This is a genomic window from Methanocorpusculum bavaricum DSM 4179 (genome assembly GCF_000430905.1).
GTDB lineage: Archaea > Halobacteriota > Methanomicrobia > Methanomicrobiales > Methanocorpusculaceae > Methanocorpusculum > Methanocorpusculum parvum.
The window spans coordinates 55949-111350 of record NZ_AUMX01000006.1 but is presented as its reverse complement, the minus strand read 5'-3'; the positions used below and the strand labels follow the sequence as shown (position 1 = coordinate 111350).

Sequence of the window (55402 nt, the reverse complement as noted above, 5' to 3'; positions counted from 1 at the left end):
CCTGCGGGATCCTGTCCGGGTTCCACGCGACCCAGTCGCCGATCACATCAAGGACGATCACCTCGGAACGCGAAGGAAGAAGAGTATTCTACGGGATGATGGTCGCCGAAGGCATCATCGCGATGATCTGGGCGGCGGGCGCTTCGATCATTTTTACGCTCAGACCCGAGATGCTTGCGTCAGCGAACGGCAACGCGATCATCTTCGAGATTTTGGATCTGGTGTTCCCGACGTTTCTTATCGTGCTCGCGATACTCGTTTTGATCATCCTCGCGATCACGAGCGGGGACACGGCCCTTCGTGTCATGCGGACCTCGGTCGCGGGCCATTTCGGATTCGATCAGTCGACGATGAGAAAGCGCATTCTTCTGGCTCTTCCGCTGGTTGCCGCGATAACCTTGCTTCTGTTCTGGTCGAATCTGATCCCTACCGGGTATGCGGTCCTCTGGAACTACTTTTCCTGGTTCAATCAGGTGATAGCTTCGTTTGCGCTGATGACGGCGACGGTGTATCTGATCAGTAAAGGAAAACCGTTCTGGATCACGATGATCCCGGGCGCCGGGATCCTGTTTGTCGTGATCTCGTTCATACTCTGGTCGAGTCCGGAGCATCTTGCCGGGGTGCCGTTTGGGATCGGGATGCCTCTTGAGATGTCGTATCCCGTGTCAGGCGCCCTGACCGCGGCGGTCTATTTCTTTTTGGTCAGGCAGGGACGGAAACTGCGGGCCGACACGGCCTTCTCGGCTGATGAAGCGTAGATCCGGTTTAATCAATGATTGCGGCGTGATCTCACGGCAGGGTAAAATAATTACCCATAAATAATTCTTTTTCCAATAGAGATGACATTTCATCAAAAATGACTATGTTGAAGGCCTCTCTATGGCAGAAACTAAAGAAAAACCCACACAAAACACAAAAATCTTCGTGTCGATTATTATAGGACTGGTGCTTGCCGCCTTCCTTCTGGCATATGATGCGGGATTCTCTACCCTCGGAGAAGGTACATCCCAGTATGCCGTTCTCATCCTGCTCCTTGCCCGGATGATGATTGCCTCAGTTATTCTCTATCTGTTTACGATCACCGGAGTCTTCGAACGTCTGGTTTCCGGAGAAGCAAAACTCACGGATCTTGTCTGGACAGCACTCCTGACTCTGGGGATCTCCCTTTACGGTAATTACGGCGGGGTTGAAGTGAACGGGGTCCTGGTAAACTTCCGTGACGTCGGCGCTATTCTCGCCGGTCTTCTTGGAGGTCCGATTGTCGGTACGATCGTAGGTCTGGTCAGCGGATATCTGCGGTTCCTGCAGGGGGGCATCGTCGCCGTACCCTGTATGATAGGGACGATTCTGGCAGGTTTCCTCTCAGGTATTGCGATCCGGTTCTGGCAGGGAAAACTTACCATCCTGCGTGCAGTTATCATTGCACTGATCGTAGAACTCCTGCACGTGATCGTCGTTTTCCCCATCTATGTATTAAGTATGGGAACGATGACCACTGAACAGGTCCTCTCTACGATTGCATTCTGCGTACCGGTGATGTGTGTCGTCACTCCTCTCTGTGTTGCGATTTTTGCCTTTTTTGTCCGCAGATACGCGTGTCTCGGCAGAACCGGCATCGAAAAGTTACGCTGGAGCAAACTCACCCGCAAGTGATCAGACGGGAAAAATACCCCGTCCCGTATCTTTTTTTATCAGGAAACCGGGAGCGTGCCCCAGGTATAATATGCGGGAACGCTCAATACTACTTATATGCTGGAACTACTGGTGACCATAATATCAGCCGCGTTTACCCTGATAATTATCCTGGATCCCCTTCTCTCGGTCTCGATGTTCATCAATCTCACCAGAGATCTCCAGAAAGCCGAGATGATCCGCCAGGCATTCGTCGCAACAGGCGTCGCCGGCATTCTCATGCTGACATTTTTGATATTCAATAACCTCCTCTTCGATCTGCTCGGGATCGAACTCGAAAGCTTCAAAGTTGCCGGCGGTATCATCCTCTTTATTCTTGGTCTGCAGATCGTTCTGGGTCTGGAGATCGGCGGTTCTTCGGCCGGCCACAAAAACCTTGAAAGCAGTGACCGGATCGGCAAAAAATCCATGGCCGGCGTCATCATCGGCACGCCGGTCATGTGCGGGCCGGGAACCATCACCACCGTCATGATCCTTGGCGCACAGGACGGCATTCTTCTGACGCTCCTCGCTGTCATCCTCGCTCTCCTGTGTATCTGGCTGATCCTCATCTTCTCGGCGCAGATCAAAAAACTCCTCGGGGAGACCGTCCTCGTCATCCTCTCAAAGATCGTCGGTCTTCTTTTGACTGCTATCGCAGTTCACACGATCTGGACCGGGATCCTCGGCCTCATCAGTCTCTCGGTCATCTGAACATGGTCATCTTCACCCCGAACCAGACCGAGTTCCTCGTCTTCGATCTCGAAGCATTCGTCCCGCCGGCCGACCGGAAAAAACGGACCGGCGCTTCCCTTGCGGTAAATGCATTTCGGGAAGGTCACACCCTTCTCGGCGGCGTGGTCTACAGCGGGCTCCCGCTCGCCGGCGAAGTCACCAACGATTATGCCCATTTCTGGATGTGGCGCGAAGGAAGCGAAGAAAACGTCGTGCTCTCACTCTATCAGGTCTTTGCTGAGATGTGGGCGCGTGTCAACACCAAAAAAATGATCCAGGCGGATCCTGTGGTATGCGGGGTCGGCATATCCACATTCGACATGCCGTTCCTTATGGCAAAATGTCTCCAGTACAACGCGGCCGCGCCCGAAGAGATCTATGAAACCCTCGGCAAATGCCGGATCGTCGACCTCTCCGTCGCCGGGATAGGATTCGTCAGGAACCAAACCCCTATTCTGCATCCCTGTTCCCACAACCAGCTCGCCGACGCCCTCCTGCCCGAACGTGAGCAGAAACCTACCGGAAAAAAAGTATGGGATATGGTCGACGCGAAGGATTACAGCGCCGTCGAACGAAGGTGTGAAGCCGAAGTCAGGGAAATGGTCGAGATCGCCGACAAAATGCTGCTCAGCTGTCGATATCCCCGTAATACGGTTTGATGTCAAGGACCGGGGTATTGTCAAGCGCTTCAAGCCCTTTGACGGTAAGGACCAGATCATTGACCGACGTGATCGTGACAAGCGTGAGGGAGATCGGATTGGGCCTGACCGGCGCACGGGTCGAAAAAACGCCCCGCATTTTCCCGTCCCCGTGACCATGCGGCTTCACCTTCAGAATATCGCGTTCTGCCCGGTCGAACCAGCACAAAACAAAGACTTTGTCCCCTGCACAAAGACCAGAGAGACCGTCCCGGTATTTTTCGTAGATCGTGATCCGGCTCGGTTTGTCGGTAAAGATCCCCTGCCGGGGAGCATCCTCTTTGGTCTCAAACGGCGAATGAACGATCCCGATCGGGACGCACTCGATTCTCTTCTGCACCGGGCGGGAGGGGCGTGCCAGCAGATCAAGGGCATTATTGCATAACCAGTCGCAGGAACCGACATAGGGATTCTCCCGCGGAACATGCGTGTAGGTGACGCCCGCAAACACCGATGCCAGAGATCGTGCCTTTTCATACAGGGGAAGAAGATCCGGCGACCGGACCGCGTATCTTCCGGTCATCTGGGAGATCATCAGATTGCTGTCGGAAAAGACCGCCACTTTGGTCTCTTTCGGGGTGCAAAGCCGCGCCGCCCGGCCAAGAGCCGCATTCAGGGCCGCATACTCGGCCGCATTATTGGTTGCCCGGCCGAGGGTCAGCACATCCGATTCCAGCACATCGTCTCCCCGCAAAATCAGCCAGGCTGCTGCGGCCTGTCCGGGATTTCCCCGGCTTGCTCCGTCGGTGTAGATCGTCAACTGGTCCATGGAATAGTAACTCGACCTATACTTTAATTAATTTGCCTGTTAGAGTATAGAATATGGACACAATCACCATTCACGTAGGAACCCACGGGCTGACTGCGTCAAGCAGCTTTCCCGGCGGCAACATCTCCCCGAAGATCGAACTCCAGGGTGTCTCAAAGGAAGTCCAGTATATAGCAATGGTCGTTCAGAACAAGTCCGGCGGCGAGAACACCAAATGTATCTGGACCGTCTGGAACATTCCCTCCGTCGGGTACATCCCGCCTGGATACGACGCCGGACCTGCGCCGAAGTTTCCTTTCCCGGCAGTCCAGGGACTCAACGACTTCGGCGAGCATGCCTGGCACGGTCCGTCGCCCGGCCTTGGGATCACCGACCGGCTCCTTTTCCAGGTATTCGGCAGGGTCGAACCGCTCGTCATTGCGGCAAATGCGAAAATGGATGAGGTCATCGAGGCGCTTCGTGATGGAAAGACCGTCGCGCACGGCAGTCTCGAAGTAGTCTATCAGGGATAACACCCCTGATTTTTCCACAGCCGCTCCCGTCAGCGGCTGCAGAAAAAAAAACAGTATTGAAGAGGGTTTGGTATCGATTATTCTATTTGCAGAAGTTTGAGAGCGATCAGATCTTCGTAGATCTTTTTTACCGCACGCTGGGCGTCGGCCGTTTTCTTCCCGCCGGTGATGATCAGTTTTCCCGAACCGAAGAGCAGAACGACCACTTTCGGATCATCCAGCCGGTAGACGAGTCCGGGAAACTGCTCGGGTTCATACTCGATCTTGTCAAGATTGAAACTCATGGCGATCTTGTTGAGGTTGATCCGGCTGCCGAGATCCGCCGAGGTGACGATGTTTTGGACGGTGTAGGTCGGATTGTCGATGATCTGGATCTTTAGATCCTTTAACAGGGCAACGAGATACTCCAGTCCTTTGGTGAGGTTTTCCAGACTTTTTGCACCGGTGAGAACGACTTTTCCGGATCCAAAGACCAATGCCGCGATCTTTGGATTCTGCATACGCAAAACGACTCCCGGGAAACGCTGTTTATTATATTCCGCTCCCGGAATCTGGGCGGCCAAGGCCACCAGGTCCAGACTGTCATTCACCTTGGTTGATGCAACGATATTCTCAATCTTCAGTGAGTCTTCGGGAAGGTTTGACATATTTATAAGATATTACAGGTAAGTATATAAATACTCGTGTGACCTGCTTAAAAAAAGAGGGGGGAAACCGGCTTAATCGTATTCACGCCAGGTGTGTTTGCACTTTGTGCAGCGGAAGAATCTGACCTCGGATTCATCAGCACTGCGCAGCTGACGGAGCCACCACTCGGCCAGGCCGTGACCGCAGTTCGGGCATTTTATCGCGATCGTAGGTTTCGTTCCGATATCCGCGCCTTCTTCCACGATGAGGATGTCGTTTTCCTGCATGTACGCGACTTTTTTCATCTGCTCCTTATTTTCGGCGGTGATGGTTTCGGTATATCCACATTTTGAACAGCATAACTGGCCGTCCTTTGATTTCATCAGCTTTCCGCATGTTGGGCAGAACATCATAGAATACACTATTGGTTTTTCAACGTTAAATACTCTTATGGGATCCGTCAGTCCGGGTGGCAAACCCATTTATCCGACTATGCCCTACCAATAAGCATCTAATATGCTGGATACCCTTATACTCTGGATCCTTATCATCAGTCTGACTGCATTTCTTCTTACGCTGATCCCGGGAAAACATGAACGATTCACCGCGATCACCGGGTGGATCCTTCTGGAGTTCAGCTTTCTTCTGATGCTGCCCGCCCTTATCGAAGAGGGGAACATCTTCTACCCGGTCATGGTGATAGCCGGTCTTCCGCTCATTTATATTACGGTCAGGCGCCTGACTGCCGGTGATGTGCGGATCCTGCGGCTCACCTACGCGGCCGCGGTCGGCGGGATCGTGTATGCTCCGTTCGCCCTGATCACCGAACTTGGGAACTGGCTGATCTCCGTGGTCGTGTTCTGTATCCGGGCGGTGTTCGATATGCTCAGCTTCCCCTACATCATGGCCGGCTGGGATATGTTTGAGTCGGTCTGGGCCGTTCCCGGTCAGACCTACGGATACATGGATCAGATCATCCTCGGATGCACCGGGATTACGGCGGTCGCGATCCTTCTTGGAGTCATCGCTCTCACCAAGACCTCGTGGAAACAGAAGATCGGTCTGACGTTGCTGGTCGCGGCACCGATATTTATTATAAACATCTTCAGGAACGTGTTTGTGATCATGGCATACTTCGGACAGTGGTTCCCCTGGTTTGAGGAGGAGCTCGCTCATCCGACGATCCCCGGGTATGCAAGCTTTTTCTGGTCTCACAATGTCATCTGCGAAGGAGCGGCGTTCCTCCTGATCCTCGTGATCGCCTACCTGCTCTTCAGGTTTTCACCCGGACTGATAAGCAATATCAGAGAGATCCTGTTCATCTACCGGGACGATCTGCGTGCCCTGCTCGGCAGAGGTCAGCGGAAGTAACCATGGACTGCCCGTTCTGCAGTGACGACGCCTGTCTGTTCGGCAATGATCTCGCCTATGTGAAATGGGATCTCTATCCGGTCTCACCGGGTCATGTCCTGATCATTCCCCGCCGGCATGTTTCTTCCTGGTTCGACCTTACCCCCGCCGAACACGCGGCCGTGAGTGAACTGATCGGCCGTGCGAAGATCCATCTTGATGCGGCGTATTCGCCTGCAGGTTACAATATCGGGGTGAACTGCGGGGAGGCGGCAGGCCAGACGGTCATGCACGCCCACCTGCACCTCATCCCGAGATATGCCGGTGACGTTATAAATCCGCGCGGGGGCATCCGGGCGGTAATCCGGGCAAAACAGGATTATCCTCAGGCAAAATAACGCAGTTAATATAGGATGAGCGGGATTAACTAATAATTATATGTACAAATCCATCGACGAAATAAATGAGCGTATTCGTGATGGAAGTGTCCGTGTGGTCAGCGCTGAAGAGATGCCGGATATCGTCGACGAACTCGGCGTTACCGGGGCACTTCGTGAAGTGGACGTGGTCACCACCGGTACTTTCGGCGCGATGTGCTCGTCCGGGGCATTTTTGAACTTTGGTCATCCCGAGATCCCTATCAGGATGGAGAAGATGTGGCTCAATAATGTGGAAGCATATGCAGGCATTGCGGCCGTCGACTGTTATCTTGGAGCGACCCAGGAGTCGACCACCAGAAACGCGGAGTACGGCGGGGCCCATGTCATTCAGGATCTGATCGCCGGAAAATCCGTGGAGCTCCATGCACGGGCAAAAGGGACCGACTGTTATCCCCGCACCTCCATAACCAACGAGTTCACGCTCCAGGAACTCAATCAGGCAATCATGGTCAATCCGAGAAACGCCTACCAGTGCTATAATGCAGCCGTGAATATGAGCGACCGGGCAATAAAAACCTATATGGGCTATCTTCTGCCTTCCCACAGAAATATCACCTACTCCGGCGCCGGGTGTCTCTCTCCTCTTCCAAACGATCCGACCTTTTCCGTGATCGGTTCGGGCACTCCGATCTTTATCGGCGGCGCAAACGGCGTCGTGGTCGGGGAAGGCACGCAGTCATCACCCGGATCGGGATTCGGCACCCTGATGACCGCAGGAAACATGAAGGATATGTCTCCTGATTTTATCCGCGCCGCCACCATGACCGGATACGGCGTCACGATGTATGTCGGCATCGGCGTTCCGATCCCTCTTCTGAACGAGGAGATCGTGCAGCATACCGCGGTCCGCGATGAGGATCTGAAAACGAGCATCGTCGATTACGGCACGCCGTTTCGGGACCGGCCCGTGATCCGCGAGGTCACCTATGCCGAGCTGAAGAGCGGATCGGTCGAGATCGACGGAGAAGAGGTCCGCTGTTCTCCCCTCTCGAGTTATAAAAAGGCACGTGAGGTCGCAGCCGAGCTGAAGGTCCGGATCGAAAAAGGCTCCTTTACGATGGCTCATGCTTCCCGGCCGATCGATGCCGAAAAGAGGAACAAACCCATGGCGGAGAAGGGGTATGTCTGTCATGTGAATGAGATGATGGTCGCTAAATTCGTGACGATCACCGGCGGCGAAAGCGTCAAAGAGGCGGCGAAACGTCTGCTGAAAGGCGAGACGAACCATCTGCCGGTTATCGACAGGGAGAACCGGCTGATCGGTATCGTCACAACGTATGATGTCTCCAAAGCATTTGCAAATGATGAGCAGGATATGACCGTTTCGGAGATCATGACCAAAAACGTCATCACGATCGGTCCGGACGCGCCGGTGGATTTTGCCGCCCGGATCCTTCAGCAGCACAACATCGGCGCCCTTGTGGTGATCGACTCGTCCCGGCATATCCTCGGGATGCTGAACTCGTATGATCTCGGTGATCTTGTCGGCGGGAGGGGACGAAGATGAAGCTGATGGTCGAGTTTGACTCCGACGGGGTCCAGTACCCAAACATTGCCGCCGCTATCCTCCGGTCAGGCGTGATGGTGAATGTGGAACGCGCCTTGATCGACGGGGATGAGGGCTGGGCGCTCCTCGATGTGGATGATAATGATGCCGGCAGATTCATCGCGGCACTCACGCGAAAAGGGGTCACGATCCGTATTCAGAAGGACGCGGTTTCCCACAACCGTACAGACTGTGTGGACTGCGGACTTTGTATCAGCATCTGTCAAAAGCAGGTCTTCTCCTTTGACGAGAACTGGCAGCTCGTCGTTGATTCCGAGCGCTGCGTCCTCTGCGGAAGATGTGCGACCTACTGCCCCCAGCGGGCGCTGAGCATCCAGAAGTAACGGCTCACATGATCCGCGAAAAGTTCGCATACCGCGAGACGATCACCACGATCCTCGCCGACGATGTTTGTCACATCGAAGCGGCAAAGGAAGGGATGATCGCGGCGCGGACCAGTCTTGAGCGGTATCTTTTGGCCGATCCTTTTTTTCAGATGAGTTACGGACCCGTTCCGGCATCCGCCGGCTCCCCGGAAACGGTCAGACGGATGGCGGATGCCGCATTTGAAGCTGATGTCGGCCCTATGGCCGCGGTCGCCGCATCGATCGGCTGGGCGGGTGTTTTGGCGATGCGGGATTTGGGCGCCGCGTTCGGACTGATCGACAACGGGGGGGATATCGTACTGTTTTCTGATCGGGACGTGCGTGTCGGGATCTACGCCGGGTCCGCGCCGTCTTCGGGAAAAACCGCATTCATCATCCCGCCGCAAAACGAGATCCTCGGGATATGCACATCCTCAGCGACCGTCGGCCCTTCGGTCTCCTTCGGGATCGCGGACTTAGTGACCTGTTTTTCCCGTGATCCGGCGAAGGCCGATGCCTGGGCAACCGGACTCTGCAATATACTTACGCCGGAGAACTTTGACGAGGTCATGGAACAGGTTGCCGGATCCTCGGTCTCTGCCGTCTATGCGGTGATCGGGGACTGGATCGGCCAGTGGGGGGATCTTCCAAAGATCGCCGCGGCAGATGTCAGGTATGATCTTATCACGAAAGGTTAGGCGCACTGCTCTTTTGCACACTTCACCGCTTCCCGGTAGGCGCCGGGACCGGAGAAGGCTTTGAGGAACTTTTCCCCGTTCCAGACCGCGATAAAAAAGAGCGAAGAGTTCTTATCGAACCCGAAGATCAGCTCCGCGAGCTCCGCGTTTCCGATCTTGATCCCGCGGAGGATCTGTGAAGAGGGCTGGAGCAGCAGACGTTCATAGATCTCGACTGCGGGTTCCTCTTCGAAGGCGTAAAGGTAGGTCTGAAGAGCATTGGTCAGATCCGATGTGCAGAGCCTGACCGCAGTCTCTTTTGGCAGGCCGCGAAGAAGTTCCGCGAGGACGAAGTCGTCATCCCCGGACGCTTCATACAGTTCATCGGCCAGAGAGTCAAGCTCGGAGTTGGAGGTGTACGCCATATAAGGTACTTTTCTGTTGTGTGATTCAATAAAGTATAATGTCTCTCTCCTCCTAATTGTTAGGACATGAGAAATGAGGACATAGACTGGGCGCTCTTTCATTGTATCCCTGAATGCGGGAACATGACGGTCGCCGAACTGGCAGAGCGTTCACTGTTTTCCGTGGAAGAGATAAAAGCCTCCCTTGCACGACTCGAGAAAGCCTGTCTCATTCACGTTGCCGGCGATACGGTCTGTGCTCTCTCACTCAATGATATGTTCATACTGAACGAAATCAAAAACGCCCCCTCAGATATCTATATCGAAAACGGCGTTATCAAGGTCCGAAAATGAATCTCAAACCTGAATCCTATATCCTCAGAATAGGCCATCGTCCCGAAAGGGATCAGCGTGTCACCACCCATGTCGGTTTAAGCTCCCGCGCTCTGGGGGCAAGCGGCATGTATCTTGCAGCCGATGATGCCAAGGTTGCTGACAGTATCACGGATGTTGCAGCAAGATTTGGCGGGACCTTTTTTTGCGAAAACAATGTCAAGTGGAAGTCCTGCATCAACCAGTTCAAAAAGAGCGGCGGCAAAGTCGTCCACCTGACCATGTACGGTCTGCGGCTTCAGGACGTTATCGCCGATATCAGAAAGGAGGAGAAGGTCATGATCGTGGTCGGCGCCGAAAAAGTTCCGGGCGATCTCTATGAACTTGCCGATTACAATGTCGCGGTCGCAAACCAGCCGCATTCGGAAATTTCGGCTCTTGCTCTCTGTCTGGATCATCTGTATGAAGGCAGGGAACTGGATCTTGCCTTCCCGGACGCCGAACTGGAGGTCCTGCCGACAAAGATCGGAAAGACCACGATCAAACACGAGCACGGGAACGAAGAAGAGCTATGAAGAGCGTTCTTGTCGCCGGATACACCACCCGCCATGTTGCCGCATCGGCCTCACGTGCCGGGTATGATGTCTATGCAGTAGACCATTTCTGCGACCAGGACCTGATCTCGTGTACGAAGGATCATCTCGCTTTCGATGAGCTGGACGAACTGCCGTTTGCCGTTGACGGGATGCTGGAGAGGTATGACATCGATCATGTCGTGACCACATCCGGCGCGGAACTTCTCGAGATGCCGCGCCGTCTTGGAACTGTGGCAGATGTCGCGAAACGATTCATGGACAAGGGAAAGACCCAGGACTTTTTTGAGGAGATCGGCGTACCCGTTCCCCGCAGGCTGGAAAAGGGCGAGTACCCGGCGATGATGAAGACCCTTTCCGGCGCCGGAGGCTGGCGAAACGCCTGTGTCCGTTCGGATGCGGAACGCGGGATCTGGGAAGAGTTCGTGGAGCATGTTCCCTGCATGGCGCAGGAACCGATCGCCGGACAGCCGGCAAGCGTTTCCTGTCTCGGGACCGGGACCTCGGCGCTGGCTCTTTGCGCAAACGAACAGATCCTTCGCGGCGGGGACACCTGCGCCTATGCCTTCTCCGGTTCTCTCACTCCGTGCAGACATCCTCTTGCCGGACGGATGATGGAGCTTGCGGAAAAGATCGTGGCTGCAAGCGGATGTGTCGGTTCGGTCGGGGTGGATTTTGTTCTGACCGATAAGGAGGCTTACGCCATCGAAATAAATCCCCGGTTTCAGGGAACGGTCGAGACGGTGGAAAAGGCGCTTGGGATCAACCTTTTTTCCCTGCACGCCGATGCATGCCTGGGCATCCTGCCGAAAAAACGCCCGGATCCGGTCTGTTTTGCGGTCAGGCGGATCCTCGCCGCCCCCTGCGATATAACGATCAATGCCGATCTTTCCGCGATATCTGCAGACATCACCGACATTCCGTATCCGGGCACCTCCTTTGAAGAGGGAGAGGTGATGTTTTCCGTGACCGGTTTTGGCAAGACCCGCGAAGAGGCGTTCGCCTCGCTGGATAAACATATTAGGGATGCACTCCAACTTATTAAGGAATGACGGTCATCACAGAAGAGCAACTCGGGAATCCGGCAATCTATCAATATCTGCTGAAATTAGTGGGAGAAGAGGGCCTGGAACTCCTTCGCCGCTGGTCAGACGTGGAATACGCGCGCAGGTGGATCGAGGCAAAACTGAGCAGTGAGGATCTCAAGGCATCCGACAAAGCGCGGTTCCTGGCCGAGTCCCGGCGTTCCGATGAGGAGCTCATCGGTGCAGAACGCAGCGATGAGGAGATCGCCGAACTTACCGGGATCAATCTGAACTCGGTTCGTCACACTCTCTATAATTTATACGAGCACCGGCTTGCCGAATACCGCCGGATCAAAAACAATGAGACCGGCTGGCTGACCTATCTCTGGCTTATGCGTATGGATCATATGAACATGGTCCTGCGTAACGAGATGGAGGTCGCGGCAGGAAAACTTGCCGGGCGTCTGAGATATGATGAGGCAAACGACTTTTATCAGTGCAAGAACTGCGGGATCACGACGACCTTTAATAACGCCATGACGACCAACTTCTCCTGCCCCCATTGTGGGACGATGCTTGTGCATTTTGATGACGAGCTGATCGTTGCTGCGCTGAAAAAACGTCTGGCCAAGATGCAGACCGCGCTTGACAATGCCTGAATATTCCCATACTCTTTTTTTGGCCGGCTGTGATGCCGGAGTCGTTTCCCACTGCGAAAAAGTTGCCGCGGTCGCCGCACGCTATAGCGGCGAGTCGGTCGATTCCGATCTGGTACATGCCGGGGCGATGCTGCATGACATCGGGAGATCGAAGACGCATTCAATCAAACATGCCGCGAAAGGGGCGAAGATCTGCCGCCGTCTGGAACTTTCCGAGGATATCGCCAAAATCGTCGGAAGGCATACGGGCGCCGGTCTGACCGAAGACGAATCCGTTCTTCTTGGTCTGCCGCCGGTTTCTGCGATCCCGGAGACGCTTGAGGAGAAGATCGTAGCACATGCGGATAATCTGGTGTCCGGATCGCGCGAGGTGACGATCTATGAGCGGATGATGCAGATCGCGGATCTGCCTGCCCGTTCGAAACGAAAGATCTGGCGTCTTTCGATGGAAGTCGAACTGCTCGCCGAATGATTTTTTTCCAATTAATGGAATATCTTTAAGGGATTTACTTATGGATAATGCAAAAAAAGCAGTAGCTGCGTTTTCCCAGGGGTTAAACTGTGCACAGTCGGTGTTTTCCTCATTCTCGAACGACCTCGGTGTCGATGAAAAGACCGCAAAGAAAATCGCCGGAAGTTTCGGTTCAGGCATGCGGTACGGCGAGGTTTGCGGCGCAGTTACGGGTGCGCTGATGGTGATCGGTCTGAAATACGGGGCCTCCACTGCAGAAGATGTTGAAGCAAAAGCGGATACGAATGAAAAAACCGTGGAATTTCTCGATGCGTTCAAAGCGGAAAACGGCTCGATCCTCTGCCGGGACCTTCTTGGATATGATATCCTGAAGGAGCATGAACTCGCGATAATCAAAGAGAAGGGCCTGTTTAAAACGATCTGTCCCAAGATGGTGGAGTCCGCATCCGTTATCCTTGAAAAAAAGCTGGGCGAATGGGAAGCAGACGAAAGAAAGTAATCCCCATACTCTAAATCTTTCCACGACCCATACTGTTTATCATGTTATGGCAGCCGCTTAATGTTGAGTCGTGGGTTTCGATGCGCCGCGGCTCATTGGCCGACGTAAAGGAATCGGTCGAAGCAATAATCGGGGATGTGCGGAAAAATGGCGATGCGGCTCTTTTTGCGCTGACGGAAAAGTTCGATAAGCAGAAGCTTTCCTCGCTTCAAATCTCGCAGGAAGCGATCGATGCGGCATATGATGAGGTCGATCCGGCCCTTGTCCAGGCGCTGATCGAGGCCGAGGCACGTATTAGCCGGTTCCATGAACTTCAGATGGATAAATCGCTCTGGCTTGAGGAGACGGAACCGGGGATCACGCTCGGCGTGAAGACAACGCCTCTTGACCGTGTCGGCGCCTATATTCCCGGCGGACGGGCGGCGTATCCTTCCACGGTCCTTATGACAACCGTTGCGGCCCGCGTTGCCGGCGTTCCTGAGATCGTTCTTTGTACGCCGCCGCCGGTACATCCGCTGACCCTTGTCGCTCTCGACATTGCCGGCGTGACGGAAGCCTACTCGATAGGCGGAGCCCAGGCAATTGCAGCGCTGGCTCTTGGAACGGAGACGATCCGGCCGGTCCAGAAGATCGTCGGCCCGGGAAATGTGTTTGTTACCCAGGCAAAGATGCTGCTTCGCGAATATGCGGAGATCGACTTTCCGGCAGGTCCAAGCGAGATCGGCGTTCTTGCGGACGAGTCGGCAAATCCCGCGTTCATCGCAGCTGATATCCTTGCCCAGGCAGAACACGATCCGAACGCGGCCTGCGTTCTGGTGACCTCGTCGGAACGGATCGCTCATGACGTCGGGACCGAGATCGAAAAGCAGATCGCGTCCGCCCCGCGCCGGGAGATCATGGAAAAAGCTCTGGCCCACTCAGGCTATGTGATCGCCGGTGATTTGGATGAAGCGATCGATCTGATGAATGAGATCGCTCCGGAGCATCTTTCGATCCAGACCGTCGATCCGCTGACGACGCTTGGAAAGATCCGCCATGCCGGCTCGATCTTCATCGGCCCATACACGCCGGTGGCCTGCGGGGATTATGCGTCCGGAACGAACCATGTTCTCCCTACTGCCGGCTATGCAAAGAGTTACTCGGCCTTGGATGTTCACCACTTCATGAAACGTTCGCAGGTTCAGATGGTCACAAGGGACGGGCTGGATTCGATCGGGGACATCATAGAACTACTGGCCGGAGCCGAAGGACTTGCCGCCCATGCCGCGTCGGTAATGATCCGCCGGTCCTGAACTTTTTTTTCTTTTTTCCAGCGCCTGGTGAAAGATACGTTTCACTGCCGACGAAACATCTGCTGAAAATAGATCCGCGTGTACAAATCCAAAAAATAAAGCAGAGCCGGCTTTTGGAGAAGTGAGAGAGTGCTTCTCCGGCCGGCTCTGTAAATGGTTTTTTCCTGTAACTGCTGATGAAGATTATTTCTCTTCGCCAAACACGTTCTCGTAGATCATGTCCGAGCCGGTTGCATTCAGGCGGGCGCGCTCGTCGATTTCTTCGGCGAATGCAAGGACCGGGAGTTCCATGTCCATACCCGGTTTGTGACCGAACATCTTTTCAAGCTCGACCTGCTGGGCGTGCATGAAGAGTGAGTTCGGGATGTTCTGCGGGCAGATGTCTGTACACTGACCACAGTTGACACAGGAGTCGGCGATGTGGGCGAATCTGATCATCTGGAACATGAAGTCCGGCGGGACCTGCCCTGGTCTGACAAGGTGGGGCTTCTTGGTGGAACACTCAACACAGTAGCAGATCGGACAGTTTTCAATACAGCCGTAGCATTTAATGCAGCGGCCGGTCTCTGCCATGATGTATTTCAGACGGTCGGTGCCTTCACCGATCGCGGCGAACTGCGTTTCCTGGTTCTTCTTGCCCATCTTGATCATGACGTTTTCGATCTTGTCACGGATCTCGAGGCCTTTCTCTTCAGGTGCGGAGGTTGTAAGGACGCCTGCTTTGACAGCGCCGTCAAAGATCATTGCGCCTTTGTCGGAGCAGATCTCAACGAAGGTTGCCTTGCCGGCTTTCTCGCCGATAACACCCCAGTTACCGCAGACTATATCGGTCTGGCGGGGGATCTTGGTTTCGCAGCGCTGACAGTTCTTTCTCCGGCCAAGACCTTCCTCTTCGAGCTCATCGATCTTGATGCCTTTGTGCTGACCGTCTTTGGTCATGACGATGAACTGTCCCTTGTCGATCTCTTCTTTGACGACGTCGTTGGGGTCGATCCCGTACTTTTCGGTGATCATCTTGCGGGCGAGAACCGGTGAGACGGATCCTCCGCAGTTCAGACCGATCATGACGATGTTGTCAAGGTTGATCTGCTGGCGTTTTGCAAGCTCGTACATTGCCTTTGCGTCGCAGCCTTTGCAGGTGACGGCAAGTTTCATGTCTTTTGCACCGTTGAGGTACTTCTTGATGAGCTTGGGCAGCAGCAGGGTTCCGCAGTGGAGGGAACCGGCAGACTTTACGAGGTCAGCCGGATCGGTGATCACAACAGGTTCGGCATCGAAGACATCGGCGCCTTTCTGAACAGTGAGTACTGCATCTACGATCTTGCTTTCAAGCAGGTACTTGAGGATTGAGGTTACTGCTCCGCCGCATTCGCCTTTGATATCGGATACGTTGGTCCATGCGTAGAACATATCGCCTTTTGCTGACATTTTTAGGCCTCCTGGATCTTTTCAACCTTTATAGCACATGCCTTGAACTCCGGGATCTTACAGACCGGGTCGAGTGCATTGTTGGTCAGCATGTTTGCTGCGCACTCAACGAAGTGGAAGGGCATGAACATGACGCCTTTCATGATGTCAGGGGTAACTCTTGCACCAACAACGACTTCGCCGCGGCGGGTCATTGCTTTGATCATTTCGCCGTCGGCAATACCGAGGTCGGCTGCATCTTCGGTGTTGATCTCGATCCATCCGGTCGGGACTTCGTGGTCAAGACTGCCGGATCTGCGGGTCATGGTACCGGTGTGCCAGTGCCACAGGCAGCGGCCGGTGGTAAGGATGAACGGATACTCTGCATCCGGAACTTCAGCAGGTGCTTTCCATTCGCATGGGAAGAAGATTCCAAGTCCGTCCGGGTGGGAGAACTTAGCTCCGTGAAGGATCGGGGTTCCCGGGTGGGTCTCTTCGGGGCATGGCCAGTGGAGGGCTTCGGGTTTGTCGAGTCTCTCGTAGGTCATTCCGCGGTAGGACGGGGTGAGCATTCTCATTTCGTTGAAGACATCTTCGGAGGTCTTCCACGGGAACTGTGCTGCGTAGCCCATCTTTGCTGCGACCATTGCGATGATTTCCCAGTCGAGTTTTGCTTCTCCTGGCGGGTCCTGTGCCTTTCTCCATTTCTGGACACGGCGTTCGGTCGAGGTCTGGGTTCCGTCACGTTCTGCATAGCAGGTTGCCGGAAGAACGACGTCTGCAAGCTCTGCGGTCTCAGTGAGGAAGATATCCTGGACAACCATGAACTCAACTGCCTCAAGGGCGTGTTTGACGTGGGTTAAGTCCGGGTCGGAAAGCATCGGGTTCTCACCCATGATGTAGAGTGCTTTGAGCTCTCCGGGCTTGTCGGTCAAGATATCCATCATGACAGTAACTTCGTAACCGTTCTTCGGTTCGCAGATACCATCCGGGAAGCCCCATGCATCTTCGAACTTTTTGTGTGCTGCCGGGTCAGTGACCTTCTGGTATGCAGTGAAGCTGACGGGGAGTGCTCCCATATCGCAGGCTCCCTGCACATTGTTCTGTCCGCGAAGTGCGTTGACACCGGTTCCGGGGCGGCCGAGGTTGCCGCAGAGCATCTGGATGTTGGCGACAGAGTGAACGTTGTCGACACCGACTGTGTGCTGGGTGATACCCATGGAATAGAGGATAGCAGTGGCGCCGGAGGTTCCGATCCACTCTGCTGCCTGCTTGAGCTGGGCTGCCGGGATACCGGAGATCTTCTCGACATTTTCAGGCGAGTAGGTGTCCTTCATGACGACAGCTTTCATTGCTTCGTACTCTTTTGTACGGTTTGCGATGAAGTCCTTGTTTTCCCAGCCGTTCTTGATGATGATCTGCATCAGACCGTTGAGGATTGCCACATCGGATCCGCTGCGGAACTGCATGTACAGATCTGCCTGCTTTCCGGTCGGCGTGAAACGCGGGTCGGCGTAGATGATCTTTGCACCGTTCTTCTTGGCCATGGTGACACGGCGTCCGATCAGCGGGTGCTGTTCAAAGGTGTTGGAACCAAGAATAAAGAGACATTTTGACTTCTCGATATCGAGAATGCTGTTTGTCATTGCACCGGAGCCAAAAGAGGTTGCGAGACCGGCAACGGTGGAGGAGTGGCACAGACGTGCACAGTGGTCGATATGAGTCGTCTTGAACACACCACGAGCAAGCTTCATCAAAGCGTAGTTATCCTCATTAGAGGTTCTGGCGGATGAAAGACAGGCAATCTCGGAGGGTTTGAATGTCTTCATCTTCTGTGCGATGTAGTCGGTTGCTTCATCCCAGCTTGCCTGAACGAACTTTCCGTCCTTCTTAATCAGAGGGGTGGTAAGTCTGTCGGGGCTGTTGACGAACTCATGCGCATACATGCCTTTTGGACACAGTTTACCTTCGTTGACTGGTGAACGGGTGAAGGGAGTTACTCCTACGGTTTTTCCGTCACGGACAACGAGGTTGAATGAGCAGCCGGTTCCGCAGTACGGACAGGTTGTCGTTACATACTTCAAATCAGTCATTTGTAAAACCTCATATGAATATAGGTTTGAAACTGCGCATATTAACCTTCATGCCGAACTGGTATTATAAGTTAACATTAACTATTGTTAGTTTACCTGCTAACAAAACACCCTTTCAAAATCTAAAATATATTTACAAAAATAAATTATAAACACAAATGTTTGATTATCAATATACGGTCAAATTGGGCCGGTTTTGTCAATACGCGCAATATAATGGCGAATTCCAGATTTCAAAGCGGACAAAGAATATTGGGATTTATCGAAATTCAGGGAATTTGCCGCGGTTTCAAATATTTTTGTGATTATTATCGGTGGGTTTGACAAATTCAGGGTGCGCCGCATGCCAATCAGCTGATTTTATTTTATCATGCAGGATAAAAGGGTTATTATAGTATTCAGGTAATAAATTATCTTTGTGCCCAAACCTCTCCTTACTGATCGTCAAAAGATGGTGATTCAATACCGTAAGGATGGTTTGACCCAGCAGGAGATCGCCGATCTTCTGCAGACAACCAGATCAAATATCAGTCTGATCCAAAAATCTGCAAATGAAAACATCCGCCTGGCCAAAGAGGCCCTGGCATATGTGTACTCTCAGAACTCCACGCTGGTATGCACCCTTTCTGCAGGCAGCGAACTGACACGGGAAGCCTACACAATATATAAATCAGCCCGTCAGCTCAATATCAAAGTCCAGTATGATACCAGTGCACTGATCAATCGGATCATGCTCGCGGTCCCGGAAAAGCTTGCAGGGACCGCGGTAAAAGAGGATATCAACATCTATCTTAATACGACCGGGATCATCTACGTATACTGATCCTGCGGCAAAAACGCTATTTTACGACTCACTCCTCTGAAAACAAAAGTATGCGCTGCTGATGGATCGGGGAGAAATCCGGCGGTTGAGACCGCGAGGCTTTGAACCACGCTGATATATCAATTGTTTACCAGAATACACTCCCAATATGTTTCAACAAATATGGGGAAAATATGTGAAAAACTGTGAATTATTTTAAAAATTATAGTTAAATTATTGTGTTTTACTTACTTAATTTATTACATCTCTATTTATTAGATGCCTGATATACGTTATTACGTATGAAAAAATTAGTGTCCGTAATGGGCGTATTCCTCATTCTGTTCGCAGTGATCTTTGCAGCAGGATGTGTGACCGCCGATCAGCAGGAGCCCACGCAGCTCAAAATAGCGACCACCACTTCGCTTTATGATACGGGACTTCTGGACGCCGTCCAGGATTATTATCTGGAAAAGTTCAATGTTGATCTTCTGATCACTTCCCAAGGTACTGGAAAAGCTATAGCCTCCGCCAAAAATGGTGATGTAGATGTACTTCTCGTCCACTCTCCGGCTCAGGAAGCAGCATTTATCGATGAAGGATATGGTGTCAATCACCGGGGCATTGCCTACAACTACTTCGTCATCGTCGGACCCGCAGCCGATCCCGCAGGCATCGCCGGCATGACTCCCGAAGAAGGAGTTGCCAAACTCAAAGAACTCGGCGAAGCAGGCACATCAGGCATCGTCTTTGTTTCCCGCGGCGACAACTCAGGTACCCACTCTGCAGAAAAGGCCATCTGGAAATCCGCAGGATTCAACTACACCGCCCAGATCACCGGATCCGGACCCTGGTACAAAGAGACCGGCGCCGGTATGGGCGACTCCCTGACCACCGCAGGTCAGCTTGGCGCATACATCCTTACTGACGAAGCAACCTATCTTGCCTACAAGAAGAACAACAACCTCCCGCTCGAGATCATCATCAATGAAGGTGCAACCCTTCTGAACAGATACACCATCATGACCATCAGCCCGGAAAAGTTCCCGAACACCAATCTGGTTGACGCAACTGCCTTCACCAACTGGCTGATCTCCGCAGACGGACAGAACTTCATCGGCGCCTTTGGTGTCGAGACCTATGGTAAAGCTCTCTTCACGCCGATGAGCACATTAAAGGACAGCACTCTTCCGCCGTTCAACATCGACTGTAAAACGCCCGTAGTTGCACCGTCCGCGTAAGAACACAACCCCATCTTTTTTTTTAATCTATACCGCATAGGATAAACACACATGGGAGAGATCAGCGACGGATTTATCGAAGCCGTAACACTTATCGTTACTTTGAACCCGGAGATCCTGGAAATTGCCGGCAGAAGTCTGTATGTTTCCGTTGCGGCAACCCTGGTCGCGGCGCTGGTCGCCATCCCTCTTGGCGCTCTTATTTATTATTATGATTTCCGCGGCAAACGTGCCGTCATCAATATCGTGCAGACCTTATATGCTCTGCCGACCGTGATCGTCGGACTGCTGGTCTATCTTCTTGTCTCCTATTCAGGACCCCTCGGCTCCTTAAATCTCCTCTATACGACCAATGCGATGATCATTGCCCAGGTCATTTTAGTCTCCCCGCTGATCATCGGATTCACGGTTGCCGGCCTTACGGGTCTGGATAAAGAGATGAAATACACCACCCTGGCCCTGAATGCACGCGCTTACCGCGCCCTGCTGACCCTGGTGCGGGAAGCGAAGTTTGCCATCCTTTCTGCAGTCGTGCTGGCATTTGGCCGGGCGATCGCCGAAGTCGGGGCCGTGATGATGGTTGGAGGAAACATCCGGCACTTTACCCGGACCCTGACGACCGCCATCACGCTCAACACCTCTATGGGGGACTTTGCCATGTCGATAGCGTTGGGAATTATCCTGCTGACGATCGCCCTGATCGTAAACCTCGGTGTCAATGTACTTCAGCATTATAACGGGAGGGTGAAGGATGAGTGAAGATATCCTTACCGTCCGCGGTCTTGCAAAAAGCTACAGCAAAAAAGAGGTCGTCCGCCCCCTGGACCTCTCGGTGAAAAAAGGCGAGATACTGGCGATCATCGGACCATCCGGCGCCGGAAAAAGTACGCTGATGCGGATGATGGATACGATCGAACCGCCTTCACAGGGGGAGATGTGCATCTTCGGTGAACCCGTAACCAAACACTCGGTGCACAGGATACGGGGAAGGATGGGGATGCTGTTTCAAAAGACGGTGCTGTTTGACCGGACCGTCGCTGAAAATGTCGAACTGGGTCTTTCATACCGGCATCTGCCTAAAATAGAGAGGGGAGAGAGGGTCGCCGCGATCCTGGAACATATGGGTCTGAGCCGGTTTGCAGAACGCGGGGCACGTACCCTTTCAGGCGGCGAAGGTCAGCGTATCTCATTTGCCCGCGTCCTGGTGACCCGGCCGGAGATCCTGTTTCTGGATGAACCAACGGCAAATCTGGATCCGGTCTCGACCCGGATCCTGGAAGAGATGATCATCCGGGAAAACCGGGAAAACAAGACGACAATCATCATCAACACCCATGATCAGGCTCAGGGTCAGCGGCTCGCCGACCGGATCGCCGTGATGATGGACGGGACATTCGTCCAGATCGGATCGGCTGATGAAGTGTTTTATCATCCAATCAGCGGGAAGGTGGCAAAGTTCGTCGGGATTCAAAACATCTTCACCGGTCATGTCAGAGACGGGGAGGTCGTATCTTCTCAGGTCAGCTTCTGTCAGGTCCCCGTATCATTGGCGGGGAACGTGCAGAACGTGCAGATCATGCTGCGCGCCGAAGACATCGCTCTTTCGAAAACAGGGATCACGGGAGACCGGAGATCCGTGTCAGGCGTCGTCATCTCATCGGCCAGGTCAGGGGCTTTTCTGGAGGTCAGTGTGAATGCCGGCTGTCTTTTCACGGTCATCGTGCCGTTCAGACAGACCGGGGATGTGTATGCTCCCGGGGAACGTGTCTGGATCGGCTGGCGGTCTGATGTGGTCCATGTGATACCCGATACATCATAACCATCAAGAGGACAGCGTGTCAATATACTATTCAGATGGCACAACCTCTTTCAGAAGATGCGATTTTTGCGTGCGGCAGAAAACTCCTGATCGCTGAAGGAAAGATCTCCTTCACCGTCAGCTCCGACGGGCTTGAAGTGAAGTTCCCGACGACCCGCAAGATATCTGCCGAACTGGATGTGCCGCATTATTATGTTCTCCCCTATTTTGCCGGACTTGAAGCGAACGGGTATCTGACCCGTACCGAACGGGTAGGCATCTTTACAACGCCTGCGGGATCGCGCCGCCTCTTTACCGGCGTATCGGATGAAGAGCTCAGCGAGATCGAGGGGATCCTTGGAAAAAAAGTACTGGATGCTCTTTTCGAGAGGGACGAATAGAGCCGGCGCTCATAAGCTGACGGCTGTTTTTTCCGGTCAGATAAAAAAAATATCAAAATTTTATCAATAAAAAAAATCAGAGTTTCTGTCCGCATTCCGGACAGAATTTTGTTCCCGAAGGAACCGCGGCATTGCACTGCGGACATTTTCGCAAGGTCTCAACTTTCGTGCCGCACTCCGGACAGAACTTCGCCCCGGGCATGAGGGCTGCGCCGCAGTTTGTGCAGGCCGATTTGCCTGCAGGGACCATCTTCTGTCCGCACTCCGGGCAGAACTTCGTGCCTGCAGGAACTTTTGCCCCGCAGCTGCTGCATGTCTCCATATTCTCTGCCGGATTTGGCTCTGCTGTCTGGCCTGCGCCCGGCTGGCCGCCGAAAGGAGCCGGCTGACTTCCGGCGCCTGCCATCCCCTGTCCCATCATATTTCCCATACTCATTCCGGCACCCATACCGGCGCCCATCATGGCAAATCCTGATCCTTCGCCTCCTTTTGCAGCGCCCTGTCCGATGCCCTCAATGGCTTTTCCGGACTGATACTGGATGTAATTCACCCCGAGTGCCGACATCGCCCCGCGCTTGTTGATCGCTTCCTGGACCTCTTCGGGCATGTTGATGTTCAGGCCGGCGAACTTCATGATCTTGAGACCATAGACCTCAGTCTCGGTCGTCAGTTTGCCAAGGCAGAGCTGTTCGATCTCCTGCAGATAAGCAGGCATATCCAAAACGCCCATCTGTTTTTTGGCCTTCAGTTCGCCGAGGGTATCATTCAGAATAGTGACGATCTGGGACTTGAGCCAGTCAACGATCTCTGCCGAGGTCGTGATCCCTTTTGTTCCGACGAACTGGGTGATCAAAAGAAGCGGATCGACGACCTTATAGGAAAACTGGCCGAAGATCCTGAGCTGGACAACGCCAAAGTCCACATCGCGGAATGCGAGCGGCTGGGGTGTTCCGAACTTATCCCGGAACTCACGCTTCTGGGCCCAGTAGAACTCACCGATCTGGACATTGCCGACCACGGTCCCGAGAATGTTTTTCAGGACAGGAATATTCTGCGTCGTCAGGGCGTACCGGTCGGGCCGGTCGAAAACTGCGAGGGCTTTTCCGTCACGGAAAAAAATACCGTATTCGTCTTCACGGACGAGCACGTTATCGTTCCACATAACGTTTCTTGGGAGCCGCCACATGACGTTCTCACCTTTCTGATCCTCGACCCAGTAGAAACCTTTTCGGGAATCTGCACCTTCGATGTCAGAACCCGAACCGATATTCTTGTTTGTTTTAGAGAAGAATGCCATCAGAATGCACCTATTCCTGCCATATCTACGCAGCGTCTGTCAAATATCACGGTAAATTCACCAAATCCTTCCCGGATCTCGCGAAGAAGGGAGGCAGTTTTCACAAAATTCCCGGTCCCGGCACTGCCGGATGCGGCCTTTGCCAGGTCGCCAAGCCCGCGGATCCCGTCGATCAGCGCGAGATCATACTCGTAGAGCGCATTCAGCTCGGTCTTTTTGATCCGGGCTGCCGGCGAGATGCCGGTGTATCCCTGTTCTGCGTGACGGATCTTTGCCTCGGCGGTTTTTGCCTGGGAGATCACGGCTGCCAGATCGTTCATGAGATCGAGTTCGAGCGCTCTGGATGCTGACTCGCGGGTCATCTCCAGAGGCAGAAGAACAGTGTTTTTCAGTTCATCAGCGATCTGCTGACGAAGCATCGAGTCGGCGATCCGGATATCCTCCTTTTGCCGGTATCCGCGAAATCCCGGGATACACAGCTGGATCTTTTTGATAAGACCCCGGTCTTCCTCAACTTTGTCTCGTAAATCTACTGTCATAATCCACTTATTTTTTCAATATCAGGAAAAGTATGGCTCCTGCCGCCACGATCACCAGTGCTGCGCCGATCAGGATCGGGGCAGTAAGAACCGGGAAAACTGTTGTCAGCAGTCCCTGGACGAGGAGGATCACTCCTGCGAGGATCAGGAACAGGGGAAAAACCGGTGAGACCCGTTTGCCCATGAACATGGCAAGACAAAGCGAGATCACGCCGACTCCCGTCAGAAAGATGCCTGTACCTTCCCAGAATCCGACCGCCGGTACAAGATATGTCACCAGAATGGAAACACCAAGCATCAGGATGACTGACGCCCATATCAGGTGCATGCGTTTATCTTCAACATCACTCATGAGAGATACCTAATATATATGTATCATTGATTTTGTATGCAGGCAGATAAAGCACTTTGGTGCTGTTTATTTTAAAGTCATACTCAAGTGTCTGCAGGGTCCCGGGGATCTCCGTTTCATACCGAAGGAACAGGAACTCCGCATTCTCTCCGGCGATCCCCTTCTCCATCGTCATTACCGCACGCTTTGCTCCTTTGAACCCGGAAACGAACGTGAGTTCCGGCTGATCGAGCGTGAGATCCATGTTCCATTTCCTGCAGGAATCTTCGGGAAGTGCGGCGGCGCAGACATAGAAGTCCCGGGTGCCCCTCATCTGTTTCCTGTCGGTGATAAACCGGGAGATCCTGCCGCCGGAGATGCTCTCTTTTTTGACATTCAGATCAGCATTCACGATCCAGAAGGGAACATAGATAAGTTCCTCCGACCGGTTTTCGGCCGGGGCGGCGATTGAGTAGGAGACATCTCCTACGGTTCCGTCTGCAAACAGACTGATCCTTCCGCAGTGACTGCAGGCAAGCATCATGTCGCGTTCCTTGGATTTGAGCGGCGCACCGCACCCCGGGCATTTTAGTTCTTTTAACAGCATCTCAGATCACCTTTATTTGAAGTAGTCATATGTTTCATTGTAGATCGGCTGTACTTTTTTCTGGGTCCTGCCTGACTTCAATCCTTTTCCGTTCACTGCTCCCTCAAGGATCTCATCACCGTATCTGAACCGGTTATAGAAGTAGCCGAGAAGAGCGACGGCGGCCACGATCCCGACAACGAGAACGCCGATACCTACATCTGTCCCTTCGGTCACGATCGCAAGACCAATACCGAACCCTGCAAGTCCGCCGGAAAGAGCGCCTCCGATACCGGCAGCGGTACTTTGGCTGCCTGCATTTCCCGGCGCCCTGCCCGAGACGACCCGTGCGGTGATTCCGTCCACGGTCGCAAAGTAGGTCCGGCCCTCATAGGAGTATCTGACGATCCAGAAGGGATAATAGACCAGCGTGAATGCTTTCGGGAAGAAGAACGACTTCGAGAAGTAGATCTTGTCCATCCTCGCTCCCCCGTCTTCGACTGCGGTCTGCCGGATGGCCCGTCCTCCGGCCTCGTATGCGTTGTCACGCGAAGAGGTGACGCCGAAGGTGACGATCTCCTGATCATCATAGGAAATTGCCTGTGCGCGTTCCGGGATCACGATGCTTTGGATCCCGAGGTCTCCCGTTTCACAGGCGATTTCCGAGTAGATGTACTCCCGGTTGATCAGTGCTTCGCGGGGGATCTCGACCTTCTGGTTGTCTTTGCCCCGTCTCTCCTCCTCGATACCGCAGACGCATGCTTTCCCCCGGGCGATCAGCCGCCAGAACGGAAGATACATGGGGTATGCCTCGGTAACTTGTGCGGTTTGGACAAGGTCCTGTGCTTTCGGACCGGTCTTCCACCAGTCTCTGACTTTTGCAAGGGCCTTGTCTTTATCGACCGTCATTTTGTACATGACTTTGTTTGTGCCCTCGTCGGTCGTCAGTGCGAACACGGACTCACAGAACTTGCACAGGACCAGATCCTCTCCCTCTTCACACTGCACCTGACCTCCGCACGAGGGGCAGGTCATCGAGACAAGGATCTTTTGCGCTTCAGTCATTCTGCTTTCACCTCCGCGTCAGCAGGTTTTTGTCTTTCGACCACCCGGGCCGCAAGAAGTTTTCCTGCGAAAAATCCGGCGATCACCAGAACGAAAAATATCGGGCTGACCATAATTCCAAGAATGCCGCCGAGCAGCCCGAGCGTGAATGCAAGTCCCATGACTGCGATGTAGGCGCCCGAACTCCGGGTCGGCGATGAGGTCGTATAGACCGCGCCGGATGATCCGTCGACGACCGCCTGATAAGCGGCGCCCTTATACGTGTAGGCGATCTCATAGATCGGGAAGTAGACGAGTGCCTGGTCGATAGGCGTGCCGGTGAGTTCGGGGAGATATGAATCGATCGCGATGTCCGGCTGGATCACGTCGGCTCCTTTCGTTGATGCATTCGCATCATATATGACGATATTTCCGGGAGGGATAGTCAGATCCTGCATTCCCGGAAGAAGTGTTCCCTTTGCCGGTTTTACAAACACGGTCTCTTTGCCGTTCACCGTCCGGCGGAATCTGAATACCGGGAAGAACTCCTTTGCAAACTTTGTGATATTTGCAGATGATTCGAGATCTTTTGCCTGTGCCGGGCCGGCTGTCCAGCGTTTAAAGATACCTTTTGCCGCATTCTCGTCGATGGAGAAGGGGAGCAGATAAAAAAACAGCGCAGAGCGCCTGTCGATATAGGTGACGGTCCCGCAGAACGAACAGGTCGCCATCTGCGTTCCGGGTTTGACCTGAAGTGATGCGCCGCACTTTGGGCACTGAAAATCGGGCATATAATTTTCTTGGCGTCTTAGCGGATAAGGATATCTTCCTGCCGGGACTCAGAGATCGCTGAGCCGGAGAAGACAGGCCGCCCTCTTCTCAGAGGCGCCGAGTTTTTCAAAACATGCGGCCAGGTTTTCCAGCGAGGTTCTGTCGTCCGGGGAAAGGATCAGTGCACGCTCGAAAGCGCTGACTGCGTCACCGTATTTTTCCAGGGCAAAGAGCGCGGCTCCTCTTCCTTTCCATGCTTCGGCATCGTTTGGCAGAAGTTCCGTCAACCGAAGGTATGCTTCGGCTGCTTTCTCATAGCGTTCCTCTGAAAACAGCGACTCGGCGGTCGTTTTCCAGAAGACAGGGTTGTTGGTCGGGTGAAATGTCATAATGAAACTGCAGAAAATTTCGTATGTAAAAGGGTCATGATCTGGATGGGCAGCACATAGATGCCGCCGGAAATGCTGATATCGGGATTCGAACCCGAGTCGCCGGCGTGAAAGGCCGGCATGATTGGCCTCTACACTATATCAGCTCAAACTGCCTATAATAGTCAACGCTGAATTATAAAAAGATTTTTGTTTGACCCTGTGTGATTTCGGGGTCAGTATGCATCGCCGGAGTTCTGCGTCTCCGTCTGGAATGCGGCAAGAAGTTTTTTGTAGACTGGGCCTGGAACGCCGTTTCCGATCATTCTGCCGTCTATTTTGGTGATCGCACAGATTTCCGCTGCCGTTCCCGTGACCAGGACCTCGTCTGCGGTGTAGAGATCGAAGAGTCCAAGTTCGCAGATCTCAAAGGGGATCGCAAGTTTCGCGCAGATGTCGAGAAGAACGCTGCGGGTGATGCCTTTGAGGTTGTTGATGGTCGGAGGGGTGGAGAGAACGCCGTTTTTGATGAGGTAGATGTTGTCGCCTGAGCCTTCTGCCAGTTTGCCTGTTCGGTCGAGGAAGATCGCCTCGTCGCCCCCTTTATAGTTTGCCTCGATTTTGCCGAGGATATTGTTGAGGTAGTTGAGGGACTTGATGTTGGGCGGAAGGGTGTCCGGAGGGTTTCTTCTCACACAGACGGTGACGGCGGTCAGGCCGGTCTCATACAGATCGCCGTACATCGCACCCCAGGCTGAAGCGGCGCAGATGATCGTGGGATTTTCACAGTGTCGGGGGTCGAGACCCATCGTTCCTTTTCCGCGGGAGATGATCGGTCGGATGTAGGCATCCTTCAGATCATTTTTCCGCAGTGTTTCCTTGATGATCTCGGCCATCTCGGCGCGGGTGATCCCGGGATTGAGATCGATAGCCTTGGCTGAGTCGAAGAGACGGTCAACGTGTTCACTAAGACGGAACACACGGCCGTTGTATGCCCTGATCCCTTCGAACACACCGTCCCCGTAAAGGAACCCGTGGTCAAAGATCGAGACAGTTGCCTGATCTTCAGGAACATATTTCCCGTTTATGTAAACTAACATGATAAATTATATGTGATGTGGTATGATATAGGATTTTGGTCTCCCTAATGAGGGCGCCTGAACTCCTGTGTTTCTTCAGTCAGTATTCCCGGGGAAAAACGTGATTCACCGGGCGATGCGGACCCCTCGGCCCGGGGGCGTCAGCTACTTATATAGTCAGAGCCCACAAAAACGGTATGTCAGTACAAAACGGCAATACCATTCGCGTACATTACATCGGCGAACTTCTCGACGGCACACGCTTCGACTCATCGGAGGGCCGTGACCCCCTCGAGTTTATCGTTGGTTCCGGCATGGTGGTCCCGGGGTTCGATGCCGCGGTTCTCGGAATGGAGATCGGCGAAACAAAATCGGTGACGATTTCTCCGGCAGATGCATACGGTGAAAAGACCGATGAGATGACCGTGGAGATTCCTCGCGGAGAGTTTGGCGAAGGGTTCACCGCAGAACCGGGCGAACAGCTGATGATCCAGCTTGGCGACGGAAACCAGATCCCGGTGACCATCACAAAGATCGATGAGGACACGGTGACGCTTGACGCAAATCATCCTCTGGCGGGCAAGACCCTTGTGTTTACGATCACTCTGGCAGAGATCCTTGAAACGAACCCCGACGCGTAATTATTCATAGCTTCAGGCCATACATCTTAACTACGATTATGCCGCAGATAACCATACGCTCGTTTGCCAGATTTCGTGAACTTTTCGGAGAGGTGAATACTCTCAGCGTCCCGGAGGGGACGTCTGTTCTGGGCGCTCTTCTGGCTTTTGCAAAGACACAGAAAGACGGAATGGACGAACTCTTCCCTAAAGGGGCGTTTGGGTCACACATTATTCTTATGTATAACCGGGAACGGATCGATTCCGACGATGCAAAGACCCTTCATACGGCAGAGGGTGACGAGATCGTGATCTATCCGCCGGTTTCCGGAGGATGAACATGGTCCTTGCATTGCAAAAGGAGGATATCGATGTCGCCGCGCTGATCGCAGGATCCCGCACGAACAAGGATGGGGCGCAGGTCGTTTTCATCGGCTGCGTCAGGGATGACGGCGATATGGACGCGCTCGAGATCGAGGCGTTCGTTCCGGTCGCGGAAAAGGATCTTGCCGATATCGCGGCAGAAGCAATGGAACTTTTTCATCTGAACTCGGTCGATATCATACACCGGTACGGCCGTCTTGCTCTGGGTGAGACGATCGTGGTGATCCTGGTCGGGGCAGCCCACCGCGGCGAGGGGTATGAAGGTTCGCGTTATATCATCGAGAAGCTGAAAGAAAAGGTCCCGATCTGGAAACAGGAGCTCTCCGGAAATGCCCGGGGAGAATGGGTGCATTAATCTTCACCACTTTTTTTCTGAAATTTTTGGTGTCAGTATGCAGAGATCATCGGACAGTCCGGATCCAGAAGGACTTCCTGCGGCTGGGATTTCAGGCTTACTGCGCCGACTGCGCCGATAATGCCATTTTTGCCGTAGACGGCGACCCCGCATTTCTGTGCGGCAGTCATGACCTCTTCCATTGTGACTCGTTCCTGACGGATCTTTTTTCCAAGCAGGAGCAGATCCTTTGGGACCGTGATGGACGTCATGATCGCGACCCCCCATTCATCTGAGACGCTTTCCTCATCGACGAATCTGCAGACGCGGGCGGCAAGAGAGTTCAGGACGTTTGGGTCAACGGCCAGTTCGATGAAACTGCAGGAGTTTCCTGCAGTTTTTTCCTCGATATCCTGACAGAGGGCGGCGACCTGATGCCGGATCCCGATGATGCTTCCTGCGTCGGTCAGATACTTCATGAGTGCCTGGGAAAGGGCAAATGTCGCCCCGCCGCATCCTTTCCGGTCGGTATCATCCACGCCGATGGTGACCGGGGTCAGGGCGGATGTCCGCACTTCACCGGTGATGACCCCGCCGGCCGCGCTGATCTGTACTCCGTTCACGCCTTTTGCATGGCCCATCATTGAGGAGAGGGAATATGCCGGCCCGCCCGGGACCGACCGGATGGTCTGGACGATCTCGGTTCCCTCTTTTCTCACCAAAGCAAGACCCACGGCGGCAGAATCCAGTCTGAGTTCATTCGCTTCGCCGATGCGTGCACGCTCACGGAAGATCATACCGTCACGCGTGACGGAGATCGCCGCGCCGCCGGCTTTCCGGTGATGGAACTCGCAAAAACCCGCGCATCCGCTTGAGAGACATTCATGGAAGATCTCGACATCGCTGCCGTCAAGGGTCGTAAAGATCCGTTTGCAGGTGGTTTGCGGGAGGGCGCTTCTGGAGGCGTATTGTGCCGGGTTTCTGCCGTGCGGTTCTTCTTTTACGAAGATACAGCCCTCTTTGATCAGCCGGTTGACCCAGTCCTGGGCTGTTGAACGCGGAACATTAGCTGCAGCTGCCAGATCGGCAGTCGTGAAGTGGCCTTCTTCGAAGGTCATCCGTCTCATGGCTGCGAGGAATGCGCCCCGGCGTTCAAGAACGCCGCCGGGTTTTTCCTTACCGGTCATATTTATCGGTGATGAACAGGAGATCGGCCAGGATTGCGCTGGCCGTTTCAACGGATCCGGCTCCCCGGCCGATGAACGTTATCGCGCCGGCATACTCGGTTTCGACGGTCACGGCGTTCAGCGTCCCGGTCACCACAAGAGGATTGGTCTTGGAGATCAGGCGCGGAGAGACCTCCAGAAGATTTTTCTCCGGATAGAGGGATGCGATCAGACGGATCGAGTGCCCGGTCTCTTCAGCCATCAGGAGGGCATCGACGGTCAGATCGGAGATGCCGGTACGTTTGACATCGGCGAGGGTGACATTCATTCCAAGCATGGTGTTTGCCAGGATGACGAGTTTGATCGCCGCATCGGTTCCGTTGATGTCGTATGTCGGATCCGCCTCGGCATATCCGAGATCGCGGGCCTCGGCGAGGGCCTGGACATAGGTAAGTCCTTCCTCTTCCATTCGGGTGAGGATATAATTGCAGGTCCCGTTCAAAACACCGTAGAGCGCTTTGATCTTGTTGCCGGCAAGTCCGTATTTGATCCCCCGGAGAATGGGTACGGCGCCGGCGACGGTTCCTTCAAACAAAAATGCGGCATTGTTCTTCTCCGCCAGTTCAAGAAGTTCGGCTGAGGCAAGAGAGACAGGGCCTTTATTGGATGTTACAACATGTTTGCCGCGGGTCAGCGCTGTTTTTATGATGGAAAGCGCCGGTTCGCCTGTGTCGGCATTCGTCGGCGTGACCTCGACCAGAATATCGTATTCGGATTCCGCCGCGATACGCGATGCAGGCCACGCGGGGTCGCCGCACCGCCCGGTCTTCTTTTTCTTTGCAAGGATCTCTTCTATATCAAGACCGGCGGGATCGAAGGCGCCGCTCTTTGAGTCGGCCGCCGCAACGATACGGAAACGGGCATCGGCTCCAAGCACCTCAGCAACGCCGCGTCCAACCGAACCAAGGCCGATTAGGGCGATGTTCCATGTTTTCATAAGCCGCCTCCTATCTGGTTGATGATCAGAAGATGTTTCTCGGCAGCGATGTCCTTGAGCGTTGTGACCGCCTGATTCATCTCCAGCTCGCTCATCGCTTTGATCGTGAGTTTTGCCGTCGAAGGCTCGGCCATTCCGGGCATGACCAGATCGAGTTCGGTCACTTCAGCAACATTTTCCTTATCGATCCGGTTGACCGTGTCCGTAAGATCGGTGTGCAGGATGTGGCCGATGAGGATGAATGTTTTTGTACAGGTAAGATGTTCTGTCCCGATCCGGACGATGGCAACGCCGTTTGCACGGAGAGCGTCCATCAGTTCCACGAGCCGTTTTTCTGGAAGTGATATGACGATGTCGACAATTAAGGCCCCATTGACTGACTTCGTGTCGCGCTGATGGGAGATTGTTATGATATTTGCCCCACTTTTGGATATTGGTTCTATTGCAGCAAGTAACTGCCCGGGTTTGTCTTTGAGCTCAAGTCGTAGTGAGGTTCTGACATTTTTCTGCAAGCGTATCCCTCTTATTCTTAATAATTCTTCTTTTAGAAATGGATAAGGATTCCCATAGGACCCCATATCATTCTCTATACAGAGGGGGGCTGGAGGTTTTTTCACGCAGATGTCTGCAGAAGGAGATGCCTCCGGCATACTCAACGGAAGAACTTTTAGCCTGTTAAAGACTCATAATATTAATAGTATTAATAATGAAGCTCGTTATCAATGAACGCCGGTGTAAAGGCTGCAATATGTGTACGAAAGTCTGTCCTTACGGAATTTTCCAGGAAGGAAAGAGACCAGGTTCACGCGGCTACATCATCCCGGTTTTGGACCATCCTGAGAGATGTACAAACTGCCGTCTGCAGAAGCTCTATGGTCGCCAACTCTGCGGGATGTGTCAGATGATATGTCCGGACCAGGCAATATCCTGGATTGATGAAAAACCCTTCGAGCCTCAGAAAGTGGTGATTGAATATTGACGGACAAAACTGATTTCCTGAATGGCAATGTTGCCTGCGCAGAAGGAGCTTTGGCTGCCGGATGCAGATTTTTCGCCGGCTATCCTATCACCCCCTCAACAGAAGTCGCCGAGCGGATGGCAGTTCGTCTGCCAAAGATCGGCGGGACCTTCGTCCAGATGGAGGATGAAATTGCAAGCGTCGCCGCGATCATCGGGGGTTCCTGGGCCGGCGCCCGGACGATGACCGCGACGTCTGGACCCGGCTTTTCCCTGATGATGGAAAATATCGGCTATGCCGCCTTCACTGAAACCCCGATCGTGATCGCGAATGTTCAGCGCGGAGGGCCTTCCACCGGCCAGCCGACGATGGCTGCCCAGGGCGATATGCTTCAGTGCAGATACGGCTCGCACGGGGATTACAGCGTGATCGCACTTTCTCCGTCTTCCGTTCAGGAAATGTATGATCTGACGGTCAAAGCATTCAATCTTGCCGACCGGTTCAGAACACCGGTGTTCCTGATGACGGATGAAACCATAGGACATATGCGAGAAAAGATTACTTTGCACAGCAATGTGGAGATCATTCCCCGCCGCGAGCTCAAAGAGGGAGAACTTCCCTGCGCCCCGGACGAGAACGGGGTCCCCGGGTTTGCTACCTTCGGTATGGGTCACAACGTCCACATCACGGGACTGACCCATAATGAAAAAGGATATCCTGCGACCGATTCTGCGGAGATCCACGAGAAACTGGTTCGCCGTCAGGTCCGAAAGATCGAGGACTTCAGAAACGAGATCGCCGATGTCGACATCGTCAACCCGGACGCAGAGCTGGTCTTCATCTCGTACGGAGCTCCGACCCGTACGGTCCGTCAGCTCCTCCACGATGTTCCCGATACCTACGGCCATCTGAATCTGCGTATCGTCTGGCCGTTCCCCGATGAATCCCTGCTTGCATTCAAAAACGCCAAAGCGTTCATCATCCCCGAGATGAATCTTGGGCAGATCGCAAAAGAGGTACGCCAGCACACCAACATTCCGATCGTTGTCGTGCCGAAACTCGGAGGAGCCCTCCATACGCCGGCCGAACTGCTTAAAGCAGCGGAGATCGCAAAAACCGTGAAAAAACCGGTGACCGAGGTGTGCTTATGAATCTGGAAGACTGGTATCGGCAGGACAGACTCCCCCACATCTACTGCGCGGGATGCGGCAACGGAACGGTCATCAACTGCACGCTGAGAGCAGTTGAAGAGCTGGACTACAAACAGGAGGAGACGACGTTCATCTCCGGTATCGGCTGTTCTTCCCGTGCTGCGGGATACACCTCATCCGATTCGCTGCATACGACCCACGGCCGGGCCCTCGCCTTTGCGACCGGTCTGAAACTCGTAAAACCGCGCCAGCATGTGATCATCTTTACCGGGGACGGGGACTGTTCAGCGATCGGCGGGAACCACTTCATCCATGCATGCAGGAGAAATATCGATATAACCGTGATCTGTATGAACAACAACATCTACGGCATGACCGGCGGTCAGGGAAGTCCCTGCACTCCGTATGGCGCTATCAGCACAACGACCCCGTACGGTATGCAGGAGCAGGCATTCGATCTCTGCAGGTTAGCAGAGGCCGCAGGAGCAAACTATGTTGCACGCTGGACCTCTTTCCATGTAAAAGAGCTGACCGAGGCGATAAGAACCGGACTCGAGACCCCGGGTCTTTCGTTCATCGAGGTCATGACCCAGTGTCCGACTTCGTTCGGCAGTAAAAACAAGATGCGTCAGGTGACTCAGATGATCGACATGTTCAGAGAAAATGCTGTCCTGAAGGTCAAAGCAGACCGCGATGCGGCCAAAGGGATTCAGCTTTCTCCGGAAAAGTTCGTTGTCGGTCAGTTTGTCCGCAGGAACAATCCCCCGCTCGGCGTGGAGGCGGCGAAATGAAATCCGAGATAAGGTTCTCCGGTCTTGGCGGGCAGGGGATCATCACGGCGGCGGTCATCCTCGGAAGAGCGGCCGCCCTGTATGGGAATAAGCATGTTGTCCAGACCCAGAGTTACGGTCCCGAGGCACGCGGCGGCGCCTCTGCCTCCGCAGTGATCATCTCGGATGACCCGATCCATTATCCCAAGGTAACGGATCCGGATGTGTATGCCATTATGTCCCAGGAGGCATACAATAAATACGGCTCACATGTGAAAAATGATGCCGTGATGCTTCTCGATCCGGGCTATGTGACGAGCCGGCCGGCATGCAGATATTATGAGGTGCCTGCAACCGCAGAAGCAAAATCCCAGCTTGGAAAAACCGTGTTTGCCAACGTTATCATGCTCGGCGGGATCCTCGAAGCAACCGGGATCGTGTCCTACGATGCGCTTGAACACGCGGTTTTGGACAGTGTCCCCAAAGGCACAGAAGAGAATAACAAACGGGCACTTGCGATCGGGCAGGAACTTGTCAGGAGTCAGCAATGAAATTCCGTGAATATGAAGCAAAACAGATCTTCCGGGAATCAGGTATCCCGGTGCCAAAAAGCGTTCTGATCAACTCCGCCGAAGAGGCAAAACCGGCTCTGGAAAAAGTCGCGGAAAAGGTCGTCCTCAAAGCTCAGGTCGATGTCGGCGGCAGAGGGAAAGCCGGCGGCATCCTTCCGGCAACAGCGGAGAACATCTCCGAGGTCGCCCGCGATCTGTTCGGCAAGACGATCAAGGGACTTTCCGTCGAAAAGATCCTGGTCGAAGAGGCGCTCGAGATCTCGCATGAATATTATCTGAGCATCACCATCGACCGTGCAAAAAAGATGCCGCTGATCCTCTTTTCCAGCGAAGGAGGGGTCGAGATCGAGACTCTCGCAAAAGAACGACCCGAGGCACTCCGCCGCGTGTATGTGGATCCGTCATTTGTCACCCTTCCGGATTTCATCGTCCGAAATGTGATAGGTAACGCCCCAAAAGAAATAGGTAAGATCGTTCGTGATCTTTTTGCCGTTTTCCTGTCCAAGGATGCCGTTCTTGCAGAGATCAATCCCCTGGTGATGACGCAAAAAGGCATTCTCGCAGCAGACGGCAAGATCATTCTGGATGATAACTCTCTGACCCGTCAGGGCATCTCCGAGAACAGGGACCTTACTCCCCGCGAGGCAGAGGCCGAAAAACACGGTTTTTCTTATGTCGAGCTGGATGGAGACATCGGCGTGATCGGAAATGGGGCCGGACTTACCATGGCGACCCTCGATATCATCTCGCATTATCACGGCAAAGCCGCGAACTTCCTGGATGTCGGCGGTGGAGCGGCTTCGGACCGGGTCATGTATGCGGTCAGACTGGTTGCATCCATGCCGGGCGTAAAAGTGATCGTGGTCAATCTTCTCGGCGGGATCACCCGCTGTGACGAGGTCGCCAAAGGAATCATCGAGGCAGGCGTCCCGCAGCCGGTGATCGTTCGGATCGCCGGTACAAATGAAGAAGAAGGCCGCAGACTTCTTCAGGAGTGCGGATACGTCATGTCCGACACGATGGACGCGGCGATTCGCCAGGCAGTGGAGGCAGTACAATGATCTATGCAGGAAAAAACACGGGCATCCTTGTGCAGGGAGCGACCGGTTCTCAGGGAAAATTCCACATCAATCTGATGAACGCCTATGCAAAACAGGTGGGCGGCACCGGGGTTGTTGCCGGCATGACGCCGGGAAAAGCCGGTCAGGAGGTCTTCGGCGTCCCGATCTACAACTCGGTTATGGACGCAGCAGAGGAACATGAAATCGGAGCTTCGGTCATCTTCGTTCCGGCCGGCGGATGCGGCGACGCCATCATGGAGGCCGCCGATGCACGCATCCCCACCATCGTCACGATCACGGAACATGTTCCGGTTCATGACATCATGCGGGCAGTGGCCTATGCCGGTTCCCGCGGATCACGGGTCATCGGCCCCAACTGTCCAGGCATGCTTGTACCAGACGAATGCAAACTGGGTATCATTCCGGCAAATCTCTGTATGAAAGGAGATGTAGGTGTCGTCTCGCGCAGCGGCACCCTGACATACCAGGTCATTGCCGAACTCACATCTGCCGGTCTCGGTCAGTCCGGGATCATAGGAATAGGCGGAGACGCCGTCATAGGTCAGACTTTCTCCGAAGTTGTGGATGAGTTCCATGCGGACGGGCGGACAAAGACCATTGTTCTGATCGGCGAAGTTGGCGGCAGTCTGGAGATCGACGGCGCACGCCGTGCGCTGGATCTCGGCATGCCGATCGTTTCGTATATCGCCGGGGTTTCCGCCCCGAAAGAGAAACGTATGGGGCATGCCGGCGCGATCGTCGAAGGAGGAGAAGGAGATGCCGCGTCCAAGATCGAACGTCTGCGGGGACTCGACATCCCGGTTGCAACACGTCCGTCAGAGATCCCGGCGCTCATCAGGAGTATGTGATGAATGATAAGAACAGAAATCTTCTATTAGCCGCGGACAATCTGGCAAAAACGGTGAACGCACTTGCCGTAATCTCATTTCTCCCGAAAGAGGATGATATCGTGATTGATACGCCGACCGTTCATGTGGTTGATATCCAGCCGGAGATCCTGCGTGATCACAGTATGCTGGCACTCGTGGATTACTGTTCCAATCAGATCGTCGACGCTGTCCTCCAGTATAAGATCCTGACCAAAGCGGACTGCGGGACCGTTGTCGCCGCGTTCCCGTATGCCCTGCTCATCTATGATGTGGGGAGCCAGGAGAACTCCTTCTCTGTAGGGGACTATGCCCACATCGTCGAACCGGAAGCTTTGCATGCCGTTCTGATGCTCGCGCTTGAACTCGCCCATGACGGACGTGAAGGCAGATCGGTGGGCACTGCGTTCATCGTGGGAGACATCGATGAGCTGAAACGCTGGTCCCATCAGGGTGTCCTGAACCCGTATGAAGGCCATCCAAAAGAGGTCCGTGATATAAAGATCAGGGAAAACTGGGAAAGCGTCAAGGAGTTTGCCCAGCTCGACGGCGTGTTCATCATCGATAAAGAAGGGATCATCGCCGCCTCCGGCCGATACCTCGATGCAGACAGCCGGGATGCGAACCTGCAAAGCGGACTTGGCGGCCGACATCTTGCCACCGCGGCGATCACCAAAGTAGTACATGCAGTCGGCATCGTTGTCTCCGAGTCAGGCGGCGTCATCCGTGTTTTCGTCGGCGGAAAGTCCGTTGCCCAGATCCGGACAGACGTCAGACTGGTTCTGTAAAACGGCGGGATCGTTTTAGTCTGCAAAGATCGTTTATTTCCCGTCGATCCGCAATGATGCAAAATTTTCTGATTTGCAATACAATCTTTTTTATATTCAAACATCAGATTATTCTGAAGTGATTCAAAAATGAAGAGAAATATCAGTATCACCCATCTTTCTCAGACTCCAATGGAAAAGCAGAAAGTCGAACTCGTCGAACGCAAATGCATCGGTCACCCCGACAGTATTGCTGACGGGGTTGCCGAAGCGATTTCCCGGGCACTTTGCAGAGAATATATGGAAGAGTGCGATGGTGCTGTCCTTCACCACAACACCGATCAGGGAGAAGTCGTCGCAGGCGAGTCCAGACCGCAGTTTGGCGGCGGCAAAATCATCAAACCGATCTACTTCCTCCTTACAGGAAGAGCTACCCGTCAGTTCGGCGACAAAGTATTCGCAACCGACGCCATCGCTGTAGAAGCGGCGCGCGCTTATCTGAGACAGACTATCCCCACGTTCAATATGGAGACGGATGTCATCGTCGACTGCCGTATGGGAACCGGTTCCACCGATCTGCGTGATGTGTTCCACACAAAGAAAGGCCACACAGCAGTTCCGCGTGCAAACGACACCTCTTTTGGTGTTGGTCATGCACCCTTCTCTCAGGTCGAGCAGATCATCCTCGGCCTTGACGAATACATCGCCAATGAATTCCGCCCGAAAAACCCGATGGTCGGCTACGATCTCAAACTCATGGGACTCAGAGATATCAACACGATCACCATTACCGTAGCTTCCGCTATGGTCGACCGGTATTGTTCCGGGATCGACGAGTATGTCGAGATGAAAGAGAAGATGGCGGAGTCCTTCACTCAGGTCGCGAGACAGTACACCGACAGAAAAGTCAAAGTTGAGATCAACACCGCAGATATCATCCGCAAAAAGACGACCTCGGTCTTCCTGACCGTGAACGGCACTTCTGCTGAGATGGGCGACGACGGATCCGTCGGACGCGGAAACCGCTGCAACGGGCTTATCACGCCGAACAGACCTATGTCCATGGAAGCCACCTCCGGTAAAAACCCGATCAACCATATCGGCAAGATCTACAACCTGCTTTCCACGGAAATCGCAAAGGAAGCATGCCAGAAAGTCGATGGTATCGAAGAGATGTACGTCAGACTTCTCTCCCAGATCGGTCACCCGATCGACTACCCGCACATCGCAAGCGTTCAGTGCATAACCAAACGCGGATACACATTCAAGGACTTCGCACCCGAAGTTGAAGAGATCGTCAACAAGCGTCTGGAGAACATCACTGATATCACCAGACTCGTCATCGACGGAAAATTAAAGACCTTCTGAAATTATGGCAAAAATACGTCTGGCGATTCCAAATAAGGGCCGTATAGCAGAGCCGATCAATGATCTGATGGATAAAGCAGGCATCCATATCAACATGACCGGTTCACGCCAGCTTATCGCAAAGACCATAGATCCGGAGATCGAGGTCCTGTTCGTCAGGCCGATCGATATCCCCGAATACGTGGCTAAAGGTGTTGCCGATATCGGCATCACCGGGCTGGATATGGTCGCGGAACGCCGTGCAGACGTCGCCTGCCTTCTGGACCTGAACTTCGGCTCGGCCAAACTCGTGATCGCTGTACCTCAGGAATCCCCGATCACCTCGGTCGAAAAGATGAACGGGATCAGGATTGCAACCGAATTTCCAAATATCTGCAAAGATTACTTTGCCGAAAGATCCATCGATGTGAATATCATCGAGGTTTCCGGGGCATGCGAAGCGGCACCCCACCTCGGCATCGCCGACGCCATCGCCGATCTGACCTCGTCTGGAACGACCCTTGAAGTCAACAAACTCCGGATCGTCGAAGAGATTCTTGCAAGCACGACCAACGTGATCGCGAACAAAACTTCGCTCACAGAAAAGCATGAAAAGATCGAAGAGATCCTTCTTGCCTTCGAGAGCGTGATCGCGGCAAAAGGTCAGTGTTATCTGATGCTGAATGTCAAACGCGAAAAACTTGAGGAGATCAAATCGCTGATCCCCGGGCTTGGGGGTCCGACCATTATGGATATCGCCGGCTCCGATTCCGTGGCTCTTCACGCCGTCGTTTCTACCAACAAAGTGTATCAGCTGATCAATCTGCTGAAACGCGCCGGAGCGAGGGATATCCTTGTTCTGGACATCACCCGGATGGTGAGATAAGATGGAAGTTTTCCCGGCGGTCGATATACTCTCCGGGAACTGTGTGCAGCTTGTCGGCGGAGACCGGCTGACGGCAACAGTCTACGGATCACCTATCGACAATGCCCGCCGCTGGATCGCTGAAGGCGCGGCAAATCTTCATGTCGTCAATCTGGACGGGGCATTTGCGGCGAGCAGCACGAATGCCGCGATGATCCGCGAGGTGGTCGAGATGACCGACGTCTTCGTTCAGGTCGGCGGAGGCATCCGCAGTCTTGAAGATGCCCGCGGCTGGCTGAACTGCGGAGTCTCCCGGATCATTCTCAGCACATTCGCCACTCAGGACCCTGCCGTTATCAGGACGCTAAGTCAGGAGTTCGGCAGTGAGCGCATTATGGCAGGCGTGGACGCAAGAAACGGTGAGATCGCCGTTTCCGGATGGCAGGAACTGGCAGGCGACTTTATCGGCTGGGCAGAAAAGTTCGAGGAACTGGGTGCAGGCTCTCTTCTCTACACCAATGTGGATGTGGAGGGGAAACAGGCCGGAATCGACCGTGCCCCCGTCCAAAAACTTCTGGATGCCGTCAGCATTCCAGTCGTCATCGCCGGCGGGGTGTCATCATCACAGGACGTTCGCTCTCTCAAAGAGCTGGGAGCATCCGGCTGTGTTCTTGGTTCAGCCCTGTACAGCGGAAAGATCACCTTGAAAGAGGCGCTGGAGGCAGCATTATGAGATCAGTTGAGAAAAGCAGAGAGACAAAAGAGACCGCCGTGAGGGTCGTTTTCGACCCGGATACGCCCGGAACCGTCGTTATGTCGACCGGTATCGGATTTATGGACCACATGCTGAACGCCTTTGCCCGCCACGGCGGCTTTTCGCTGACCGTTGAGGCAAAAGGCGATCTTGAGGTCGACTGTCATCACACGATCGAGGATATCGGGATCGTTCTTGGAACGGCCGTCAAAGAATCTGTCGGCGAAGGACGCGGCATACGGCGGTTTGCCCACGCGATCGTCCCCATGGACGAATCACGCGCTACTGCGGCACTGGATATCTCCGGCAGAGGATATCTTGTCATGGATGGTTCCTTCACCGGCATCTCGACAGGAAGTATTCCAAACGATCTGTTCGAACACTTCTTCTATAGTTTCTGTACCAATGCAGGAATCACTGCCCATGTGATCTTCTCAGGCGTGAACGATCACCACAAATGCGAGGCGATCTTTAAGGCTTTTGGCATAGCTCTCGGGAAAGCTCTGTCAGTTCGTCCCGGCGAGACCGCGGTTCCAAGTACAAAAGGAACCCTCTGACTTTTTTAATACTCTCTTAAGAGAAAATCGGGGGGCTTCAAAGGAAACCGCCCGTGTAAAATAATCAAGCCTGGGCTTGTTTTATGCACGGGAATCTTAGACCCGCACACCACACAAAATCTGGTTATTCTTTTGTGGCGAGGTCGATGTCCTCTGCCTTAATGGTCTTTCTGCCGGCGTGCTGGGCAAGTTCGAATGCCTGCTTTGCGATAGCTTCAATGTAGGCTTCTGCTTTTGCTACTAATGCATCTGCTGCATCTTCGCCCACGCGAACTGCGCCGGCTTTCTTTGCAAGTCTGACGACTGCTGCTTTTGGTAAGTCTGCCATAATTATTCTCAAACAAAAAATGGTTCAAAATAATATATAAAACTATGCCAGTATTGGCCATTTTTATCATACAGAAGGTTTTTCAAGGTTATTTTAGATTCTGCTTAACGATTATGCCCGGATTTGCGATCAGGTCTCAATTTTAACCTGGATCATCAATCGGGTCAGGATTATCGGGTATTATTTTTTGCCAGGGCCGCTGCCAGATTCAGGGCAGGGACGTATCCGGACGAGGCGCGCGAACTATCGACAAAAACGCCGGGAATATTCGTAACCGGCGCACCATGCCCGATTCCGGCTCCAAGAAACGTGAGTGTGCGAAAAATCAGGTTCCCGGATATGCCGTCCGGGGCAATGATGACCCCAAACTCTTTCACGGCATCCTCGATCAAAATCTCACAGTGCACGGCGCCGGTCTGTTCCGCAACCTGGATCGCATCCCGGATCGATCTGTCAACGACCGGGTGTCTGCCGATGTCGCCTGTTCTCCCGCCGGAAAGGACAGCGGTATTATCAGACATGCCGAACCTTTGTGCAAGTTTTCTTCCCCGGACCACCAGATCCGCCTTCTCTTCCACACTCCACCCCTCATCAACACCGACCGGTGCGAGGAAAAACCGGTCGCCATGTACCGTTTCCAGCAAGGCTATCCGTTCCAGACGGGGGACCCCGTATGCGGTCTTCAGATATCTTAGGGTCTCATTTGCCGGGAGAGTGCCGCGAACGGCGCCGTCGATCTTTCCTGCGCACAGATCATCGATCAGCGCTGCGTGCGGACGATCCGAAAAGATCGAACCGACATAAGCCGATTCGTTCTGCGGAAGATAACTATAACAGAGGACACGGACATCCTCTGATGCTGCCTTTTCTGCACTAGCCAAAACCTTTCCGGCGTCAGCTCCGCAGCCTATCCCAAGCGTTATCATACAGTTGTAATATTGGTTATGCCCTCAACACAGAAGTTGAAGAGCGTGGTCTGCTCGGCTCCTTTCTGCAGAACCAGTTTGCGGGTGTTGGTCACCGTTCCGATGACTTGGGCGGCCATACCGACTTTTCTAAACAGCTGACAGACCTGCTCGACGGAACTCTGGTTTGCCGTTACAACAAACCCCATTCCGGGATACATACGGACCCACTGCTCAAATCCGATACCGAGCTTCTGCAGATCCGGCCGGGGGATCGCATCAAGATCGATCAGACCCCCGACACCGCTGGACTCAAGAAGCATGCCGAGCGTTCCGATGATGCCCGGATTCGAGATATCCTTTCCTGCCGTCAGCAGATGACGTTCGCCGAGCGTTTTCATCACCGCGATCTGGGACCTGAGGAGTTTAGGATCCTTCATCGTGACCGAGTCCCAGTTCATCCCCGCATTCGGATGGATCCTGCCGTTCAGATCGATCGCGACGATGATCGCATCGCCCGGTTCTGCAGTCGTACTGTAGATCACACTATCCAGCTCGGCGATCCCGAGGATCGAAACGTCGATGACATTGTGCGGGGCGTCGGGATGGAGATGGCCGCCTACCACCGGTACATCAAACGCTTTTGCCGCATCGCACATGCCCCGTGTGACCTTGTCCATGAGTTCATCATCTTTTGCAGAGAGAACATCAACCATCGCGATAGGCCGGCCGCCCATAGCTGCTATATCATGGATATTGACCAGGATCGAGCAGTATCCCGCCCAGTAGGGATCAAGATCCATCAGCTGATTCCAAATTCCGTCTGCAGCCAGAAGAAGAGCCGAACGACCGTTCTGTATCACCGCCGCATCTTCACCGTAGGAAGCAACGACATCGATGTTGTCGATGTGGAGGGTTTTTACGAGATTTCCTATTGCTTTTTTGCGTCGTACTCCGTCATACTGTCTGACGGCGTTTGAAACGGATTCGGGAGTATATGTGTCTGCAGACATAATGGTTGAATCACCTCTTGAAATTGAAGAAACTGGGTATGCTGCCCCCAGTCTGTGTCTTGTCTATTTATTCCCCTTCTGTAATGATAATATCTGTGTTTTAACAGGTACAGGGCAGGATAAATTATATCGTTACGTATGGTAAATATACCTTGTTAATGTGGGTATATGTTTGAAGATAATATGATAGCCCAGCTGAAAGGGATCGGGCTGAGCGAGTATGAGGCAAAAATATATCTCATACTCGCCTGCATCCACTCTGCAAGCCCCAGAGAACTCCACGAGACCACACTGATTCCCCGTGGACGCGTGTATGAAACATTGGGTTCTCTGGAAAAAAAGGGTTTTATCATTTCAAACAGACGGTCTCCGGTCCGTTACCGGACTGCTGATATTCCATACACCATGGAACGGCTGAAAAAAGAGGCAGTCATCAGGTATGACATGCTGGGTATGGCTCTTGAGACCTATGCTGCCCTTGCCTGCCCAGATCAGCCCGGCCAGACCTATAACATCAGGACCGGGTGGGGTGTGGAAAATCACATCCGTTATCTTCTGAGGACAGCAAAAAACGAACTTCTCATCATCTCCGATGATCCTGTTTTTTATCAGCTGTATGCTGAAGATATTGCCCGGGCAGAAAAACGCATCCGCGTCAGCTGTATCGTCAGCAGCAGAAAAACCGCGAACAGCATTCCTTTTCAGTGTTATTTCGCGGATGAAGATACAAAAGATTCCCTATTTTCGCCGCCGCTTTTGAGAAAACTTTCGATGCCTGTAAAGGAGGTCATCTATGCAGACAGAAAGGAGGTGCTTTCGGTATATGAACGGGAAGGCAAAGAAGAAGCGGCTTTCACGAAAAACAGCATCTACGCCGAGTTCATCACCCGTGTCGTTTTGAAAAACACGATGATGATCAGCCCCTGAAATATTTTTCCAGGATCTGCCGTCCTGCCGATCCCGGGCTTTTCCCAACCGTTATTATCTTCAGACGACCCATATCTACAGTAACGAACATGGACTGGGCAGAGAAGTACCGCCCGATGCATCTTGCCGATATTTTAGGCAATGGATCCGCGGTCAGACAGATAGTTGACTGGGCCAAGACCTGGACGCCGGACTCACGCCCGCTGCTTTTTACGGGGAAACCGGGTATTGGAAAAACCTCAGCAGCCCTTGCTCTTGCCCGCGATATGGACTGGGAAGTTCTTGAATTGAACGCCTCGGATGCCCGCACGAAAGCGATCATCGAGCGTGTCGCCGGAAACTCGTCAACAACGACCAGTCTGTTTGGCGCCGGACGAAAACTGATCATCATCGACGAGGTGGATAACCTCGAGGGAAATGCGGACCGGGGAGGTGCCCGGGCGATCGCAGATATTCTCAAAGAAGCAAAACAGCCGATCGTTCTGATCGCAAACGACGCATACGGGGTTTCCGATTCGATCCGCAGACTCTGCGATCCGGTCCCTTTCAGGGCGATCGGTGTCTCTACGCTGCAGAAACGGATGAAGGAGATCTGCCGCTTCGAAGAGATCGCCTGCGGGGAAGACGCACTTTCAGCGATCGCGGAAAGTTCGGCAGGGGATATGCGTACTGCCGTAAACATGCTGTTTGGCTCCTCGACCGGGAAGACGAGCATCTCCGCAGGAGATATCAATACTGCCCAAAAGGATGAACGGGCAACGATCTTTGATTTAGTCGGCGGCGTTTTTGCCGGGGCACCGGACCGCGAACTGCAGAAACTTTCCTTCGAATGCGACGAAAAACCCGACTCTGTCATGCAGTGGATCGAGGAGTCGATCCCGCTGATGCATGACCCCAAACGGCGGATCCGGGCATACGGCAGGATCTCGCGGGCCGATGTGTATCTGGGAAGAACGATGCGGCGCCAGTATTTCACCCTCTGGCGGTATGCCACGTCGATGATGACACTCGGAGTCGCTTCGGAAAACGCCGGCGCGGGCTTTCGGACCCGGATCATGCCGCCTTCCCGCTGGAAACGGATGAGTACCGCAAAGAAACAAAAAGCGGTCAGACGAACACTCGCGGCGTCGCTTGCGGAAGGATACAGTATTCCGGAGAGTCAGATCCAGAGTCAGTATCTGGATCTGCTTTCCCGGTTTGCCGAAAAGGATCCTGCAGCATTCTGTGAACGCCACAACCTCGACGTCGACCAGATGGGGATCGTTCTGCATGACAAGGCCGCCGCTGCCGCCGCGGTAAAGACGGTCCAGCAGGCCGCAAAAGAACGGGACACAAAGGTCAAAAAAATGGCGGCTTCAAAGAGGGCGGAGATGCGAAAACTCGAGGAGCAGCTGGAGGCACTTCGAATGCAGGAACCCCCCGTCCCGGAAACGCCGCCGGCTGCAGAAGAACTGCCGCTCGAAGAACCTCCGGAAGAAAAAAAGCTCGCCCCAAAGCAGGCGACGCTGGACTTTTTCTAACCTGCTTTTTTCCCGAAAATCTTTTTTTTGCTTGGTCGGGCAGCAGACGGTGTGACACCTGAATTTGACAGTTGGCAAATATATTTCACCCACATCTCTTTCCTTTTTTTTCTGATTAAGGGGTGCAGGAGGGCGACTCCCGCACCCCATAATTAGATAAATGTATGGAATATTGGTGATGTATTCTATAGGACTTACGCGTTGTTATTCTCAATTCAATTCGGGAAGGGTATTTCTGGATGTGGACACAAGAGGAAAAACAACCGCGAATAAGCGGTTAAATAAATTCAGGTTTCCACACCCAGGAATACCCTTCCCGAATTGAATTGAGAATAAAACCGCGTAAGTCCTATTATAATCAACTTTTTCCATAAGGAATTACCTCCCATTCGATGTTTGTTTTGCCGTTTTTGGAAGTGTTTTGATCCATGAAACCCATTTCCCAAAATGCGGGCACTCCCTGCACATCGTATCGAGACCTATCTCCCGTGCGACCGTGAGGCCGTCGGTCGGTTTCTGATATCCCGGGTTCACCCGCAGGATCCGTTTGGAAGGCGCGGTCATCTCCCCGCCGTCGATCTCTTCGGGAAGAAAATCCCTGCGGACATCGGCGAGTTTCTTCACCTGTTTTTTACTCATCCCGCAGACAGAAAAAGCCGACGGATCGGAAAACAGCAGGGTCTCGAACTCATGCAGCTGGATGTTCGCATGAAAATTCTCCCGGTCGATGTCCTCGGAAAACGCCGCTTCCATCTCGGTCACCCGCTCGAGAGGGGACGCCAGATCATAGGATACCGTGAATCCCGGGATCGCCGGAAACTTATAGAAATCATACATCGTCGTGACATATGAACCCGGCCGTCTGCAGAGATTCAGCACATCCCGTTTGATTTTATCGTACGAAGAGCAGCCTCCTCTGCGGACCACTCCTGATTTGCTCTTCGAGGTCATTACGATAACCGGAATGAGATTCACGCCCAGATACGCCAGTTCCTTTGCCATCAGCCGTTTTATGAAAACCTCTTCGGTATACCCTTCGCAGGAGATGAACAGATTGATCATGCCTACTGCGGTCTCCCGCCAAAGATGTTCTTTTCCCAAAGTTCTCCCAGAGAATAATCCTGCGCGATCCAGTTCTGCAGCTCCTCGTCGTCCTCGAGCCTGCGGAATGTGGAGGCGTCATTTTGCCAGTCGACAACGATGATGTCCTCAGGCTCGAACTCGCTGAGGAGAAGAGCCGACTGGGTGGAGACGATGATCTGTTTGACGATGCCGGCGGATTTGATCAGGGCCGCAAGTAAAGAGAGGGCATAGGGGTGGAGACCAAGTTCCGGCTCTTCAAGAAGAACCGTCTCCGGGATATTGTCGACCGGCTGGAGAAGCAGGGTCGCCAGACAGATGAACCGGAGCGTCCCGTCAGAAAAGTCGGCAGCTTTGAACGGTGTGTTCCCATGGGTCGAACACCATTCGAGTTCGATCATTTCCGGATTCTCGGGCTTGGGCCGGAGGATGAAGTCCTCGAAGAAGGGGGCCGCGAGCTGGATCACTTTTCTGATCCTCTGATAATTGTTCGGGGCGGTCAGTTTCATCAGATAGAGATAGGCGGCAAGGTTGCCCGCATCCGGTCTGAGACACATGTTGTCATTGATCGCATGGATCTGTTTGACTTTTGCATTGTCTCCGGTGTCGTGGAAATGGTAGACGATCCACTGATGAACATGCTTCAGGACGTATTTGTCGATGAAGGTTCCGGTTCCTGCGTCGTAGCGTGATTCGAGGTGACCGGAGCCGAGTGAACGGTTCTCATTGAGGAGGTTCCATGAGAACCATTCGTCTTCGAACATGAGCCGGTTGTCTTTGGTGGGTTTGAGATCGAAACCGTATCCGTTGTTCCCGAAGTATATGCCGATACTGATCTTTTCGGTTTCCCTTCTGCCGAACCAGAGCAGGGAGTCGGGACCGCCGTTATAGGTGACATAGTTCTGGAGGCGTTTGGCGAAGATCTGTTCCATCATGCAGAATACCGAAAGAAAATTTGATTTTCCCGCGCCGTTTGCTCCGATCAGGATGTTGATATCGCGAAGTTTGAGATCGCAGGACCGAATCGAACGAAAGCCGCGGATCGTTATACGGTCGATCTGGGAGCCTGGTTGTTTCTGCCTCATATGTTTAGCTTTTGCGCACATGAGAGATAAGGGTATCTTCAAATGAGGCGGGATCGGTCGCCTTACAGGAAAGTGAGAGAGAGGAGAGAGCTGATACATTTTTGGGGTGTAGGTCTGTTTGTTCACCGGCGAACTTATCCCCTCACGCCCCCCGGTTACTCAAGGGACTACTTTTTTAACTCTTCACTCCAAAATATTAAAGGTTTAGATAACTCGAATGAGCAGGGAGAACACCATGACAAAACTCAATATTACCGACACAACGCTCCGTGACGCTCATCAGTCACTAGCGGCAACACGCATGCGGACCGAAGACATGCTCGGCCTCGCCCGTGAGATGGAAAAAGCCGGCTTCTGGTCAGTAGAAGCCTGGGGCGGGGCAACATTTGACACCTGTATCAGATATTTAAACGACGACCCCTGGGATCGTCTTCGGACACTCCGGGAAATATTTGTGAAAACTCCCATCCAGATGCTTCTGCGCGGACAGAATCTTGTCGGCTATCGTCATTACCCTGACGATGTCGTCGACAAATTCGTCACCGCAGCATCGGAAAACGGGATCAGCGTTTTTCGCGTCTTCGACGCACTGAACGATATCAGAAATATGCAGAGATCCATGGCCGCCGTCATCGATACCGGCGATCACCTCCAGGGCACTATATGTTATACTACCAGCCCTGTCCACAGCATAAAAGGGTTCATCAGCATGGCCGAAGAACTCTATGCCCTCGGCTGCAGCTCGATATGTATCAAAGACATGGCAGGACTCATCATGCCCGAAGCTGCCCGTGAACTCATCACCGGCATCAAAGCAAAACTCGACATCCCTGTCTGTCTCCACACTCACTCAACAAGCGGCATTGCCCCCATGAGTTATCAGGCGGCCATCGAAGCAGGCGTCGACATCCTCGACACCGCCATGTCCCCCTTCGCCGGAGGAACAAGTCAGCCGGCAACCGAAAGCATCGTCGCCTCCCTGATCGGAACATCCCGCGACACGCAGATCCCCCTCTCAACCCTCCGGTCGATCAAACTCGCAGCATGCAATATCAGATGCAAATACGACTGCCTCATCGATCCGATCAGTGTCAGAATCGACAGCGATGTTCTGGTCTATCAGCTCCCGGGCGGCATGATCTCGAACCTCGTCTCCCAGCTCAAAGAACAAAATGCCCTGGACAAAATGGATGACGTCCTTCTTGAGATCCCCAAGGTCAGAGCCGATCTCGGTTATCCCCCGCTGGTAACGCCGACCTCACAGATCGTCGGGACCCAGGCAGTCTTGAATGTATTGATGGGCGGACGTTACAAAACCGTCACCAATGAAGTCCGTGACTACCTCAAAGGTCTCTATGGAAAGAGCCCCAAACCGCTCGATGACGCTCTCGTCACCTCGATCATCGGTGATATCCCCCGGATCACCTGCCGGCCGGCAGATACTCTTGAACCGATCTATGAAAAGATGAAAGCCGACGCGGAGGCACAGGGACTCGTGAAAAAAGAAGAAGACGTCCTCACCTACATCCTCTACCCTGCCATCGCCCCTGCCTTCCTCAAAGGCGAAAAGAAAGCCGAAGCATTCCCCGCCGCTCCGACGACCACGGCAGGCATCGTTCCTGCGGATTATGACATCCCCAGGTCCATGGAAGTCGAGGTCGACGGCGAGATATTTGCCGTCCGGATCCTCTCCGTCGAAGGAGAGGCCGTTGTCAGTTCAGGAAAACCGACCGAGTCACGTCACCGCGGCGAAGTCCCCGGCGGCGTAAAGAGCAGTATCCAGGGCATGGTCCTCGACATCAAGGTCCAGGCAGGCCAGAAAGTAACTGCCGGCGAGACCCTCCTTGTTCTTGAAGCAATGAAAATGGAGAACCCCATCGTCAGCCCCATCGACGGAACGGTCACCGAGATCTTCGTCGAGAACGGCGCAGTCGTCCAGAGCGGCGATGTGTTAGTGGTGGTGCAATGAGCAAAAATGAATACTTTGACAAAGTATTAGTTGCCAACCGCGGCGAGATCGCCATCCGCGTTATGCGTGCATGCCGGGAGATGGGCATCGAAACGGTCGCCGTTTACTCGGAAGCCGATGCGAATGCCTTACACGTGAAGTACGCCGATGAGGCATTTCTCATCGGCGCCGCCCACCCGACGAAAAGCTACCTCAATATGGAGAGGATCCTCGAGGTCGCCGATATGGCCGGAGCCGACGCGATCCATCCGGGATACGGATTTCTTGCAGAAAAAGCAGCATTTTCCGGAGCCGTAACAAAGGCAGGTCTTACCTTCATCGGCCCGACTGAGGCCACCATCAAAATGATGGGATCCAAACTCGACTCGAAACAGGCGATGCATGATGCCGGCGTTCCGGTCCTCCCCTGGACCAAGAGTACTGACCATGACGAGGCAAAAGCATTTGCCGAGTCGATCGGGTACCCGGTCATCGTCAAAGCGTCCGCCGGCGGGGGGGGTATCGGGATGACCATCGTCAACAACGAAGCCGAACTCGACGAAGCAATCGCAAAATCCAGCAGGACAGCAGCTTCAGCCTTCGGCGACTCGACCGTCTTCATCGAAAAGTATCTGGCAAAACCCAGACACATCGAGGTCCAGGTCTTCGCAGACGCCAAAGGCGAGGTGATCCACATGTTCGAGCGCGAGTGTTCGATCCAGAGACGTCACCAGAAACTCATCGAAGAGGCTCCGTGCCCCATCATGACCGACGAACTCCGCGAACGAATGACCCAGTCGGCGATCACGGTTGCGAAAACCTGCAATTATGAAAATGCCGGAACCGTTGAGTTCCTGTATGATTCAGGAAACTATTACTTCATGGAGATGAACACCCGTCTGCAGGTCGAACACACCGTGACCGAGCTGATCACCGGTCTCGATATGGTCAGAATGCAGATCAAAGTCGCAGCAGGCGAACCCCTGCCGTATTCCCAGGACCAGATCACCTGCCGCGGTCACGCGATCGAGTGCCGGGTGAATGCGGAGGATCCGATGAACAACTTCCAGGCGGATGCAGGAAAGATCAGCCGCTACCGGTCCCCGGGAGGCCCGGGCATCAGGATCGACAGCTGCATCCATGCAGGCTACTCGATCCCGCCTCTGTATGACTCGATGATCGCAAAACTCTGTGCGAGAGCAATGACCCGTGAGGAGACCGTCGCGAGAATGCGCCGCGCCCTGACGGAATACGTCATCATCGGCGTGAAGACAACGCTTCCGCTCCATTACGCGGTCATGAACAATCCCGAGTTTATCGCAGGAAATACGCACACACATTTCCTGCAGGATCCGGAAATTACCAAGGCGCTCGCAAGATATATGCGTGAGAGCGAGACCCGGATGAACCAGCTTGGGGATTCTCTCCGTCAGGGAAAAGAGAAAACCATCGCCGTAACGGCGGCAGTGAGCGCGTATATGAGTGCTCTTGCAGCGAAAAACGGCCAGAAAAAAGAATAATTTTTTTATTTATTTTTGCTTATTTTTTCCTTGTTTGCGATACCCTTCCAGAAGCAGGGACCCGATCTGTTTGATCGGGAGACCGGTCACCTGATGGAGATGGAACTCACAGAACGGGCAGACCGTCACGATGTAATCGGCCCCGGTCTTTTTGACCATCTCGGCGCGAACAGCTCCGATCGCCGCCGCCTGATCCGGCAGACCCGACTTCACGCCGCCGCCCGCCCCGCAGCATCGGGCAGGCATCTCCACGAATTTTTCTGCGACCGCGTTCAAGAGAACACGGGGTTGTTCTGAGATCCCCTGACCTCTCAGCAAATGGCACGGATCGTGATACGTGTAGGTCCCCTCGACTTTTTCAGGGATCTTGAATCCCAGTTCGCACAGGTATTCGGTAATATCCACCACTCGAAACGGGGTTTCGTAATCGTTTTTCAGCGTCGAGCCGCAGCCTGCACAGATTGTCAGAACAGTGTCCACGCCTGCTTTTACGAACGCATCGATGTTTCGTTTCTGCAGCTCCGGGACGAATCCCGAGAGGCCGGTTCTGATCAGCGGTGATCCGCAGCAGACCTGATCTTTTGGAATGATCACCCTTACGCCGTTCAGGCGGAGGAGTTCTATGGTATCCAATGCCGGCTGGATGACTCTTCCGTTGAACATACACCCGACGAAAAAGCCGACCGTTGCCCGGACTTCGCCTTCGGGCTCGATCACGTCAGGCACACGTTCAAGGAACGTCTGGTCCTTTCGCTCGACCGAACGGCCGGTCTTCTCGATGAGGGAAGCAAGGGCCTTGTGTGCCGGAAGGGAAAGCCCGCGTTTCGCCGCTTCGGCTCTGAGTTTCTCGATGGCTTTTCTCGGCGTCTCGATCTCTTTTGGACAGACCTCGACGCATTTATGACAGGTCGTGCAGGAAAAGAGTCCCTTGTCGATCGCTTCAAGGATCCGGTCCCCTTTGTCCCGCGGATCGAGATTGAGTCTCTGCTCCTGGCGCATGATCGTCGGACCTTTGTAATCCGAGGCCGAGATCGCCGGACAGGCTGAGATGCAGGAGTAGCATTCGATGCATTCACGTAAGGGTTTTATCTCCTCGATATCCTGCTGGGTCACCGGTGTGCAGTCACATCCGCTGTTCATCCAGGCGATCTGGGCCATCACCGGGGCAATATCGGTAACGAGGTCCCTGATCCTTGGCAGTTCGAGAGGTTCGATGACGTCACCCTCCTTTGCTTCCTGCATGCAGGCAAGGACCGGTTCACCGTTCACTCGAACGGCACACGAGCCGCACTGCCCGCCCCGACAACAGTGCCGGTAGGCGAGTTCCGGATCGACCGTATCTCTGACGGCATCCAAAACGTTGAGAACGCGGGCCGATTCCTTCACACTGACATCATACTCTACAAATTTCGGTGGTTCGCCGGTTGCCGGATCGAAGCGGGAGATGGTTACTTTCATAGTTTTTCCTCCCGGATCTCTATGCCTGATTTATCTTTGACAAAGAAGGTGTGTCCAAACGGCGAGGTCTCGTTCGTCCAGGTCTGTTTCACATCGGTGCGGGTGTGGGCCCCTCTCGACTCTCGTCTAAGGAGCGCTCCTTCGATAACGAGCTGAGCGACAAGCAGCATATTTTCCGTGATCACCGCGTCGGAAAGTTCGCGGGCCGAGTCGATCTTCGGCACGGCGGCCTGCAGTTTTCTGATCTCGCGTTCGGCGACCCTGAGGTCCAGCTCGTTTCGGTAGATCCCGACATTGTTCCACATCAGGGTTTTCATCGACCGCCGGATATCAGCAGACCGTCTGGAACCGGCGTAGTAGGCGCTGAGTCTGTCTTCCGCCGCCCGGATCTGATCCACCTCGACGGATCTCGCCGTACGTTCGGTTTTGCCTGCCGAGATCCCTGCCCTTCTTCCAAACACCTGGGTGTCGGCGAGCGCGTTGCCGCCGAGCCGGTTTCCTCCATGGATACCGCCGGTCACCTCTCCGGCTGCAAAGAGGCCCGGGATGGTAGTTTTCGCATCAGTGGTGATCTTCAGCCCGCCCATGAAGTGGTGGGCAGTCGGAGCGACCTCCATTGGTTCGGTTCTGATATCAACGCCGAACTTCAGGAACTGATTCAGCATGATCGGCAGACGTGTCTCGATGTGTTCGCGCGAAAGATGACTGACATCGAGCCAGACGCCGCCATGTTCTGTTCCCCGTCCTTCAAGTACTTCTGTGGCTATTGCCCGTGCAACGATGTCCCGTGTGGAGAGATCCATACGTACGGGATCATATTTTGCCATGAACCGTTCGCCGAGCGCGTTTTTCAGGATGCCTCCTTCCCCTCTCACGGCCTCGGTGATCAGCCGTCCGCGGGAATCATACGGAGTCACGGCCCCGGTCGGGTGGAACTGGACCTGTTCCATATCGATGAGCTGGGCGCCGGCCCGATAGCCGAGCGCATATCCGTCCCCGGTCCCCGCGGTCGAGTTGGTCGTCGTATCGTAGACCTGGCCTGCCCCCCCGGTCGCAAGTATGACGGCATCGGCCGTTATAACGCCAAGCTCACCTTCCCGGTCACAGGTGACGGCGCCGTTCACCCGTTCGCCGTCCGTCAGCAGATCGAGGACCGTCACTTCGTTTTCGATCTCGACGGAGGAACCCCGTAGTTTTTCGAGCAGGGTCATGACCAGTTCATGGCCGGTGTGATCGCCGGCATAACAGGTTCGGGCGCATCGCTGCCCGCCGAAAGGCCGCTGAGCTATCGTGTTGTCGTTTGCAAGGTCGAATACCGCTCCCCAGGAAAACAGATCCCTGATCCTGTTCGGCGCTTCCGCGGCGAGCGTCTCTACAAGCGACTCGTCGTTGAGGAATGCCCCGCCTCTCATCGTATCTTCGAAATGGGTCTGGATGGAATCTGCTTCGTTAAGTACCGCGTTGAATCCGCCTTCGGCCATGACGGTGCAGCCGCCTTTGCCGGTGATCGTTTTTGAGACAATGACAGTCTCGCCGAATGATTCCGCCTCAACGGCGGCACGTATTCCTGCGCCGCCGGACCCTATGACCAGTACATGACAGTCTTTTCTGTTTTCGATGCCCATTTCGAATCCTTTGTTATATTTATTGGAAGAGGGAGGGGATAAAAGCGAGGGAAAAGGACGGTTATATCTCGAGGACCGTCTCTCCGTCTGGTGTCGTATAATATTTTATCACGGTTCCGTCAGGCTGAACGGCGGTGTATCTGATGTTTCCTTTATTGTCGGTGTACCATTCGGTTTTCGAACCGTCGGCGAAAAGGATCGACCCTTCGGTCTCATCTCCCGTGAGAATGTTTCCGTCTTTGTCGGTGAACGCGGAGGGATCAGATGGCTGCGCAATGCATCCTGCCGATATGATGAGCAGCAGAAGCACAAGTCCGGCGGTCAGGATTTTTTTCATGGAAGAGTGTTAGTTTCCATTCGTCATCAGGCTGTTCCTGCC

The 55402-nt window shown here is 53.8% G+C and carries 65 protein-coding genes and 1 tRNA gene (1 of these 66 only partly in view); 40 read left to right on the top strand and 26 right to left on the bottom strand.

Going from position 1 to position 55402, the window contains the following annotated elements:
* The 4 genes from H575_RS04515 to H575_RS04500 form a co-directional block, all read left to right on the top strand.
* Positions 1–758, top strand: the 3' portion of a protein-coding gene (locus H575_RS04515) for a carbon starvation CstA family protein (RefSeq protein WP_042698559.1). The gene continues 730 nt to the left of window position 1, outside the view; the window shows 758 of its 1488 coding nt (coding positions 731–1488); its start codon lies beyond the left edge, outside the window; its stop codon occupies positions 756–758.
* A gap of 121 nt (positions 759–879) precedes the next feature.
* Positions 880–1653 carry a LytS/YhcK type 5TM receptor domain-containing protein gene (locus H575_RS04510; RefSeq protein ID WP_042698556.1) on the top strand — a complete coding sequence of 258 codons (774 nt, stop codon included), beginning with the start codon at positions 880–882 and terminating at the stop codon, positions 1651–1653.
* A gap of 96 nt (positions 1654–1749) precedes the next feature.
* Positions 1750–2385 carry a MarC family protein gene (locus H575_RS04505; protein ID WP_042698553.1) on the top strand — a complete coding sequence of 212 codons (636 nt, stop codon included), beginning with the start codon at positions 1750–1752 and terminating at the stop codon, positions 2383–2385.
* A gap of 2 nt (positions 2386–2387) precedes the next feature.
* Positions 2388–3065, top strand: coding sequence for a hypothetical protein (locus H575_RS04500; RefSeq protein ID WP_042698550.1), 678 nt, complete (start codon positions 2388–2390; stop codon positions 3063–3065).
* Here H575_RS04500 and tsaA read toward each other — a convergent pair.
* Positions 3034–3873, bottom strand: coding sequence for a tRNA (N6-threonylcarbamoyladenosine(37)-N6)-methyltransferase TrmO (tsaA, locus tag H575_RS09645; protein ID WP_081406658.1), 840 nt, complete (start codon positions 3871–3873; stop codon positions 3034–3036). The genes H575_RS04500 and tsaA overlap by 32 nt on opposite strands.
* A 53-nt stretch (positions 3874–3926) precedes the next feature.
* Here tsaA and H575_RS04490 point away from each other — a divergent pair, with 53 nt between their 5' ends.
* Positions 3927–4385 (top strand): YbhB/YbcL family Raf kinase inhibitor-like protein, encoded by a 459-nt coding sequence (locus tag H575_RS04490; RefSeq protein WP_042698547.1) that lies wholly within the window; start codon positions 3927–3929, stop codon positions 4383–4385.
* A 77-nt stretch (positions 4386–4462) separates the two neighbouring features.
* Here the strand turns inward: H575_RS04490 and H575_RS04485 are convergent, their stop codons facing one another.
* Together H575_RS04485 and H575_RS04480 are read right to left on the bottom strand one after the other, a co-directional pair.
* Entirely contained in the window at positions 4463–5032 is a 570-nt protein-coding gene (locus H575_RS04485; protein WP_042698544.1) for a TATA-box-binding protein, read from the bottom strand.
* A 72-nt stretch (positions 5033–5104) separates the two neighbouring features.
* On the bottom strand, positions 5105–5425 hold the full coding sequence (locus H575_RS04480; RefSeq protein WP_042698541.1) for a transcription factor S: 321 nt from the start codon (positions 5423–5425) through the stop codon (positions 5105–5107).
* A 103-nt stretch (positions 5426–5528) separates the two neighbouring features.
* On the opposite strand from H575_RS04480, the gene artA reads away from it, so the two are divergent.
* The 5 genes from artA to H575_RS04455 are packed head-to-tail and all read left to right on the top strand — an operon-like array spanning position 5529 to position 9411.
* Positions 5529–6383 (top strand): archaeosortase A, encoded by an 855-nt coding sequence (gene artA / locus H575_RS04475; protein WP_052319961.1) that lies wholly within the window; start codon positions 5529–5531, stop codon positions 6381–6383.
* A gap of 2 nt (positions 6384–6385) precedes the next feature.
* Complete coding sequence (locus H575_RS04470) at positions 6386–6760, top strand: HIT family protein (RefSeq protein ID WP_042698539.1); 375 nt, start codon at positions 6386–6388, stop codon at positions 6758–6760.
* Between the two features lie 40 nt (positions 6761–6800).
* Positions 6801–8309 (top strand): homocysteine biosynthesis protein, encoded by a 1509-nt coding sequence (locus H575_RS04465; protein WP_042698536.1) that lies wholly within the window; start codon positions 6801–6803, stop codon positions 8307–8309.
* Entirely contained in the window at positions 8306–8692 is a 387-nt protein-coding gene (locus H575_RS04460) for a 4Fe-4S binding protein (protein WP_042698533.1), read from the top strand. Before H575_RS04465 ends, H575_RS04460 begins: the two co-directional genes overlap by 4 nt.
* 8 nt (positions 8693–8700) lie before the next feature.
* On the top strand, positions 8701–9411 hold the full coding sequence (locus tag H575_RS04455; protein ID WP_042698531.1) for a UPF0280 family protein: 711 nt from the start codon (positions 8701–8703) through the stop codon (positions 9409–9411).
* Here H575_RS04455 and H575_RS04450 read toward each other — a convergent pair.
* Complete coding sequence (locus H575_RS04450) at positions 9408–9815, bottom strand: hypothetical protein (RefSeq protein ID WP_042698528.1); 408 nt, start codon at positions 9813–9815, stop codon at positions 9408–9410. The two genes, H575_RS04455 and H575_RS04450, sit on opposite strands and share 4 nt — an antisense overlap.
* 66 nt (positions 9816–9881) lie before the next feature.
* Between H575_RS04450 and H575_RS04445 the strand changes: the two genes are divergently transcribed.
* Genes H575_RS04445 through hisD form a run of 7 tightly spaced genes read left to right on the top strand, consistent with a single transcriptional unit; the run spans position 9882 to position 14667 of the window.
* Positions 9882–10148 (top strand): hypothetical protein, encoded by a 267-nt coding sequence (locus H575_RS04445; RefSeq protein ID WP_095642446.1) that lies wholly within the window; start codon positions 9882–9884, stop codon positions 10146–10148.
* Positions 10145–10702 (top strand): tRNA (cytidine(56)-2'-O)-methyltransferase, encoded by a 558-nt coding sequence (locus H575_RS04440; protein ID WP_042698522.1) that lies wholly within the window; start codon positions 10145–10147, stop codon positions 10700–10702. The genes H575_RS04445 and H575_RS04440 overlap by 4 nt, the downstream gene beginning before the upstream one ends.
* On the top strand, positions 10699–11772 hold the full coding sequence (locus H575_RS04435; RefSeq protein WP_042698519.1) for an ATP-grasp domain-containing protein: 1074 nt from the start codon (positions 10699–10701) through the stop codon (positions 11770–11772). The genes H575_RS04440 and H575_RS04435 overlap by 4 nt, the downstream gene beginning before the upstream one ends.
* Positions 11769–12404 (top strand): TFIIB-type zinc ribbon-containing protein, encoded by a 636-nt coding sequence (locus tag H575_RS04430; RefSeq protein ID WP_042698516.1) that lies wholly within the window; start codon positions 11769–11771, stop codon positions 12402–12404. Before H575_RS04435 ends, H575_RS04430 begins: the two co-directional genes overlap by 4 nt.
* A complete protein-coding gene (locus tag H575_RS04425; RefSeq protein WP_042698513.1) occupies positions 12397–12876 on the top strand; it encodes an HDIG domain-containing metalloprotein in 480 nt (159 codons plus the stop codon). Before H575_RS04430 ends, H575_RS04425 begins: the two co-directional genes overlap by 8 nt.
* Before the next feature lie 40 nt (positions 12877–12916).
* A complete protein-coding gene (locus tag H575_RS04420) occupies positions 12917–13375 on the top strand; it encodes a C-GCAxxG-C-C family protein (RefSeq protein ID WP_042698512.1) in 459 nt (152 codons plus the stop codon).
* A 41-nt stretch (positions 13376–13416) separates the two neighbouring features.
* On the top strand, positions 13417–14667 hold the full coding sequence (gene hisD, locus H575_RS04415; RefSeq protein WP_042698510.1) for a histidinol dehydrogenase: 1251 nt from the start codon (positions 13417–13419) through the stop codon (positions 14665–14667).
* Between the two features lie 183 nt (positions 14668–14850).
* On the opposite strand, the gene H575_RS04410 is transcribed toward hisD, so the two are convergent.
* On the bottom strand, positions 14851–16095 hold the full coding sequence (locus H575_RS04410) for a Coenzyme F420 hydrogenase/dehydrogenase, beta subunit C-terminal domain (RefSeq protein WP_042698507.1): 1245 nt from the start codon (positions 16093–16095) through the stop codon (positions 14851–14853).
* Between the two features lie 2 nt (positions 16096–16097).
* Positions 16098–18167 carry a formate dehydrogenase subunit alpha gene (gene fdhF, locus H575_RS04405; RefSeq protein WP_042698504.1) on the bottom strand — a complete coding sequence of 690 codons (2070 nt, stop codon included), beginning with the start codon at positions 18165–18167 and terminating at the stop codon, positions 16098–16100.
* Between the two features lie 418 nt (positions 18168–18585).
* Between fdhF and H575_RS04400 the strand changes: the two genes are divergently transcribed.
* The 5 genes from H575_RS04400 to H575_RS04380 all read left to right on the top strand — a co-directional run bounded on the left by H575_RS04400 (position 18586) and on the right by H575_RS04380 (position 22409).
* Positions 18586–18990, top strand: coding sequence for a Tfx family DNA-binding protein (locus H575_RS04400; protein WP_155897849.1), 405 nt, complete (start codon positions 18586–18588; stop codon positions 18988–18990).
* Positions 18991–19271: 281 nt separating this feature from the next.
* On the top strand, positions 19272–20210 hold the full coding sequence (locus tag H575_RS04395) for a substrate-binding domain-containing protein (protein ID WP_042698498.1): 939 nt from the start codon (positions 19272–19274) through the stop codon (positions 20208–20210).
* A gap of 51 nt (positions 20211–20261) precedes the next feature.
* Positions 20262–20969 (top strand): ABC transporter permease, encoded by a 708-nt coding sequence (locus H575_RS04390; RefSeq protein WP_042698495.1) that lies wholly within the window; start codon positions 20262–20264, stop codon positions 20967–20969.
* A complete protein-coding gene (locus H575_RS04385; protein WP_042698492.1) occupies positions 20962–22029 on the top strand; it encodes an ABC transporter ATP-binding protein in 1068 nt (355 codons plus the stop codon). The genes H575_RS04390 and H575_RS04385 overlap by 8 nt, the downstream gene beginning before the upstream one ends.
* 35 nt (positions 22030–22064) lie before the next feature.
* Complete coding sequence (locus H575_RS04380; RefSeq protein ID WP_042698489.1) at positions 22065–22409, top strand: hypothetical protein; 345 nt, start codon at positions 22065–22067, stop codon at positions 22407–22409.
* Between the two features lie 76 nt (positions 22410–22485).
* Here the strand turns inward: H575_RS04380 and H575_RS04375 are convergent, their stop codons facing one another.
* From H575_RS04375 to ilvE, 9 genes are all read right to left on the bottom strand, one after another.
* Positions 22486–23706, bottom strand: coding sequence for an SPFH domain-containing protein (locus H575_RS04375; protein WP_052319959.1), 1221 nt, complete (start codon positions 23704–23706; stop codon positions 22486–22488).
* Positions 23706–24245, bottom strand: coding sequence for a hypothetical protein (locus H575_RS04370; RefSeq protein WP_052319958.1), 540 nt, complete (start codon positions 24243–24245; stop codon positions 23706–23708). The genes H575_RS04375 and H575_RS04370 overlap by 1 nt, the downstream gene beginning before the upstream one ends.
* A gap of 7 nt (positions 24246–24252) precedes the next feature.
* Positions 24253–24597, bottom strand: a complete 345-nt coding sequence (locus H575_RS04365; protein WP_042698486.1) for a hypothetical protein — start codon at positions 24595–24597, stop codon at positions 24253–24255.
* Complete coding sequence (locus H575_RS04360) at positions 24590–25183, bottom strand: hypothetical protein (protein ID WP_042698483.1); 594 nt, start codon at positions 25181–25183, stop codon at positions 24590–24592. Before H575_RS04360 ends, H575_RS04365 begins: the two co-directional genes overlap by 8 nt.
* A 12-nt stretch (positions 25184–25195) precedes the next feature.
* Complete coding sequence (locus H575_RS04355) at positions 25196–26227, bottom strand: hypothetical protein (RefSeq protein ID WP_042698480.1); 1032 nt, start codon at positions 26225–26227, stop codon at positions 25196–25198.
* Positions 26224–26997, bottom strand: coding sequence for a hypothetical protein (locus H575_RS04350; RefSeq protein ID WP_042698477.1), 774 nt, complete (start codon positions 26995–26997; stop codon positions 26224–26226). The genes H575_RS04355 and H575_RS04350 overlap by 4 nt, the downstream gene beginning before the upstream one ends.
* A gap of 48 nt (positions 26998–27045) precedes the next feature.
* Positions 27046–27366, bottom strand: a complete 321-nt coding sequence (locus H575_RS04345; protein WP_042698474.1) for a tetratricopeptide repeat protein — start codon at positions 27364–27366, stop codon at positions 27046–27048.
* 73 nt (positions 27367–27439) lie between these two features.
* A tRNA-Glu gene (locus H575_RS04340) sits at positions 27440–27512 on the bottom strand.
* Positions 27513–27581: 69 nt separating this feature from the next.
* Entirely contained in the window at positions 27582–28445 is an 864-nt protein-coding gene (gene ilvE, locus H575_RS04335) for a branched-chain-amino-acid transaminase (RefSeq protein WP_042698472.1), read from the bottom strand.
* A 176-nt stretch (positions 28446–28621) separates the two neighbouring features.
* On the opposite strand from ilvE, the gene H575_RS04330 reads away from it, so the two are divergent.
* The 3 genes from H575_RS04330 to H575_RS04320 are packed head-to-tail and all read left to right on the top strand — an operon-like array spanning position 28622 to position 29783.
* Positions 28622–29065 carry an FKBP-type peptidyl-prolyl cis-trans isomerase gene (locus H575_RS04330; RefSeq protein ID WP_042698469.1) on the top strand — a complete coding sequence of 148 codons (444 nt, stop codon included), beginning with the start codon at positions 28622–28624 and terminating at the stop codon, positions 29063–29065.
* A gap of 38 nt (positions 29066–29103) precedes the next feature.
* On the top strand, positions 29104–29382 hold the full coding sequence (locus tag H575_RS04325) for a MoaD/ThiS family protein (RefSeq protein ID WP_042698466.1): 279 nt from the start codon (positions 29104–29106) through the stop codon (positions 29380–29382).
* Between the two features lie 2 nt (positions 29383–29384).
* Complete coding sequence (locus H575_RS04320) at positions 29385–29783, top strand: molybdenum cofactor biosynthesis protein MoaE (RefSeq protein WP_042698463.1); 399 nt, start codon at positions 29385–29387, stop codon at positions 29781–29783.
* A gap of 32 nt (positions 29784–29815) precedes the next feature.
* On the opposite strand, the gene H575_RS04315 is transcribed toward H575_RS04320, so the two are convergent.
* Genes H575_RS04315 through H575_RS04305 form a run of 3 tightly spaced genes read right to left on the bottom strand, consistent with a single transcriptional unit; the run spans position 29816 to position 32437 of the window.
* Positions 29816–30949 (bottom strand): hypothetical protein, encoded by a 1134-nt coding sequence (locus tag H575_RS04315; RefSeq protein WP_042698460.1) that lies wholly within the window; start codon positions 30947–30949, stop codon positions 29816–29818.
* Positions 30939–31925: a homoserine dehydrogenase gene (locus H575_RS04310; RefSeq protein ID WP_042698457.1), complete on the bottom strand. Its 987-nt coding sequence runs from the start codon at positions 31923–31925 to the stop codon at positions 30939–30941. Before H575_RS04310 ends, H575_RS04315 begins: the two co-directional genes overlap by 11 nt.
* Positions 31922–32437 carry an ACT domain-containing protein gene (locus H575_RS04305; protein ID WP_042698454.1) on the bottom strand — a complete coding sequence of 172 codons (516 nt, stop codon included), beginning with the start codon at positions 32435–32437 and terminating at the stop codon, positions 31922–31924. Before H575_RS04305 ends, H575_RS04310 begins: the two co-directional genes overlap by 4 nt.
* 194 nt (positions 32438–32631) lie before the next feature.
* On the opposite strand from H575_RS04305, the gene H575_RS04300 reads away from it, so the two are divergent.
* The 11 genes from H575_RS04300 to hisB all read left to right on the top strand — a co-directional run bounded on the left by H575_RS04300 (position 32632) and on the right by hisB (position 41614).
* Positions 32632–32904, top strand: a complete 273-nt coding sequence (locus H575_RS04300) for a 4Fe-4S dicluster domain-containing protein (RefSeq protein ID WP_042698452.1) — start codon at positions 32632–32634, stop codon at positions 32902–32904.
* Positions 32901–34034 (top strand): 2-oxoacid:acceptor oxidoreductase subunit alpha, encoded by a 1134-nt coding sequence (locus tag H575_RS04295; RefSeq protein WP_042698448.1) that lies wholly within the window; start codon positions 32901–32903, stop codon positions 34032–34034. The genes H575_RS04300 and H575_RS04295 overlap by 4 nt, the downstream gene beginning before the upstream one ends.
* Positions 34031–34825, top strand: a complete 795-nt coding sequence (locus tag H575_RS04290) for a thiamine pyrophosphate-dependent enzyme (protein WP_042698446.1) — start codon at positions 34031–34033, stop codon at positions 34823–34825. The genes H575_RS04295 and H575_RS04290 overlap by 4 nt, the downstream gene beginning before the upstream one ends.
* Complete coding sequence (locus H575_RS04285; protein WP_042698443.1) at positions 34822–35355, top strand: 2-oxoacid:acceptor oxidoreductase family protein; 534 nt, start codon at positions 34822–34824, stop codon at positions 35353–35355. Before H575_RS04290 ends, H575_RS04285 begins: the two co-directional genes overlap by 4 nt.
* A complete protein-coding gene (gene sucC / locus H575_RS04280) occupies positions 35352–36437 on the top strand; it encodes an ADP-forming succinate--CoA ligase subunit beta (protein WP_042698440.1) in 1086 nt (361 codons plus the stop codon). Before H575_RS04285 ends, sucC begins: the two co-directional genes overlap by 4 nt.
* On the top strand, positions 36434–37306 hold the full coding sequence (locus H575_RS04275; protein WP_042698437.1) for a succinate--CoA ligase subunit alpha: 873 nt from the start codon (positions 36434–36436) through the stop codon (positions 37304–37306). Before sucC ends, H575_RS04275 begins: the two co-directional genes overlap by 4 nt.
* Positions 37306–38112 (top strand): DNA integrity scanning protein DisA nucleotide-binding domain protein, encoded by an 807-nt coding sequence (locus H575_RS04270; protein ID WP_042698434.1) that lies wholly within the window; start codon positions 37306–37308, stop codon positions 38110–38112. The genes H575_RS04275 and H575_RS04270 overlap by 1 nt, the downstream gene beginning before the upstream one ends.
* Before the next feature lie 129 nt (positions 38113–38241).
* Complete coding sequence (locus H575_RS04265) at positions 38242–39459, top strand: methionine adenosyltransferase (RefSeq protein WP_042698431.1); 1218 nt, start codon at positions 38242–38244, stop codon at positions 39457–39459.
* A 4-nt stretch (positions 39460–39463) separates the two neighbouring features.
* Positions 39464–40324 (top strand): ATP phosphoribosyltransferase, encoded by an 861-nt coding sequence (hisG, locus tag H575_RS04260; protein ID WP_042698428.1) that lies wholly within the window; start codon positions 39464–39466, stop codon positions 40322–40324.
* Between the two features lies 1 nt (position 40325).
* The gene (hisA, locus tag H575_RS04255) at positions 40326–41036 is read left to right on the top strand and encodes a 1-(5-phosphoribosyl)-5-[(5-phosphoribosylamino)methylideneamino]imidazole-4-carboxamide isomerase (protein ID WP_042698425.1); all 711 of its coding nucleotides are present in this window, start codon (positions 40326–40328) and stop codon (positions 41034–41036) included.
* Positions 41033–41614, top strand: coding sequence for an imidazoleglycerol-phosphate dehydratase HisB (hisB, locus tag H575_RS04250; protein WP_042698422.1), 582 nt, complete (start codon positions 41033–41035; stop codon positions 41612–41614). The genes hisA and hisB overlap by 4 nt, the downstream gene beginning before the upstream one ends.
* 124 nt (positions 41615–41738) lie before the next feature.
* On the opposite strand, the gene H575_RS04245 is transcribed toward hisB, so the two are convergent.
* The 3 genes from H575_RS04245 to H575_RS04235 form a co-directional block, all read right to left on the bottom strand.
* Positions 41739–41942: a histone family protein gene (locus tag H575_RS04245; protein ID WP_011832869.1), complete on the bottom strand. Its 204-nt coding sequence runs from the start codon at positions 41940–41942 to the stop codon at positions 41739–41741.
* Between the two features lie 170 nt (positions 41943–42112).
* Positions 42113–42868: a methanogenesis marker protein Mmp4/MtxX gene (gene mtxX, locus H575_RS04240; protein WP_042698418.1), complete on the bottom strand. Its 756-nt coding sequence runs from the start codon at positions 42866–42868 to the stop codon at positions 42113–42115.
* Positions 42865–43860 (bottom strand): methanogenesis marker 2 protein, encoded by a 996-nt coding sequence (locus tag H575_RS04235; protein ID WP_042698415.1) that lies wholly within the window; start codon positions 43858–43860, stop codon positions 42865–42867. The genes mtxX and H575_RS04235 overlap by 4 nt, the downstream gene beginning before the upstream one ends.
* Positions 43861–44028: 168 nt before the next feature.
* Here H575_RS04235 and H575_RS04230 point away from each other — a divergent pair, with 168 nt between their 5' ends.
* Together H575_RS04230 and H575_RS04225 are read left to right on the top strand one after the other, a co-directional pair.
* Complete coding sequence (locus tag H575_RS04230; protein ID WP_042698412.1) at positions 44029–44787, top strand: TrmB family transcriptional regulator; 759 nt, start codon at positions 44029–44031, stop codon at positions 44785–44787.
* Positions 44788–44876: 89 nt separating this feature from the next.
* A complete protein-coding gene (locus tag H575_RS04225) occupies positions 44877–46307 on the top strand; it encodes a replication factor C large subunit (RefSeq protein ID WP_042698410.1) in 1431 nt (476 codons plus the stop codon).
* Positions 46308–46685: 378 nt separating this feature from the next.
* Here the strand turns inward: H575_RS04225 and H575_RS04220 are convergent, their stop codons facing one another.
* Positions 46686–47408, bottom strand: coding sequence for a DUF4276 family protein (locus H575_RS04220; RefSeq protein WP_143744984.1), 723 nt, complete (start codon positions 47406–47408; stop codon positions 46686–46688).
* Positions 47372–48472 (bottom strand): AAA family ATPase, encoded by a 1101-nt coding sequence (locus H575_RS04215; protein WP_042698656.1) that lies wholly within the window; start codon positions 48470–48472, stop codon positions 47372–47374. Before H575_RS04215 ends, H575_RS04220 begins: the two co-directional genes overlap by 37 nt.
* Positions 48473–48707: 235 nt before the next feature.
* Between H575_RS04215 and H575_RS04210 the strand changes: the two genes are divergently transcribed.
* Together H575_RS04210 and H575_RS04205 are read left to right on the top strand one after the other, a co-directional pair.
* Positions 48708–50441: a pyruvate/oxaloacetate carboxyltransferase gene (locus tag H575_RS04210; RefSeq protein WP_081406661.1), complete on the top strand. Its 1734-nt coding sequence runs from the start codon at positions 48708–48710 to the stop codon at positions 50439–50441.
* Positions 50438–51940 carry an acetyl-CoA carboxylase biotin carboxylase subunit gene (locus H575_RS04205; protein WP_042698401.1) on the top strand — a complete coding sequence of 501 codons (1503 nt, stop codon included), beginning with the start codon at positions 50438–50440 and terminating at the stop codon, positions 51938–51940. The genes H575_RS04210 and H575_RS04205 overlap by 4 nt, the downstream gene beginning before the upstream one ends.
* 9 nt (positions 51941–51949) lie before the next feature.
* Here the strand turns inward: H575_RS04205 and tfrB are convergent, their stop codons facing one another.
* From tfrB to H575_RS04190, 3 genes are all read right to left on the bottom strand, one after another.
* Positions 51950–53398, bottom strand: a complete 1449-nt coding sequence (gene tfrB / locus H575_RS04200; protein WP_042698398.1) for a fumarate reductase (CoM/CoB) subunit TfrB — start codon at positions 53396–53398, stop codon at positions 51950–51952.
* Entirely contained in the window at positions 53395–55023 is a 1629-nt protein-coding gene (tfrA, locus tag H575_RS04195; protein WP_042698395.1) for a fumarate reductase (CoM/CoB) subunit TfrA, read from the bottom strand. Before tfrA ends, tfrB begins: the two co-directional genes overlap by 4 nt.
* A 61-nt stretch (positions 55024–55084) precedes the next feature.
* Positions 55085–55360 carry a hypothetical protein gene (locus H575_RS04190; RefSeq protein ID WP_042698392.1) on the bottom strand — a complete coding sequence of 92 codons (276 nt, stop codon included), beginning with the start codon at positions 55358–55360 and terminating at the stop codon, positions 55085–55087.
* Positions 55361–55402 lie beyond the last annotated feature (42 nt).

Coding starts and splice junctions, on each gene's coding strand:
- H575_RS04230 (WP_042698412.1), top strand. CDS start 44,029: ATGTTTGAAGATAATATGATAGCCCAGCTGAAAGGGATCGGGCTGAGC.
- H575_RS04205 (WP_042698401.1), top strand. CDS start 50,438: ATGAGCAAAAATGAATACTTTGACAAAGTATTAGTTGCCAACCGCGGC.
- H575_RS04315 (WP_042698460.1), bottom strand. CDS start 30,949: ATGACCGGTAAGGAAAAACCCGGCGGCGTTCTTGAACGCCGGGGCGCA.
- H575_RS04425 (WP_042698513.1), top strand. CDS start 12,397: ATGCCTGAATATTCCCATACTCTTTTTTTGGCCGGCTGTGATGCCGGA.
- H575_RS04285 (WP_042698443.1), top strand. CDS start 34,822: ATGAAATCCGAGATAAGGTTCTCCGGTCTTGGCGGGCAGGGGATCATC.
- tfrA (WP_042698395.1), bottom strand. CDS start 55,023: ATGGGCATCGAAAACAGAAAAGACTGTCATGTACTGGTCATAGGGTCC.
- H575_RS04355 (WP_042698480.1), bottom strand. CDS start 26,227: ATGACTGAAGCGCAAAAGATCCTTGTCTCGATGACCTGCCCCTCGTGC.
- H575_RS04265 (WP_042698431.1), top strand. CDS start 38,242: ATGAAGAGAAATATCAGTATCACCCATCTTTCTCAGACTCCAATGGAA.
- H575_RS04235 (WP_042698415.1), bottom strand. CDS start 43,860: ATGTCTGCAGACACATATACTCCCGAATCCGTTTCAAACGCCGTCAGA.
- H575_RS04275 (WP_042698437.1), top strand. CDS start 36,434: ATGATCTATGCAGGAAAAAACACGGGCATCCTTGTGCAGGGAGCGACC.
- H575_RS04375 (WP_052319959.1), bottom strand. CDS start 23,706: ATGGCATTCTTCTCTAAAACAAACAAGAATATCGGTTCGGGTTCTGAC.
- H575_RS04395 (WP_042698498.1), top strand. CDS start 19,272: ATGAAAAAATTAGTGTCCGTAATGGGCGTATTCCTCATTCTGTTCGCA.
- hisD (WP_042698510.1), top strand. CDS start 13,417: ATGTTATGGCAGCCGCTTAATGTTGAGTCGTGGGTTTCGATGCGCCGC.
- H575_RS04420 (WP_042698512.1), top strand. CDS start 12,917: ATGGATAATGCAAAAAAAGCAGTAGCTGCGTTTTCCCAGGGGTTAAAC.
- hisB (WP_042698422.1), top strand. CDS start 41,033: ATGAGATCAGTTGAGAAAAGCAGAGAGACAAAAGAGACCGCCGTGAGG.
- H575_RS04470 (WP_042698539.1), top strand. CDS start 6,386: ATGGACTGCCCGTTCTGCAGTGACGACGCCTGTCTGTTCGGCAATGAT.
- H575_RS04505 (WP_042698553.1), top strand. CDS start 1,750: ATGCTGGAACTACTGGTGACCATAATATCAGCCGCGTTTACCCTGATA.
- H575_RS04510 (WP_042698556.1), top strand. CDS start 880: ATGGCAGAAACTAAAGAAAAACCCACACAAAACACAAAAATCTTCGTG.
- H575_RS04500 (WP_042698550.1), top strand. CDS start 2,388: ATGGTCATCTTCACCCCGAACCAGACCGAGTTCCTCGTCTTCGATCTC.
- H575_RS04215 (WP_042698656.1), bottom strand. CDS start 48,472: ATGAGGCAGAAACAACCAGGCTCCCAGATCGACCGTATAACGATCCGC.
- tfrB (WP_042698398.1), bottom strand. CDS start 53,398: ATGAAAGTAACCATCTCCCGCTTCGATCCGGCAACCGGCGAACCACCG.
- H575_RS04465 (WP_042698536.1), top strand. CDS start 6,801: ATGTACAAATCCATCGACGAAATAAATGAGCGTATTCGTGATGGAAGT.
- H575_RS04190 (WP_042698392.1), bottom strand. CDS start 55,360: ATGAAAAAAATCCTGACCGCCGGACTTGTGCTTCTGCTGCTCATCATA.
- H575_RS04300 (WP_042698452.1), top strand. CDS start 32,632: ATGAAGCTCGTTATCAATGAACGCCGGTGTAAAGGCTGCAATATGTGT.
- hisG (WP_042698428.1), top strand. CDS start 39,464: ATGGCAAAAATACGTCTGGCGATTCCAAATAAGGGCCGTATAGCAGAG.
- H575_RS04345 (WP_042698474.1), bottom strand. CDS start 27,366: ATGACATTTCACCCGACCAACAACCCTGTCTTCTGGAAAACGACCGCC.
- H575_RS04435 (WP_042698519.1), top strand. CDS start 10,699: ATGAAGAGCGTTCTTGTCGCCGGATACACCACCCGCCATGTTGCCGCA.
- H575_RS04270 (WP_042698434.1), top strand. CDS start 37,306: ATGAATGATAAGAACAGAAATCTTCTATTAGCCGCGGACAATCTGGCA.
- H575_RS04350 (WP_042698477.1), bottom strand. CDS start 26,997: ATGCCCGATTTTCAGTGCCCAAAGTGCGGCGCATCACTTCAGGTCAAA.
- H575_RS04410 (WP_042698507.1), bottom strand. CDS start 16,095: ATGTCAGCAAAAGGCGATATGTTCTACGCATGGACCAACGTATCCGAT.
- H575_RS04320 (WP_042698463.1), top strand. CDS start 29,385: ATGGTCCTTGCATTGCAAAAGGAGGATATCGATGTCGCCGCGCTGATC.
- H575_RS04225 (WP_042698410.1), top strand. CDS start 44,877: ATGGACTGGGCAGAGAAGTACCGCCCGATGCATCTTGCCGATATTTTA.
- H575_RS04480 (WP_042698541.1), bottom strand. CDS start 5,425: ATGATGTTCTGCCCAACATGCGGAAAGCTGATGAAATCAAAGGACGGC.
- H575_RS04440 (WP_042698522.1), top strand. CDS start 10,145: ATGAATCTCAAACCTGAATCCTATATCCTCAGAATAGGCCATCGTCCC.
- H575_RS04325 (WP_042698466.1), top strand. CDS start 29,104: ATGCCGCAGATAACCATACGCTCGTTTGCCAGATTTCGTGAACTTTTC.
- H575_RS04380 (WP_042698489.1), top strand. CDS start 22,065: ATGGCACAACCTCTTTCAGAAGATGCGATTTTTGCGTGCGGCAGAAAA.
- artA (WP_052319961.1), top strand. CDS start 5,529: ATGCTGGATACCCTTATACTCTGGATCCTTATCATCAGTCTGACTGCA.
- H575_RS04290 (WP_042698446.1), top strand. CDS start 34,031: ATGAATCTGGAAGACTGGTATCGGCAGGACAGACTCCCCCACATCTAC.
- H575_RS04485 (WP_042698544.1), bottom strand. CDS start 5,032: ATGTCAAACCTTCCCGAAGACTCACTGAAGATTGAGAATATCGTTGCA.
- H575_RS04430 (WP_042698516.1), top strand. CDS start 11,769: ATGACGGTCATCACAGAAGAGCAACTCGGGAATCCGGCAATCTATCAA.
- tsaA (WP_081406658.1), bottom strand. CDS start 3,873: ATGGACCAGTTGACGATCTACACCGACGGAGCAAGCCGGGGAAATCCC.
- ilvE (WP_042698472.1), bottom strand. CDS start 28,445: ATGTTAGTTTACATAAACGGGAAATATGTTCCTGAAGATCAGGCAACT.
- H575_RS04385 (WP_042698492.1), top strand. CDS start 20,962: ATGAGTGAAGATATCCTTACCGTCCGCGGTCTTGCAAAAAGCTACAGC.
- fdhF (WP_042698504.1), bottom strand. CDS start 18,167: ATGACTGATTTGAAGTATGTAACGACAACCTGTCCGTACTGCGGAACC.
- H575_RS04330 (WP_042698469.1), top strand. CDS start 28,622: ATGTCAGTACAAAACGGCAATACCATTCGCGTACATTACATCGGCGAA.
- H575_RS04370 (WP_052319958.1), bottom strand. CDS start 24,245: ATGACAGTAGATTTACGAGACAAAGTTGAGGAAGACCGGGGTCTTATC.
- H575_RS04490 (WP_042698547.1), top strand. CDS start 3,927: ATGGACACAATCACCATTCACGTAGGAACCCACGGGCTGACTGCGTCA.
- H575_RS04360 (WP_042698483.1), bottom strand. CDS start 25,183: ATGCTGTTAAAAGAACTAAAATGCCCGGGGTGCGGTGCGCCGCTCAAA.
- H575_RS04210 (WP_081406661.1), top strand. CDS start 48,708: ATGACAAAACTCAATATTACCGACACAACGCTCCGTGACGCTCATCAG.
- hisA (WP_042698425.1), top strand. CDS start 40,326: ATGGAAGTTTTCCCGGCGGTCGATATACTCTCCGGGAACTGTGTGCAG.
- H575_RS04245 (WP_011832869.1), bottom strand. CDS start 41,942: ATGGCAGACTTACCAAAAGCAGCAGTCGTCAGACTTGCAAAGAAAGCC.
- sucC (WP_042698440.1), top strand. CDS start 35,352: ATGAAATTCCGTGAATATGAAGCAAAACAGATCTTCCGGGAATCAGGT.
- H575_RS04310 (WP_042698457.1), bottom strand. CDS start 31,925: ATGAAAACATGGAACATCGCCCTAATCGGCCTTGGTTCGGTTGGACGC.
- H575_RS04390 (WP_042698495.1), top strand. CDS start 20,262: ATGGGAGAGATCAGCGACGGATTTATCGAAGCCGTAACACTTATCGTT.
- mtxX (WP_042698418.1), bottom strand. CDS start 42,868: ATGATAACGCTTGGGATAGGCTGCGGAGCTGACGCCGGAAAGGTTTTG.
- H575_RS04445 (WP_095642446.1), top strand. CDS start 9,882: ATGAGAAATGAGGACATAGACTGGGCGCTCTTTCATTGTATCCCTGAA.
- H575_RS04450 (WP_042698528.1), bottom strand. CDS start 9,815: ATGGCGTACACCTCCAACTCCGAGCTTGACTCTCTGGCCGATGAACTG.
- H575_RS04365 (WP_042698486.1), bottom strand. CDS start 24,597: ATGAGTGATGTTGAAGATAAACGCATGCACCTGATATGGGCGTCAGTC.
- H575_RS04460 (WP_042698533.1), top strand. CDS start 8,306: ATGAAGCTGATGGTCGAGTTTGACTCCGACGGGGTCCAGTACCCAAAC.
- H575_RS04455 (WP_042698531.1), top strand. CDS start 8,701: ATGATCCGCGAAAAGTTCGCATACCGCGAGACGATCACCACGATCCTC.